This window comes from Paenibacillus sp. (assembly GCF_031177825.1).
Taxonomy (GTDB): domain Bacteria; phylum Bacillota; class Bacilli; order Paenibacillales; family YIM-B00363; genus Paenibacillus_AE.
Map to the genome: position 1 here is coordinate 1 of NZ_JAPSKE010000020.1, position 56283 is coordinate 56283.

Genomic DNA, 56283 nt, shown 5'->3' on the forward strand with positions numbered 1-56283 from the left:
GGGCCGGCGGGCCCGATGGGACCGGAAGGGCCTGCGGGGCCGGCAGGAGCGACAGGGCCGGCAGGACCGGCGGGACCGGAAGGACCGGCGGGACCGGAAGGGCCTGCGGGGCCGGTAGGGGCGACAGGGCCGACAGGGCCGGCAGGGCCGACGGGGCCGGCAGGACCGGCAGGGCCGGCAGGGCCGACGGGACCGGAAGGGCCGGCGGGACCGGAAGGGCCTGCGGGGCCGGTAGGAGCGACAGGGCCGGCAGGGCCGACGGGGCCGGCAGGACCGGCAGGGCCGGCAGGGCCGACGGGGCCGACGGGGCCGGCAGGGCCGGCAGGGCCGACAGGGCCGACGGGGCCGGCAGGGCCGACGGGAGCAACAGGACCGACAGGTCCAGCAGGTCCGACAGGTCCGGCGGGACCGGCAGGAGGAGTATTAAGCTTTGCAGATTTCTATGCTTTGATGCCTCCTGACAATGCTGTGCCCGTTCCTGCGGGTGGAGACGTAGATTTTCCGAGGGACGGCCCTAATAGCGGGAGCGGCATTGTCCGTGCGGGTGCGGATTCATTTATCCTGGAGGAAATAGGAACATACCAGGTGATGTTTCAGGTGAGCGTGACCGAACCGGGGCAGCTGATCTTAACTCTTAATGGCATAGACTTAGAATATACGGTGGTTGGGCGAGCAACGGGTACTTCACAAATCGTGGGGATGGCTCTTGTGCAAACGACAGTCGGCGATTCCGTACTCACTGTACGAAATCCTGCGGGCAACACTCCCGCATTGACGATCACCCCCCTCGCTGGCGGAACAAGACCTGTTTCGGCGCACCTTGTAATCATTCGAATCGCCTAACGCTCTCCTCCTTCTCCTTACCGAACCGGACAAATTGACTTCTGTCAATTTGTCCGGTAGGAAAGACGGCGGAGCAAAGAAAAAAACGATCCATTACATAATAAATCCTGTAAAGCATTCAACGGTAGTCCATTGGCATCGCGGACGGCGGCGTGATACGATAGGATCATGATGAACGGGGGAACGAGAGTCAACCGAGACGAAATTCGGGTATTCGTGTACGGTACATTGCTGCGGAACGAGGCGAACCACCGAAGGTTGAAGGACGCCCGTCTAGCGGCGGATCAAGCACATGTGCAGGGCGCGCTCTACGACACCGGTCGAGGGTACCCCTCGATGGTTCTTCGATCGGACGGAGGTGCGGTTTGCGGGGAAATATACGAAGTCGACGAAGCTACCCTTCGATCTCTTGACGAACTGGAGGATTATTACGGACCTAATGACCCCCGCAACGAGTACGAACGGGTGAAAGTCGTCGCGAAGACGAACCAAGGCGATGTGTCGGTATGGATCTATGTCTACGCGAAGGAACCGGCCGAAAGCGATCGCATCGTTACGGGAGATTGGCGGGGCCATCGACGACGACGAGAATCCTAAAACCGCGAAGGGCCGCTCCGCGATCGCTAGAGCAGCCCTTCCCTTGTCCCAAAACTTTAATGGCCCGACGGCGACGCGAGACCGACTTTGTCGACGAGCAGGCGGCTTTCTTCGTTCAAGCTTTCGATGCGGACGTCTTTACCGAGCTGTCGATATTTCTGAACGACTTTCGCGATCGCCGTGACGGCGGAATGATCCCAGACGTGCATATGACGGAAGTCGACGATGATGCGGTCCGGGTCGTTCTTCGCGTCGAACGCTTCGACGAACGCCGTCGTCGTGCCGAAGAACAGTTGGCCTTGCAACGTATACCGCTTGGCGCCGTTCGGCGCGAGCTCGGTGCGGACGTCGATCTTCGAGGCGATGCGCCAACCGAAGATCAAGGCGCTGAGGACGACGCCGACGCCGACGCCGAGCGCGAGGTTATGCGTGTAGACGGTCACCGCGACGGTGGATAGCATGACGACGGTGTCCGGAACGGGAACCTTCTTCATCCCGAACACGGATTTCCAATCGAAGGTGCTGATCGACACCATGATCATGACGCCGACGAGGGCGGCCATCGGGATGCGGGCGACGACGTCGCCGAGCACGAGAATCAAGAACAATAGGAAGATGCCCGCGACCAGCGTGGACAACCGTCCGCGACCGCCCGACTTGACGTTGATGACGGATTGGCCGATCATGGCGCAGCCCGCCATGCCGCCGAAGAAGCCGGCGATCGTATTGGCGATGCCTTGACCGCAGATTTCGCGGTTCTTATCGCTCTTGGTTTCCGTGAATTCGTCCACGATGGTGGCCGTCATCAGCGACTCCAGGATACCGACGAACGCCAGCGGAATCGCGTAAGGCAGGACGATCCACAACGTCTCGAGCGTGAACGGCACCGCAGGCAGGTGGAACAGCGGGAACGCGGTCGGCAGTTGGCCCATGTCGCCAACGGTGTTTACATGGAAACCGGCCGTAATGGTTACAATAGTAATCACGATGATAGCCACGAGAGCGGATGGAACGGCTTTCGTGAAGCGCGGGAGCCCGTAAATAATCGCGAGCGTCGCGCCGACGAGCGCATACATCATCCAAGACTGTCCCTGGAAATGAACCAGCTGCGCCATAAAGATCAGGATGGCCAGCGCGTTCACGAACCCGATGACGACCGAATGCGGGATGAACGTCAGAAATCTGCCGATCTTGAGCAGGCCGAGGACGATCTGAACGATGCCGGTGACGACGGTGGCGGCCAATAGGTATTCGAGTCCGTGCTCCTTGACGAGGGTGACCATGAGCAGCGCCATGGCGCCCGTCGCCGCGGAAATCATGCCGGGCCGTCCGCCGGCGAAGGCGATGACGACGGCGATCGCGAAGGAGGCGTACAAGCCGACCATCGGGTCGACGCCGGCGATGATCGAGAAGGCGATGGCCTCCGGGATAAGCGCCAACGCGACGGTGATGCCGGACAGGACGTCCATGCGTACGTTCGAAAACCAGGTTTCTTTCAGTTGCGATGCATTCAACAGCGAAGTCCTCTCTTTCTCATAGGTAGTTGTATGGCCTCCCACTCTCAGGTCGGCCGGGTCCGGTAGTAACAAAGGTTTATTATACATATGGAATTATGAGATGAATAGACTTTTCCAACTATTTTCGCCCCGGCACTACAACTGCGGGTCAGAAAGAAGTATAATGGAAACGTTTGTATCCTTCATTTCGCCGCCAATCGGGCTTTACCGCCCTAAAAATATGATTATAAAGGAAGCAAAGCATGAATCTAATCGCAGAAAGCAAACCGGAATCGACGAAGTCGTCGAAGAAGCGGCGCACGCCTTACGTGCAGATCTTCGCGCTCGGCGGCTTGGACGAAATCGGGAAGAACATGTACGCGATCCAATACGGACGCGAAATTCTCGTCATCGATGCGGGCGTGAAGTTCCCGGGACCGGATATGCCCGGCGTCGACTACATCATTCCGAACATTCGGTATTTGGTCGAGAACAAAGAGATGGTCAAAGCGATCATCCTGACGCACGGTCACGAAGACCACATCGGAGGGCTTCCCTTCGTGCTTCAACAGCTGAAGGTGCCGATCTACGGCGCATCGCTGACGATCGGCTTCGTTCGCGCGAAGCTGGAGGAGCATCACCTCGCGAAGCAGACCGAGCTGAACATCATCGACGAGAATTCGACGATCCGGTTCGGCTCGATGAACGTCGAGTTTTTCCGCACGCACCACAGCATTCCGGACTCCTTGGGCATCGTCGTGCAAACCCCGCAAGGCAACATCGTTCACACGGGCGACTTCAAGTTCGACATGACGCCGGTGGACAAGCCGACGGATTGGGGACGGCTCGCGGAGATCGGCCGCAAGGGCGTCCTGGCGCTGCTCGCGGACAGCACGAACAGCGAGAAGCCGGGGTATACGCCGTCCGAGAAGACGGTCGGGAAAGCCATTAAGGAGACGTTCATCGGGTGTCGCGGCCGCATCTTGTTCGCGACGTTCGCTTCGAACGTGCACCGTCTGCAGCAGGTCGTGGAAGCGGCCGAGGCGACGGGCCGGCGCATCGCGATCATCGGCCGAAGCATGGAGCGCGCGTTCCGCATCGGGCAAGAGCTCGGGTACATTCGCCTGGGCAAGGAGACGCTGATCGACGTCAATCAGATCGACCGTCATCCGGACCACAGCATCTGTATCATCTGCACCGGCAGCCAAGGCGAGCCGAACGCCGCGTTGACGCGCATCGCCAACGGTTCGCATCAGAAGGTGGCCATCTATCCGGACGACACGATCATCTTCTCGGCGTCCCCGATTCCGGGCAACACGCAGAACGTGAATCGCAGCATCGACCGTCTTCTCCGCGCGGGCGCGGAGGTCATCTCCGGTTCGATCATGGACATTCACGCGTCGGGTCACGGCTGCCGCGAAGACTTGAAGCTGATGCATTCGTTCCTGCGTCCGACGTATTTCATGCCGATTCACGGCGAGCATCGGATGCTGGTTACGCACGGCATGCTCGCGGAGGAAATCGGCATGGACCGCGCGAACATCTTCGTCATGGACAACGGGCAGACGCTCAACGTCTCGCGGCGGATGGCACGCCTCGGCAAGCCGATCCACGCGGGCGCCGTGTTGGTCAAAGGCGGCACGATCAGCGAATGGGAGAGCTCGGTGACGGAGGAACGCCGCCAACTGGCGGACAGCGGCGTCATTATCGTCAACGTCGTCGTCGATTCGTCGCAGAACAAGATGCTGGCGGGGCCGGATCTCGTCACGAGAGGGTTCATCTACGTGCGCGAGGCGGGCGATATTATCTCGCAGGCGACTCGCGTGCTGAAGCGTTCGGTGGCGAAGCTGCAGAAGAAAGAGAAGTTCCACCGCAGAGGCTGGGAGGAATCGATCTCCAAGACGTTGTCTTCGTATTTCGAGACGACGATGGGGCGTTCTCCGCTCGTCCTGCCGGTATTGATGGACGTGAAGGGCAAGCGGGAAACCGCGGCGAAAGAACCTACGGAAACGGTCATCGAAGCGTAATACGAATAGCATCGGACAATCGCTCGCCGTCGGTCGACGGCGGGCGATTGTCGTTACGGTTGACCCTCGGGCATCGTTGCAATACAATGAGTGTAATATTCTCATTAATGATAACGGTAGATGGAATAGGGGGGACCATTCATGTCGGAGCAAAAGGCGGACCTGATTCTTCATCCTGTGCGCATGCGCATCATCCAGTGCTTGATCGGCGGCGCGCCGAAGTCGGCTCAGCAGCTGCAAGAGCTGCTGCCCGACGTGCCGCAGGCGACGCTGTACCGGCACCTGAAGAAGCTCAGCGACGCGAATATGCTCGCGATCGCCGAGGAGCGGCCGAACCGGGGCACGGTGGAGCGGTGGTACACGCTGCCCGAGCGGGCGGCCGAGCTGACGGCGGACGATCTAAGGGCGGCGTCCCCGGAGGATCACCTAGCCTTCTTTATGAAGTTCGCGTCGCACTTGATCGGGCAATACGGCCGATACGTGCGCAAGCCCGGGCTGGACTTGCTCGCGGACGGCGTCTCGTACCGGCAGATCGCGCTGCAGCTGAGCGACGAGGAGCATCTGCGGCTGCTCGCTTCGATCCGCGAGCTGTTCGCCGAGGCGGCACGGAACGAGCCTTCGCCGGAGCGGAGAAACCGGGTGTATTCGGTCATCGCGTTCCCGGAATAACCCGAAAGAAGAGCGGGGCGGGGATTACCTCGCCTCGCTCTTCCATGCGTTCAGCCATCGGGAGACGGCCGCTGTCAATTCCGGTTCGATCGGACGCTTCACTTGGTTCTTGTAGTCCTTCAAGATGACGCTGAATCGCAGGTCCTTGTCCGTCTTTCGGAGCAGGTGCGTCATATCCTCGATCACGAGCGTCTCGCACGGCCCTTGGACCAGATCGCGAAGGCCGTACACGTCGTCCTTCTTCACTTGGACGTCCTTATCGCCGACGATCGCGAGCACGGGGCAGGCGATCTCGCGAAGAAGCACCCGCACGTCGTACCGTTCGTGGTCGCGCTGCCACTTGGCGTTAATCTTCTTGCCTTTGTATTTGACGACAGGGGCGTCGGAGCCGCGGATGGCCGCGATCATCTCGTCGTTCATCTTCGCGATCTTGTTCTCGACCTTGAGCAAGCGAACGAGCCAGCCGGAGAAGCCCTTCATCCCGCGCAGCTCCTCGTACATCTGCTCCCGCTGCCAGGCCGTCGTATCCGGCAGCGGCTCGGCGGTCGGCGCGAGCAGGATCATGCCCTGAACCGGAACGCGGACGTGGACCGCCGGGGCGATCATGCTGCCTTCGCTGTGGCCGAGCAGCACGACGCGCTCAGGATCGAGTTCCGCGCGGGACTTCGCGTACCGCACCGCGGCTTCCGCGTCGTCGACGAGGTCGAAGAAGCCCGCTTCGAGGAAGCTGCCGCCGCTTCGGCCGACGCCTCGCTTGTCGTAGCGCAGCGTCGCGAAGCCGAGGGAGGCGATAGGATCGCTAAGCTCCTTGAAGGCGTTGATGCGCAGCCGCTTCGAGTTTTCGTCGCGATCGAGATCGCCGCTGCCGTGCACCATGACGACGACGGGAACCTTCGAATCGCTCGAGGCATCGGCCGGGAGCGCGAGCGTCGCGGCGAGGGGGAACGCCGCGGGAAGGGACACTTCTTGTTCATGGAAGCTAGCGTTCATGACGGGACATCCTTTTCGATAGGGAATAAGTTCGGAATTGATTATATTATCATTATTGATAATAAACAAACGATTGTCAAGCGTCGGAGGGAATGAAATGGGGATGTTACGTCGGTTTTTTTCGTATTATCGGCCTTATAAAACGTTGTTCTTCGTTGACTTCTCTTGCGCGGTCGTCGCGGCGGTGCTGGAGCTCGGATTTCCGCTCGCGGTCAATCAGGTCGTCGACCGGCTGCTTCCCAGCGGGAATTGGCAGGTTATCTTCTGGGCGTGCCTCGGGTTGCTTGCGCTGTATTTGATCTCGATGTTCCTGAACTTCATTGTGATCTACTGGGGGCATAAGCTCGGCATCAACATCGAGACGGATATGCGCAAGGCGCTGTACGCGCATATGCAGAAGCTGTCGTTCCGATTTTTCGACAACAACAAGACCGGGCATATGATTTCCAGGCTGACGACGGACTTGTTCGAGATCGGCGAGGTGGCGCATCACGGGCCCGAGGACTTGTTCATCGCGATTATGACGCTGATGGGCGCTTTCGTGCTTATGCTGTTTCTGAATTGGAAGCTGGCGCTGCTGACGTTCGCGATCATTCCGATCATTATGTGGCTCGTCATCGTCGCGAACAAGCGGATGACGAAGGCGGTCGACCGGATGTACCGGGATATCGCCGACTTCAACGCGCGGGTCGAGGACAGCATCGGCGGCATTCGCGTCGTGCAGGCGTTCGCGAACGAGCGGCACGAGAAGAAGCTGTTCGACGTGAACAACTTGCGCTTCCGCGACGCGAAGATTTTGCAGTATAAAATCATGGGCGTGAACCTGTCGATCAGTTATTTATTGATGCGGTTCGTGTCCGTGTTCGTTCTGGTCAGCGGCTCGTACTTCGTCATCGAGGGCGAGCTGAGCGCGGGCGAATTCGTAGGATTCATCCTGTTGACGAACGTGTTCTTCCGGCCGATCGAGAAAATCAACGCGATCATCGAAAGCTATCCGAAGGGAATCGCCGGGTTTAAGCGGTTCATGGAAATCATGGAGACGGCGCCGGACGTGGCGGACGCGCCGAACGCGGTCGCCGTAGGGAAGCTGCGCGGCGACATTCGGTACGAGGGTGTGTCGTTCGGGTACGAGGGGCAGCGGAACGTGCTGAGCGGCATCGACTTATCGATTCGCGCGGGCGAGACGATCGCCTTCGTCGGCCCTTCGGGCGCCGGCAAGACGACGCTGTGCAGTCTGCTGCCTAGGTTCTATGACGCGAGCGAAGGCCGTATTACGATCGACGGCATGGACATTCGGGACATGACGCTCGAGTCGCTGCGGCGGAATATCGGGGTCGTGCAGCAGGACGTGTTTTTGTTCTCGGGGACGCTTCGGGAAAATATTTCGTACGGTAAGCTCGGCGCCTCCGAGGAGGAGCTGCTCGAGGCGGCGCGGCGGGCGCGGCTCGAGCAGTTCATTCAAGCGCAGCCGCTCGGGCTCGACACGGTCGTCGGCGAACGCGGCGTGAAGCTGTCCGGCGGTCAGAAGCAGCGGCTCGCCATCGCGCGGATGTTCCTGAAGAATCCGCCGATCCTGATTTTGGACGAAGCGACGTCCGCGCTCGACACGGAGACGGAAGCGGCGATCCAGCAGTCGCTCGCCGAGCTGTCCGAGGGTCGGACGACGCTCGTCATCGCGCATCGGTTGGCCACGATCAAGCACGCGGACCGGATCGTCGTCGTCACGGAGGACGGCATCGCGGAGCAGGGGCGGCACGAGGAGCTGCTGGCGACGGGCGGCGTCTACAGCCGCTTGCACCAGGCGCAGTTCGGGTAAGGCGCGGGCCGAAACGGAAAACCTCCCTCATCATCGAACGATTCCGGCCGATTTCGGTCGAATTCGGGGAATTAGAGGGAGGTTTTCCCGTCGAAGGGGCGGTCGGCCCATGCGAGCAGCCGGTCGACGGCCGCGTCGAAGACGGGATACGGCAGGATGTGGCCGAGCCCCTCGTACAGATGCAGGTCGAACGGCGCGTCGAGCGCCTTGAGCCGCTCGACCATCGAGAGACCGTGGCCGACGTCGACCTGCACGTCGATCGTGCCGTGCACGACGAGCGTCGGACCGCGCAGCCGCTCGGCGAGATGAAGCGGCGACCGCTCGCGGAACGCCTCGGGGCGCTTGGTCGGCGTGCCGCCAAGGATGCGCTTCAGCGTGCGGCGGAGATCGACGCGCTCCTCGTACGTGCGGGCGAGGTCGGCGACGCCGCCCCACAGAACGAGGCCGCGGATGTCGTCCGGCATCGCGGCCGCGGTCAGCGCGGCGTTGATCGAGCCGCGGGAGAAGCCGAGCAGCGTAATGCGGCTCGCGTCGACGAACGGAAGCGTCCGCAGCAGACGGATCGCGGCGTGCACGTCCTCGCGGTCGGCGCCGCCGAATTCGTCGCGGCCTTCGCCGCCTTCGTTGCCCCGGTAGCACGGGGCGAAGCAGACGAAGCCGCGGCTCGCGAACGCGTCGACCCAGTGCGGGCGCACGCGCCCGAAGCCGCCGACGCCGCCGCGGCAATACACGAGCGCCGGATACGCCGCCGGGCGATGCGAGCTCGACGGCCGACCGGAGCGGATCGAGGCGGCGACGAGCTCGACCGGCAGCGCCTCGAACGGGACGTTATGATAATCGGCTATGTAAGATTGCAGCGCGTCCAAGTCGAGCGGGGGGCAGCCGGGCGGCAGCCCGAGATAGCCCTTCACCTTGTACGCGTCGGAATAATACGTCACATGCGCAAGCATTTTCGGAACGCCTCCTAGGGCGGGAAATAAGCGCGGCGGGGTCATGACGAAGCGAAGCCCCCGAAAGAACGGCGGCCGTTCCCAGAGGGCTTCGTTCGATGGCTTCGGGCCGCGAGGCTGCTCCCGCGGAGCCGATCAATGCAGCCAGCCGTTCTCCGGCGACTTCTTCGGGGCCGCCTTGGCCTTCTTGACGAGCTTCGGCAGATGCTTCATCCCGCGCAGCATAGGCCCTTTGCAGAGCGGGCAGACCGGCGGGGCGGACTCGGTCGCGGCTTCGCTCGAAGGCGCGCGGTTCGCGCCCTTCGAAGCGGCCGCGGCGGCGGTCATCGCGCCCTTGCCCTTCTTCGCGCCGCGCCCGCGCTTCGGCGGCGGCTCCGAGACGAGCTCGTCGCGCACCCAAGCTTTACAGTCGGCGCTGCGGCATCGCCAGATCGGCACCGGCGCCAGCTCCGGCTTCGTCGTATCCGTCTCCTGCATTGTCGACACCCCCCGCCTTACCATGCCCGGGGAAAAAACGCTTCATACAGCATTGTACCACGCCTCGCGAGGCAATGCGGAACGCAAGCGCGGCGGTTTTCGTTGACAGCGTTTTCGTTTTCGAAATATAATGGAAACCAAGTTCATACCTTGTAGGAGAATCCGGAGATCACATCCATTGCACAAGCGTTCGCTTGCAATTCGATGTGATTTTTTGCATGAGAGGAGCGGGACGAGTGGCGTTCCAAGGGCAGACGGTGTTACCGGCCGTTCGCGGCATGAAGCAGCTCGAGCGCCTGCTGGAGCTCCCCTATGAATATTTAGTGCTGCTAGACACGCATATCGGGCAGGTGCGGCCGATCGTCGAGCTGATGCGCTCGCGAGGGAAGAAGGCGCTGCTGCACGTGGACCTGATCGAAGGGCTGAAGAACGACGAGGCGGCGGCCGAGTTTTTGTGCCAGTCGTTCAAGCCGGCGGGGCTGATCTCGACGCGGGCGAGCGTGGTGGCGAAGACGAAGCAGAACGGCTTGATCGCGATTCAGCGATTGTTCTTGCTCGATACGAGCGCGGTGGAGAAGGGTTACAAGCTCCTCGAGCGCTCGAAGCCCGATTATATCGAAGTGATGCCCGGCGTGCTGCCGTTCATGATCGCCGAGGTCCGCGAACGTACGGGCATCCCGATCATCGCGGGCGGGCTCATCCGCTCCAGCGCGGACGTCGAGCAGGCGGTCGAAGCCGGAGCGGAAGCGGTGACGACGTCGGATTTGGCGCTTTGGAAGCATTTCGCGGGGAGAGCGTAACCGAGAGGAGACGGACGAACTATGGAAACGTACATCATGTCGATCGACCAAGGCACGACGAGCACGCGGGCGATCGTGTTCGACCGCGCGGGGGACGTCGTCGTCACGGCGCAGCAGGAGATTACGCAATACTACCCGCAGCCGGGATGGGTCGAGCACGACGCGGAGGAAATCTGGGTATCGGTGCTCGGCGTCGCGGCGTCGGCGTTGTCGAAGGCGGGGCTCGAAGCGTCGCAAATCGAGGCGATCGGCATCACGAATCAACGCGAGACGACGGTCGTCTGGGATAAGGCGACGGGACGCCCGATTCACCGGGCGATCGTCTGGCAGTCGCGGCAGACGGCCGACCTTTGCGAGACGCTGAAGCGGGACGGGCATGAGGATGCGATCCGCGCAAGGACGGGACTGTTGATCGACCCGTATTTCTCGGGCACGAAGGTGCGCTGGCTGCTTGACCACGTAGACGGGGCGCGGGAGCGCGCGGCGCGGGGCGAGCTGCTGTTCGGCACGATCGACACGTGGTTGATTTGGAAGTTCACCGGCGGGGCGGCGCATGTGACGGATTATTCGAACGCGTCGCGAACGCTCCTGTACAACATCCAAGAGCTGCGCTGGGACGAGGAGTTATTAGGGCTGCTGGACGTCCCCGCGACGATGCTGCCGGAGGTGCGGAGCTCGTCCGAGGTGTACGGCTATACGGTGGAGCATCACATGTTCGGCGCGCGGGTGCCGATCGCCGGCGCGGCGGGCGATCAGCAAGCGGCGTTGTTCGGGCAAGCCTGTTACGAGAAGGGCATGGCCAAAAACACCTACGGCACCGGCTGCTTCATGCTGATGAACACGGGCGAGGAAGCGGTGACGTCGGCGCACGGGCTGCTGACGACGATCGCCTGGGGCGTCGGGGGCCGCGTCGAATACGCGCTCGAGGGCAGCGTGTTCGTCGCGGGCTCGGCGATCCAATGGCTGCGCGACGGCTTGCGCATGATCAAGTCCAGCGCGGACAGCGAGACGTACGCCCGCCGGGTCGACTCGACGGAAGGCGTCTACGTCGTGCCCGCGTTCGTCGGGCTCGGGACGCCGTATTGGGACAGCGACGTGCGGGGCGCCGTGTTCGGCGTGACGAGAGGCACGACGAAGGAGCATTTCATCCGCGCGACGCTCGAATCGCTCGCCTACCAGTCCCGCGACGTGCTCGACGTGATGGAGCGGGATTCGGGCATCCGGCTGCGCTCCTTACGCGTAGACGGCGGAGCGGTGGGCAACGAGCTGCTTATGCAGTTCCAGAGCGATCTGCTCGGCGTCTGCGTCGAACGGCCGGTCGTGAACGAGACGACGGCGCTCGGGGCGGCGTATTTGGCGGGACTCGCGGTCGGCTATTGGGGCAGCCGGGAGGAGATCGCGGCGCAGTGGAAGTTAGGGGCGAAGTATGCACCTTCCGCCGACCCGGCGCGTATGCATGAGTTATACGAGGGCTGGCGCAGGGCGGTGCGAGCGGCGATGGCTTTCCAATAGACGCGCCGCACGATTTCGTGATACACTTGTTTCTAACAAGTTCATATTCGGTGGGAGACACGGAGACGCCTGGATCGACCGGCGCGCGGCATTATTCGCGCGGCGGGTTCGGTTGCGGGCGTCTCTTTTTGTTTTCTCTTCGGAGGAGGGGGTTCGGATGGAAAAGAGAGAAGCGGTGTGGGCGGCGCTGCGCGAAGGCGAATTCGACGTACTCGTGGTCGGCGGGGGCATTACGGGCGCGGGCATCGCGCTCGATGCGGCGACGCGCGGCATGAAGGTCGCGCTCGTCGAGATGCAGGATTACGCGGCCGGCACGTCGAGCCGGTCGACGAAACTGGTGCACGGCGGGCTCCGGTACCTGAAGCAATTCGAGGTGCGCATGGTGGCGGAGGTCGGCAAGGAGCGCGCGGTCGTGTACGAGAACGGGCCGCATGTGACGACGCCGGAGTGGATGCTGCTGCCGATGTACCGCGGCGGGTCTCTGGGTCCGCTGGCGACGTCGTTCGGCCTGCGGCTGTACGATTGGCTCGCGGGCGTGCGCCGATCGGAGCGCCGGTCGATGCTGAGCGCGAGCGAGGCGCTCGCCCGGGAGCCGCTGTTGAAGGGTGACGGGCTGCTCGGCGGCGGCTACTACGTCGAGTATCGCACGGACGATGCGCGGCTGACGATCGAGACGTTGAAGCGGGCGGCCGACGCGGGCGCGGCATGCCTCAACTACGCGAAGGCGGAGAAGCTGCTGTACGGCGCCGACGGGAACGTGTGCGGGGCTCAGGTCGTCGACCTTCGGACCGGCGCTTCCGCCGCGGTGTCCTCGCGGGTCGTCGTGAACGCGACCGGGCCGTGGGTCGACGCGCTGCGGGAGATGGACGGATCGAAGCGGGGCAAGACGGTCCGGCTGACGAAGGGCGTGCATCTCGTATTCGACGGGGGCCGGTTCCCGCTGCGGCAGGCGGTGTATTTCGATACGCCGGACGGACGGATGGCGTTCGCGATCCCGCGCGACGGCAAGACGTATCTCGGCACGACGGACACGGATTACCGCGGCGATCCGGCGCATCCGGCGGCGAGCGGGGCCGACCGGACGTACTTGCTCGGCGTCGCGAATTCCCTGTTCCCGACGCTGGGGCTGACGGAGGCCGACATCGAGTCGAGTTGGGCGGGGTTGCGGCCGCTCGTGTATCAGGAGGGGAAGGCGCCTTCGGAGGTGTCGCGGCGGGATGAAATTTTCGAGTCTCCGTCGGGGCTCGTGACGATCGCGGGCGGCAAGCTGACGGGCTACCGCAAGATGGCGGAAGGCATCGTCGATCGCGTCGCCGCCCGGCTGTCGGCGTCCGGCGCGGAGCCGTTCGGGCCGTGCGTCACGCGGACGCTGCCGCTGTCGGGCGGCGACGTGGGCGGCTCGGCCGGCTGGCCGGCGTACGCGGCGGCGCGGACGGCCGAGGGCGAGGCGCTCGGCCTTGCGCCGGACGCCGCGGCGCGCATCGCCCGGCGGTACGGCTCCAACGCGCCGGACGTGCTGCGCTGCGCCGCCGGCGCCGCCGCCCGCGCGTCCGCCGAGCGCGCGGGGCTGCCGCTCGACGTGTACGCGACGCTCGTCTACGCGATCGAGCGGGAGCAGGCGCTGACGCCGGCGGATTATTGGGTGCGCCGCACGGGCGACCTGTTCTTCGACATCGCCCGGGTGCGGGCGTTTGGCGAGGCGTCGCTGGCGTTCATGGCGCGGCGGCTGGACTACGCGCCAGAGGAGAAGCAGCGCGCGCGGGAGGAGCTCGCTCGGCTGTTGCGCGAGGCGACGACGCCGGTGGAGGAGGCGCGGTAGTCGGAGAAAGTCCGACTACTTCCTCTTTCGGCGGCGCGCAAACAAGCCCCCTGACCGACGAAAATCGGCAGGGGGCTTTGCGTTTACGCTAGAAAGTCATATTAAAATGCAACCCGCTCATGCCGAGCCAAGCCGGATACACGCCGCGTTGTGGCGAGTACAGCGGATACGCCGCGTTCGCGGAGCGGACGGCCAGGTGCAGCAGCGCCGCCGTCGGCGCGCTCGCGACCGCGGACGCCGCCCGCTCGACCGACGCCGCGAGGCCGCCGGGCCCGGCGAGCCGCCGCTTCGCGTCGTCGAACCGCGCCGCGAGCGCTTCGGCCAGCCGCGCCTCGTCGACGGCGAGGGCGCCGCCCGGCTGCCGCGTCACGCCGAGATCGGCTAGGCCGCCGTCGGTCTTCGCGGCGGCGGCGGCGGCCTTCGCCAACTCCGGCGCCAGGAAGCCGTCGGCGTCCTTCGCGGCGGCGAGCAGCGCGTTGTAAGAAGCGACGACCCGCTTGACGCCCTTGGCGATCTCCGCCGCGTCCGGTCCGACCGTCAGCCGCACCGGCTCGTCGGTCGCTTGGCGCAGCGTCGCCAGCACATGGCCGTTATCGAGCAGAATCGTATTCGAGGAGGACGTGCGCGCGTCGCCGCCGTTCACGCGATACCGCGCGTCGAGCCCCGTCTCGGTTACGATCCCGATGCCGCTCGCCGCCGCCGCGACGCCGTCCGCGTCCGCGACCTCGAACGCGAAGTCCGAGCCGGTGCCGGCCGCGGTCAGCCGCAGCCGGGCCGTCCCGGCGGCGGCGTCGCGCACGACGGCGGCGTGGACGCCCGCGCCGGACGCGCGGATCGCGTCGCGAATTTTCATCAACGCCGATAAGTTCGTATCGTGCGCCGCGATGTCGGCGGTCGCCTGCGTCGTCCGCGCGCCGACCGTGACCGCGATGCGGTGCGATCCGGCCGCGATCCCGCCCGTCTCCGCCGCGGCGAGCGCCGCGCCGGCGTTTATCTGCGCCGTCGCAAGCCGCTCGACGTCGATCTCGTACGTCGCCGCCTTCGCCCGATCGGTCGCCGTCGCGGTCAGCGCGCCGGGCGCCGACGCCGTCCGCCGCTCGAAGACGGCGCTCGCGAGCCGCAGCGCGTCCCCGCGGGCCGCTTCGGCGCGCGTCGCGACGGCGCCGAGGCGCGAAGCCGCCGCCGCGGCGAAGCCGAGAACGCCTTGCCCGCCGGGCGGGCGGTACGTCGTGACGGCGCCCTTCCCGGGTGCGGTGCCGTTCGCGTACCAGAAGGCTACGTTGCGATATTGCTCGATCATCGGAGATGAGATGCGCATGGGGGTCGCCTCCGTATACCGTAGTACCGTTGAAATTGTGTCCTTCCAGTATACACCGCCCCGATGAAAATGTGGTATATTATTCCGGTTACTCGACCTTCGGAAAGGCAGGAACCAAGGATGACGGAACCATTGGAAATCCGGTGGTCCAGAGCGGAGGACATTCCCGCGCTGACCGCGTTGAACAATCGAGTTTGGGACGAAACGAATTCCCCCCACGTCGCGCCGATGACGGAGGCGGAGTACGCCGAGCGCCATCCGGCGGGGGCGGAGTTCGTGGCGATCGCCGGGGAAGCGCTGGCGGGGTTCATCATCTTCCGGTCGGCGTCGCCGATGAAGAGCCACGCGCATGTCGCCGAGCTCGCGATCGCGGTGAATCCGGAGTTTCAAGGGCTGGGCGTCGGGCGGAAGCTGGTCGAAGCCGCTTGCGCGGAAGCGAAAGCGCAGGGCAAGCGGAAGCTGAGCCTCCGGGTGCTGTCGACGAACGAGAAAGCGATCGCGTTCTATAAGAAGCTTGGGTTTCAGGAGCAGGGCAGGCTGGTGGAGGAGTTTTTCGCGGGCGGCCGATACGTGGACGACGTGCTGATGTACAAGATGCTAATATAGCCGAGAATATAGAACTAGTTGATCGAGCCGCCTCCGCCGGAGCGCGGTTTTTATATGGATCAAACACAAATACGTATACGTAAACGTAATTGGACTACCCGGTCTGGCGCCGGTCTCCTTTATTGCCCCAACGCTCTCGCAGCCGCTTGAACGGCAGCTTCCCGCTGAATAAATACCAGATGATCGCGGGCATCAGGATATTCGTTCCGAGTACGGTCCATACCAAGATTCGCACGAACCACCCCGCATTCAACACCTCGCGATACAACCAGGTATCGTAGAAACCCATGCGGTTCACGCCTCCCCTTTTCCATAACGCATCTATACCAACAGGTTGTCCCGAGGGGAGCGAGGCCATTCTTGACGCGAATAAAGACATGATTTCGGGGAACGCAAGGCATACTAACGGAAAATGGCAAGAAGGGGAAAAGCGGCCGATGACGCAACAAGACGAACTGCTGAAGAGCGCTTATTCCGAATCGTTGGACGATAACGTCGAGAAGCTCGACGCCTTGCTGGGGAAGAGCATCGATCTGATCATCCGGCCGTTCGTCTTGCATAAGGGGAAGGACCTCCGGGCTCGTTGCTATTTTACGGACGGTCTGACGAAGGCGGCGGAGATCGATACGCTGCTGACCGGATTGATGGCATTCACGGAAGACGTCTTCGGGGATCGGGAAGAGCTGACGGGCAAGGAACTGACGGAGCGGCTGCTGCTGAACTTTTCGGTGCGCATGACGCACGAAATCGGGGAAGGAATTACGGCCGTTCTCTCGGGAGACACGCTGCTTCTCGTCGAAGGCGTCGGCGCCGGGCTCATCGTCGGCTCGCGAGGGTGGGACATGCGCAGCGTCGCCGAGCCGGCGACGGAGACGGTCGTACGCGGTCCGAGGGACGGCTTCACCGAGAACATTCGAACGAACACGGCCATCATGCGCAGGCGCATTCGCGACCCGAACTTGCGCATCGAGGGGATGCAGATCGGCACGAGGTCGAAGACCGACGTCAACATCGCCTATATCAAGGATGTCGCTAAGGAGGGGCTCGTCGAAGAGGTGAAGCTCCGCCTCAGCCGTATCCGGATCGATGCGGTGCTGGAGAGCGGCTATATCGAGGAGCTGATCGAAGACGCGCCGCGTTCGATCTTCGTTACGATCCAAAGTACGGAACGGCCGGACAAGGTCGCCGCCGCCATTCTCGAAGGCCGCGTCGCCGTGTTCGTGGACAATACGCCGTTCGTGCTCGTCATGCCGACGTTCTTCTGGGAATACGTGCAAGCGGCGGACGATTACTATTCGCGGTACTGGGTGGGCTCGTTCTTTCGGCAAATCCGGTACATTTGCTTCATCCTAAGTCTGACGCTGTCGCCGATTTACGTCATGCTCGTCTCCTTCCACCATGAGATGATTCCGACGGAGCTGGCGCTCACGATCGCTTCGGGACGGGCGGTCGTGCCGTTCCCGGTACTGCTCGAGGCGCTGCTGATGGAGATCGCCTTCGAGCTGATGCGCGAAGCGGGGCTTCGCATGCCCAAGCCGATCGGGCAGGCGGTGAGCATCGTCGGCTCGCTTATTATCGGGCAAGCGGCGGTGCAAGCCGGCCTCGTCTCGCCGTTCATGGTCATCGTCGTCGCGGTGACCGGCATCGCGTCGTTCGCGATCCCGAACTATCCGGCCTCGTTTTCGATTCGGCTCGTCCGCTTCCCGCTCATTGTTGCCGCAGGCTTCTTCGGCCTGCTCGGCTTCGCGGTGTTTCTGTTCGCGTTCATGATCCACGCGCTGTCGCTCCGCTCGTTCGGCGAGCCGTATTTGGCGCCGGCGGCCCCGTTCCGCCCGCAGGACCAGAAGGACTTGCTCGCGCGCATGCCGTGGTGGAGCTATGAGAAGCGGCCGTCGATAGCGAAGGATCGCCGCCGGCAGCCGTCCGGAACGAAGCCGCGGCCGCCGCGGCCGTCCTAAGGGCGAACTTGCGCCCTATCCTTCCGAATGTCGAGGTGACTGCAGCATGAACGGGTTGCGCCGCATATGTTCCGCCCTGTTGGCGCTCGCGCTCCTTGCCGGCTGCGGAGGGAAACAAGAAATCAGCGAACTGGCGATCGTCACGGGGGTGGGGCTCGATCTGTCGGATGACGGAGAGGGCGTCCGCGTGACGGCGCAGATCGTGCGGGCGGCCGACGCGCGGGGGCAGACCGGAGCGCCGGCCGGGGGAACCGGAGAGCCGATCTACTCCGTCTCCGCCGAAGGCGAGACGATCTTCGAGGCGATCCGCAATCTCGCGCGCGTCTCCTCGAGGCGCGTCTATTGGGCGCACAACTTCGTCATCGCCATGAGCGAGGAGTATGCGAGGGAAGGGATTAGCGACATGGTGGACTTTTTCACCCGGAATCACGAGCTCCGGATGGAGACGAAGGTCGTCGTGACCCCCGATCGCGCGGAGGAGCTCGTCTCGACGCGCACCGGCATCGAGATTTTGCCCGGGGAGTCGATCGAGAAGCTGTTCTGGTACAGCGACATCGTCGGCGAAGCGCCTCAGACGAACATGATGCACATAGAGGAGATGCTGCTGAGCAAGACGACGCATCCGATGATCGCAAGGGCGAAGCTCCGCAAGGCCGGCATATCGAACAAGAAACCGGAGAAAGGCGCTTCGGTGAACCAAGTGGAGCTGGCCGGCGCGGCTGTCTTTAAGTTAGATCGGATGGTCGGCTGGTTGACGCCCGATCAGACGAAGGCGGCCGTGTTTTTTATCCAGAAGGTGGAATCGTTGACTATCCCGCTAGCCTGTCCGAAAGAGGAGAAGCGCAAGGCGACCGCGGAGCTGCAGGGACATCGCTTTCATGCGACGCCTTCGCTGAAGGACGGCGAGATCTCCTTCCGCGTGACGATGGACGTCGCCGCGGACTTGGTAGAATACGGCTGCAACGAGCCGCTCGAGAGCGCGCTGCCCGATTTGGAGAAGTTGCTGGAGGAGGACTTGCGCGGGGGGATCGAATCGATGCTCGAGGTTGCGCAGAACGACTATCAGGTCGATTTCCTGAAGCTCGGGGACCGGGTGCGCAACGAATACCCCGTCTATTGGCATCGCGTCGAACGACGGTGGGACGGCATCTTCCCCGGCGTCGAGATCGAAGTCGACGTACATGCGGAGATTACAAGTCCTGTGCTGAAGGTTAGGGGCGGTCGAAAATGAAAATCCGAATCACGAACGGGATGTTCGTGGCGATCCTCGTGAATATGGTGTACGCGAAAGCGATCGGGGTCACGCAAGGGATGGTGGCGCGGGAGATCGGGCAAGACATGTGGCTCGCCACGACGCTCGCGACGCTGCAGGGCGTCGGGATGATCTATCTCAGTTACGTCGTGCTCAAGAAGACGCCGCAGATGGATTTCGTGGAGCTGGCGAACGCGGCGTTCGGCCGCTGGTTCGGCATGTTCGTCACCTTGGCGTTGATCGTCTTCTTCTTCGGCGCCTTCGGCACCGTCATGTTGACGTTCGTGTATCATCTTCGCGATTATTTCTTGCCCGAGATGCCGCTCTTCGCGTTCGTCCTCGCCGCGCTCGGCATCGGCTGGTTCGCCGCATACCACGGACTCGAAGTCATGGGGCGGATGGCGTTCGGCGGCGTCTTCTTCATCCTGCTGTTGAACGCGCTCATCTTGATCGGGTCGTACATGGAGATCGATCTGGACAATCTTCGCCCCGTCATGGAGTCCGGTCTGCCGAAGATTCTATGGGCCAGTCGCCACAGCGATACCGATTGGGCGATGGCGACGATGGTCGCCGGCATGATTCAGCCGATGGTGAAGAACCCGGAGGTGCGGGGACGCTCCGGTATGGCGGGGATCGCGCTCGGGGGCGTTATGGTCGCCATGTGGCCGCTCTTGGAGGCGGGGGTACTGTCCGCCGAGGTGACCCAGGAGTACTTCGTCTCCTGCATGAAGCTGGCGAGGAACGCGCACATCGGCCACTTCATCCAACGGTACGAGATGATTATGGTCGCCTGCTTTTCCGTCTCCAGCATCCTGCAGATCACCATGTGCCTCTTCACCGCTTCGATCGCGGCGTCCAAGGCGGTCGGCCTGAAGGATTATCGGCCGATGCTGATCCCGATCGGGCTCGCGCTCGGCGCATTCGCCTATTGGGCGTTGCGCGACCATATGCGAGCGTTGGAGCTCATGGAGATGTGGCCGTACCTCGCCCTGCCGATCGCCATCGGTCTTCCGGCGCTGCTGCTCGTCGCCCGCCTGCTCGCGAAGAAGCGAGTCCGGAAGGCGGCCGAGGCGGCGCCGCCGTCTTCGTCTTGACTCGCGCCGCGCGCGCTTTACCCGCCGATCGGCACGGAAACGACGAACTCGATCGTGCGCGGCGCAGGCGTGCTGACCGTCACCTTGCCTCGGTATTGGCGCGCCTTCTCCCGCACGATCGAGAGGCCGAGGCCGGAGTGGCCGTCTCGCTTCTTCGTCGTGTAGGTCGGCTGGAACATCCGCAGCAGCTCCTCGTTCGAAAGCTCGTCCCGCAGCGTGTTCGATACGGAAAAGACGATTTCCTCGCGCTCCATCCACCCGTTGACGGAGACGCGGCGATCCTCCGGCGACAATTCCATGACCTCCTCGAACGCGTTGTCGATCAGGTTCGCCAAGATTTTGACGAGATCGACCGACTTCACGCCTTGGATGCTTTCGATGCCTTTCATCCCCTCGAACCGATAAGCGAAGTCGATGCGCTGACGCAGCGCCACGGCGGATTTCGATTGAATGATCGCGGCGACGGCCGGGTGGCCGATGCTGACGATATCGTTCATGGCGATCGTCTCGTCGACGAGCTCTTTAATGTACCGATGCAGCTGGTCGAACCGCTTCGTGTCGGCCATCGCCTTGAGCGTGTTGAGGTGGTTCACGAAGTCGTGGCGTTCCCCGCGAACGGCGACGAACAGCGACTCCACCTCTTCGTTGTAATTGTCCTGCACCGTCTGCGCCACTTCGTCCCGCGTTCGCTTGACGTACCGGTACAGCAGGCCGATCATCGCAAGGCTCGCGGCGAACGCGAGGAACGTGACCAACCCTAAGTTTTTCAGCTGCTCGTTCAGCTTCGACTGGACGAAGGCGTAATCGGTCGTAATGCCGATGACGTACGGCTGTCCGTCCAACGGAGCGGCCACGGGATAATACGTTCGGTACACGCTCCGACCGTCGATGCGTTCGAAGCGGTGCAGCACTTGCGATTGCCGGTAAGCGGCATCGATGTGAGCGGCATCGTTCGGGGAGCGAAGCTCGTAAGCGCCGAACAACACCTTCCGATGATCGTACATCGCCATCTCGATGCCGTGCCGAACGTTGACGAGCTCTTCGTCGGGCACGGAGAACGTCAGCGGGTTAAACAGCGTGATCTCCAGCACCTGTTCGTGCTGCTCCATCGTATCCTTCAAGATCGTCTCCACGCCCGCGTACCGCTCTAACTCTTCGATATATTTGGTGTTCATGATCGGATTGATCAAGTAATCGGTCGTTCCGTCGTAGAAGTATCCGAATTTGTTTTTCTTGTCGGACAAGATCGAGGAGGACGGGGCGATTTCGCCGGCCCAATAATTCGTCATGCTTTGTCCGTAATCGAGCCCCTCGACGTTGCGATGGTCGAACAGCTGCAGGAACGCGTCGTGATAGTTGTCCCACGTCTTGGTGCTGAGCCCGATCTCCCGCGGATCCGAGGACCGAACGGTAACTACGTCGTCCGGCGTGCGGGCGAACAACGTAACGTAGCCGATGTTCAGTTCTTCCGCCAATCGCTTCAGCCGCTCGTTATCGACCTGCCGATAGGAGGCGGGCAGGGCGTATTTGGCGGCGATGGCCGCGGAGCGCAGGTTGGAGGCCATTAACGTATCGACGTATCGATAAGCTTGCTGCGAACGGTCGACGCTGATTTTGATTTGCGCGGACATCTCCCGCATTTGCGTTTCGAGCGTTCGGTGAAGTTCCCGTTTCGTGGTCCAATAATTCGCGATATCGTTCGCGAGCAGCAATCCGATCACGAAAAGAAGAGCGTACAGCATAATTTTACGGCCGGCCATTGAACATCCTCCTGAACTCCCGCGATATGCAACATCTTACACGATTTTAGTAGTATTTTACAGCAGTGTTCGACACGATCCGCGAACGCTCGACAAAACGTTGCCTTCGCCCAACCTGCTTCGCATGTGCGTACGTACATACCGAGAGGACCGCCCTTGCATACGTTGAGGTCATAAGCGGACGAAGGGAGGAAATCGCAGATGACGCTGCAGGAAATTCAGGAGATTCAACTCGAGTCTTGCCATCGATACGCGGGGATGCCGGTTTGCGCCGTTCTGCGTGACGGTACGCACGTATACGGCGTGCTCGGCGGCCTGCATGACGGAAAGCTGATCTTGCACCGCGCCGCGCAAGGCCCGGGCAAACTCGCGGTCAGCTCGGCCAAGGCGAAGCGGGCGCTCCGCGCGAAGACGAAGGCGTTCGGGTACGGTCCTTACTATCCGGGGGCGTATGCCGTCGACGCCGCTTTGGTCGCGCTGCTGTTTACGCTGCCGTTTTTATTTTACTAAATTTTCGGGGAAAAAGGTTCCCAGACCGGTAGCCGCCTTCTTGGCGGATATCGGTCTTTTTCGTCCGGGTCGAAAAAACTTGAATATAGGGTATAACCCTATTGTATACTATAGAAAACAAGGAGGATGTCCATGGAGACGAAGCCGACGGAAGGACGCCAGCATCATCATCGCGAACATGAACACGAGAGGAAAAGTCATCACTCCGATAAGGTGAAGTCGAATCTGATCAGCCGGTTGAATCGGATCGAAGGACAAGTCCGCGGCGTAAGGGGCTTGATCGAGAAAGATACGTACTGCGACGACGTGTTGAACCAGATCGCGTCGATTCAGTCGGCGCTCAACGGGGTAGGGAAGCTGCTGCTGGAGCACCATATGAAGAGCTGCGTCCTCGAACGGATCCAAGAAGGGGATACGGACGCGATCGACGAGCTGCTGGTTACGGTCAACAAGCTGATGAAATAACGGGATTCGATAAAATATGCGAAGCCCCCCTTGACTCTAGATAGGGTACGGGGGTATGTTATAATCGACAAAACAAAAAGGAGCTGGATTCGAAATGACGAGCATTACGTTCCAAGTGAAAGGCATGAGCTGCAACCATTGCGTGAAATCGATCGAGGGCGCGCTCCAGGAAGTCGGCGCCGCCGGGAAGGTCGACTTGGCTCAAGGCACGGTGACGGTGCAATACGAAGAAGGCAAGCTGTCCGCGGCGTCGCTGAAAGAGACGATCGAAGAGCAAGGATACGACGTCGTCGGGTAATCGGGACGCCGGCAGGTCATCGACGGAATCGGGGAGAGAGAGCTATGCAGGCTGCGACGGACGATCGACGGTTGAAACAAACGACGCTTCAAATTACGGGGATGACGTGCGCGGCTTGCGCGACCCGTATCGAGAAGGGACTCGGCAAGCTGCCCGGCGTGGAATCGGCCGCCGTCAACTTCGCCATGGAGACGGCGCGCGTGTCGTACGCGCCGGACGCGGTGTCGGTGCAGGACATGCGGCAGAAGGTGGAGAAGCTCGGATACGAGGCGACTCCCGTAATCGATGCGGCCGGCGCCGAGGAACGACGGGCGGACGAGCTGCGGCGGCAGCGCGCGAAGCTCGCCGTCTCGGCGGCGCTCTCGCTGCCGCTGCTCTGGGCGATGGCCGGGCACTTCTCGTTCGCGTCCTGGATTTGGGTGCCGTCGCCGTTCATGAATCCGTGGTTCCAGCTCGTTCTCTCGGCCCCGGTCCAATTCATCGTCGGGAAATCGTTCTACGAAGGCGCGTACAAGGCGCTGCGCAACGGATCGGCCAACATGGACGTGCTTGTGGCGCTCGGTACGTCTGCCGCCTTTTTCTATAGTCTATACTTAACGATAGAGTGGTACGCCGCGGGAGCGTCCGCCCATCACGGTCCGGCGCTCTACTACGAAACCAGCGCCGTGCTCATCACGCTTGTCGTGCTCGGCAAGCTGTTCGAAGCGCAGGCCAAGGGACGCACGTCCGCCGCGATCAAGTCGCTTATGAGCTTGCAAGCGAAGACGGCGCTCGTCGTCCGCGACGGACGGGAGACGGTCGTAACGATCGAAGACGTCGTCCCGGGCGATCTCGTCCTCGTGCGTCCCGGCGAGAAGGTGCCGGTCGACGGCGTCGTCGTCGAAGGCGAATCCGCCGTCGACGAATCGATGCTGACCGGGGAGAGCATCCCGGTCGAGAAGCGTCCCGGCGACGACGTCATCGGCGCGACGATGAACAAGAACGGCGCGCTTCGGATCCGGGCGTCGAAGGTCGGCAAGGAGACGGCGCTCGCCAGAATCGTCAAGATCGTCGAGGAGGCCCAAGGCTCCAAGGCGCCGATCCAGCGGGTGGCCGACCGCATCTCCGGCGTGTTCGTGCCGATCGTCGTCGTCCTGGCGGCGATCGCGTTCGCCGCCTGGTATTTCGTGCTCGCGCCGGGCGACGTGCCGGCCGCGCTCGAGAAGACTATAGCCGTTCTCGTCATCGCCTGCCCGTGCGCCCTCGGCCTCGCGACGCCGACGTCGATTATGGCCGGCTCCGGCCGGGCGGCCGAGCTCGGCATCCTGTTCAAGGGCGGCGAGCACCTGGAAGCGGCGCATAAGCTCGACACGATCGTGCTCGACAAGACGGGCACCGTCACGAAGGGCAAGCCGGAGCTGACCGACGTGCGCAGCGAGCTGGATCGCAGCGTGTTCCTGAAGCTCGTCGGCGCGGCGGAGAGCCGCTCCGAGCATCCGCTCGCGGAAGCGATCGTCGCCGGGGCGAAGGCCGCGGGCCTCGCGCTCCCGAAGGCGACGTCGTTCGAGGCGATCCCGGGCAAGGGCGTATCGGCCGTCGTCGAAGGGCGCGCCGTGCTCGTCGGCACCCGGCGGCTGCTCGAGGAGAGGGGCATCGACGCCCGCGGGGCCTACGACGCGATGCGCCGCTACGAAGAGGCGGGGAAGACGGCGATGCTCGTCGCCGTGGACGGCCGCTACGCGGGCGTCGTCGCCGTGGCCGACACGGTGAAGCCGACCTCGAAGGAGGCCGTCGCCCGCCTGCGCGCTATGGGGCTTCGCGTCGTCATGATGACCGGCGACAACGAGCGCACGGCCCGGGCGATCGCGGCGCAGGTCGGCGTCGACGACGTCCTGGCCGAGGTACTCCCGGAGGGGAAAGCCGCGGAGGTCAAGAAGCTGCAGGCGCAGGGCCGCAAGGTCGGCATGGTCGGCGACGGCATCAACGACGCCCCCGCGCTGGCGGTCGCCGACATCGGCATGGCCGTCGGCACCGGCGCCGACGTCGCCATCGAAGCGGCGGACGTCACGCTCATGCGGGGCGACCTCTCGAGTATCGCCGACGCGATTCGCATGAGCCGCCGCACGATGGGCAACATCCGCCAGAACTTGTTCTGGGCGCTCGCCTACAATACGCTCGGCATTCCGATCGCCGCGATCGGGCTGCTCGCGCCGTGGGTAGCCGGCGCGGCGATGGCGCTCAGCTCGGTCTCGGTCGTGCTGAACGCCCTTCGCTTGCAGAAGGTAAAGCTGTAGGACTTCCCTCGGAAGAAGCGCCACTCAATTTTTGGGAAATGGAGCCATACGCCAGATGAACCGTTTGTTATTTGCGTCCCTCGGCGCCTCTCTGCTGCTCCTGAACGCGTCCTGCTCGTTTCTGGAGCCGGCCGGCGGGCATGGGCACGGGCACGACGCGGCGAGCCGCCGCGCCAGCGGCGCCCCCGCCGAAAGCGGGCACGCCCACCACGGGGGCGGAGAGGCGGCCTACGGCGCGCCGAAGGCGAGCTTCGCCTTCCCGGACGGCGTCCCCGCGCCGGGCAAGTCGACGACGCTGACGATCGGCCTGCGGGACGAGGCGGGCGCCGTCATCGAGAAGTTCGACGTCAATCACGAGAAGCTGATGCATTTGATCGTCGTGAGCGAGGACCTGTCGCACTTCGAGCATCTGCATCCCGAATACGAAGGGAACGGGACGTTCCGCGTCGACCTGACCTTCCCCGCCGGAGGGCGGTATAAGCTGTTCGCGGACTTCGCGCCGTCGGGCGGAGCGCAGACGACGATCGGCGAATGGATCGACGTCGAGGGCGAAGGCGCGGGCCGGCCGATCGTTCCGGACGCCGAGCTTGCGAAGACGATCGACGGGATGCGGATCGAGCTCGACGTCGAGGGCCTCTCGCCGAACGCCGACACGATGCTGACGTTCTCCTTCAAGGACGCCGCGTCGGGGCGGCCGGTCGACGATCTGGAGCCGTATCTCGGCGCCGTCGGTCACGTCGTGATCCTCTCGAAGGATGCGGAGACGTACCTGCACGTGCATCCGGCGGACGAAGCGTCGACCGGGCCGAAAGCGATGTTCCACACATCGTTCCCGTCGAGCGGGACGTACAAGATTTGGGGACAATTCCAACATCAAGGTCGATTGATTACGGTTCCGTTCGTCGTGAACGTAACGAAGTAATCGCCGCGGGCAACGCCGCTTCCTTCCGGGAGGCGGCGTTTCTTGGGGTGTTATCGCAACGAGAGGGGCAACCGACGCATGGATCCCAAGGATCAACCGGTAATACCGACCGAACGCAGACATCATCTCGCGTTCGCCGTCGTCACAATTCTTTATTGGACTTCTCTATATACGTACGTACCGATCTTGTCGCCGTACTTGCTCGAAGAGCTGAAAGTCGGGGCAGCGGCGGCCGGCATCATCCTCGGCGTCTACGGCTTCGTGCAAATTTTGCTGCGGCTGCCGCTCGGCATCTGGTCCGACCGGCTGCGCCGCCGACGGCCGTTCATCGCCCTCGGCATGCTGACCGGCGCGTTGTCCTGCCTGTTGTTCACGCTCGGCGACCATCCGGGATGGGCGTTCGCCGGGCGGGCGCTCAGCGGCATCTGCGCGTCGACGTGGGTCGCTTTCACCGTCCTGTACGCCGCCTACTTCCCGCGCAAGGACGTGCAGCGGGCCATGAGCGCGATCAGCTTCCTGATCGTCGTCGGCCAGCTGATCGGCATGGGCCTCAGCGGCTGGTTGGCCGAGGCGAGAGGGTCCGCCGCGACGTTCTACGCCGGCGCGGTCGCCGGGGCGATCGGGCTGCTGCTCGCGGCGTTCGTCAAGGAGCCCGCGGGCGGCGTCGCGCGCAACCCGATGCGGCTCGCCGACGTCGGCGTCGTCGTTCGCAGCGGTACGCTGCTGCGGGTGTCGACGCTGTCGATCCTCGCGCACAGCGTACTCTTCATTACGATGTTCGGCTTCACGCCGTCGTACGCGACGTCGACGCTCGGCGCGACGCGCTGGGAGCTCAGCTTGCTCAGCTTCGCCTTCATGGTGCCGCACGCGTTCGCGCAGCTGTACAGCGGCCGCTGGATCGCGCCTCGCATCGGGGCGTGGCGCACGATTCTAGTCGGCTTCGCCGTCAGCGGGCTGTGCACGCTGGCGATTCCGTTCGCGACGACGCTGCCGGCCCTCTATGCGACGCAGGCGATCAACGGCCTCGCGCAGGGGCTGCACTTCCCGCTGCTGCTGGCGCTCGCCATTCAAGGCGTCGCCGCGGAGAAGCAGGCGACGGCGATGGGATTCTACCAAGCCGCCTACGCGGCCGGCATGTTCGCCGGACCGTTCGCCGCCGGCTGGATCAACGAAATCGGGGGCCTGAACGCCGGGTTTTGGCTCGGGGGCGGCACGGCGCTCGCTTCCGTCGCCGTCACCGTCTGGTTCGCCTCCATCGCCTCTCGTCGCGCCGCGACGAATGCATAGTCCCCGTCAATTTCTGGAAAACGTGCAACCTTTCGCGGCCGAGACGCGTCAGGAATCGTGTAGACAGAGCATACGGGAGGGATTTCACGCATGTGGAAACAATGGAAATGGCTCGCGATCCTAGCGGCGCTGGCGATCGCGGTCGTCGGCTGCGGCGCGGCGGACGAGGGAAATAGCGATCCAAAAGACGGAGGCGCGGCGTCGGAGCAGCCGGCTCCGGAGACGCCTGCGGAATCGCCCGAGGCGCCCGCGGGAGAGACCCCGACGGAACAACCGGCGGAGCCCGCGGAACAACCGGCGAAGGAGCTCGGCGTCAAGACGGGCGAGACGGTCGAGATCGAATCCGAGATCGAAGGCATGAAGGAGACGGTCAAGGTCGTCGAGTATACGCTGACGCCGTACAACATCAGCTACGTGCTTCGCGATCTGCTGAGCGCGCCGAAGGTCGAGAACGGCCAAGTCGTGCACACGGCGAAGATGGGCGATTACACGGCATCGGTATGGCTCGAAGTGAAGGAAGGCATGTCGCTCGACCAAGCGGTCGAGGAAGTCCGGAAGTCGTATGCGGACGGCTACGAAGCGTCGGATCCGGCCGATATCGGCACCGAGCTGAACGGATACGTCGGCATGGTGCAGGGCTACCAGAAGGATGAACAGTTCCATGGCTTCCACGTCTTCGACCTGAACGGCGACGCAGTCGTTATTCATCATACGTACCCGTACGAAGCGGGCGACGGCATGGGCGCGATCATGAGCGATATGCTCAAGTCGCTGAAGGTAGAGAAATAAACGCGCGAACGCGATACGACCGTCGGTCCTCTGGACCGCCGGTTTTGTTTTGCCGTCCGTCGGCCGTATGAGAACCGTCTGATCGGGCATCTTAAGAGATTAGAGAAGCCTAACGGCAATAGACTTGGAGGACGGTCGGAATGGAAATCGTCATCTTGCTTGCATTAATCGTCTTGAACGCCTTCTTCGCCGCCTCGGAGATCGCGCTCATCTCGCTGAACGACAACAAGATCAAGCATATGGCCGAAGACGGGCACAATTCGGCGATCCTGCTTCAGCGCTTGCTGAGCGAGCCGAGCCGCTTCCTCGCGACGATCCAGATCGGCATTACGCTCGCGGGCTTCATGGCGAGCGCCTTCGCCTCCGGGAGCTTCGCCGACGACTTGGCGCGCGCGCTGATCGCCGCAGGGGCGCCGGTGCCGGAGGCGGCGCTCAATACATTTTCCGTGGTGGTCATTACGCTCTTGCTCTCTTACTTCACGCTCGTGCTCGGAGAGCTCGTGCCGAAGCGGCTCGCCATGAAGAAGGCGGAGCCGATCGCGATGCTGGCGGCCCGACCGCTGACGATTCTGTCCGTCGTCTCCGCGCCGTTCGTCAAGCTGCTGACGTTATCGACCAACGTCCTCGTACGGCTGTTCGGGGTCGATCCGAACGCGAACGACGAGCAAGTGACCGAAGAGGAAATCCGGATGATGGTGGACGTCGGGGAAGAGCGGGGCGCGATTCAGGAAAACGAAAAGATGATGATCAACAACATCTTCGACCTCGATACGAAGACGGTGTCCGACATTATGACGCACCGGACGGACTTGGCCGCGATCCCGGTCGACGCGACGTACAAGGACGTCGTTCGGGTCATCAACGAGGAGAAATATACGAGACTGCCGGTGTATGAGTCGTCCGTCGACAACATCGTCGGCGTGCTGCACGCGAAGGACATCGTCCAGCATATGGAGACATGCGACGAGGAGGCGTTCGATCTCGGGGAATTGCTGCGCCGGCCTCTCTTCGTCCCGACGTCGAGGCGCATCGACGAGCTGTTCAAGGATTTCCAGAAGCACAAGACGCACTTCGCCGTCGCGATCGACGAGTACGGCGGCACCGCCGGCATCGTTACGGTCGAGGATCTGCTCGAGGAGATCGTCGGCAGCATTCTGGACGAGTACGACGAGGAGGAAGCTAAAGAGATCGAGCTGTTGGACGACCATACGTACCTGATCAAGGGCGAGGTGGACCTCGACGTCGTGCAGGACGTGCTCGACATCAAGCTGCCTACGGAGGAGTACGATACGCTGAGCGGCTTCATTATCGGCGAGCTCGGCACGATTCCGACGGGGGCCGAGCAGGCGTCGATCGAGCGTTCCGGGTATGCGTTCGAGGTGCAGGAGATGAACAGAAAGCGGATCGCCAAGGTGAAGGTGAGCAAGACGATCTTAGCCGATTCGGGAGGCGAGGGTGCGCCGGGAGAATAACCGCGAATCCGTAAAAAAATATGTACATGAAAATCAAGGCTCCTTTATAATATGTATTGTAAGCCCTTACATCAGGTATTAACGGCAACTCACAATCGGAGGAGCGTGTTGCGCGTGGACAGCGGGTCTTCAACGATTTTAAACAACAACTTGGTAGCGGCGATCGAGACGAACTGGGTCAGCTTATTGATCGCGGTCGTCGTTGTGGCGGGTCTTCATGCGTTGGCGAAGCGGAGGGTAGGCTTCGGGACGAGGGTGCTCATCGCCCTCGGCGTCGGCTTGGTCGCCGGCATCGTACTCAACCGGACGGCGTCGGAATTTCAAGCGATCAGCACGTTAGGCTCCATCTATGTGAACCTGATTCGAATGCTGGTCATGCCGCTCGTTTTCGTCTTAGTCATTAACAGCATTATCTCGATCACGCAGCTGGACTATTTGCGCAAGATCGGCGTGAAGACGATCGGCTGGTTCCTAGGCACGACAGGGGTGGCCGCCGTCATCGGTCTCCTCGTCGCGCTGGCGATGAATCCGGGCGCGGGCATTCAGGCGTCGCAGCCGGAAGGGTTCGAGGCGCGCGAGGTGCCGACCTTCTTCCAGGTCATTTTGGATCAGGTGCCGTCGAATCCGATTCAGGACGCGGCGAGCGGCAAAGTCGTACCGATCTTGATCTTCGCCTTGTTCATCGCGATCGCGATCGTGCGGGTCGGTTCCAAAAAGCCGGAAGCGGTGCAGCCGGTCAAAGCGTTCATCGCTTCGCTGACCGAAGTGATGCATCAAGTCGTGAAGTACGTGCTCCGCTTCACGCCGTACGGCGTCTTCGCCCTGATCGCGGTCATGGCGGCCCGGTACGGCATCGAGACGCTGAAGCCGCTCGCGATGCTGATCGTAGTGTCGTACGTCGCGCTCATTCTGCACTTCGTCCTCGTGTTCGGCGGTCTCGTCGGCTTCGTGGCGAAGGTGAATCCGCTCAAGTTCTTTAAGAAGGCGTACCCGACGATCGCCGTCGCGTTCACGACGCGCAGCAGCTACGCGACGCTGCCGGTGAACCTCGAGGTCATTACGAAGCGGCTCCGCGTGTCGGATCGGATCGCGAGCTTCGTCGCGCCGCTCGGCGCGACGATGAACTTCAACGGCTGCGGCGGCGTCTGGCCGGCGGTCGTCGCCGTGTTCGTCTCCGAGGTGTTCGGCGTGCCGCTCAGCTTCACGGACTATCTCCTCATCGTGTTCGTCAGCGTCATTTCCTCGATCGGCGTCGCGGGCGTACCGGGCCCCGCCTCGATCTCGACGACGGTCGTGCTGACCGCCGTCGGCCTGCCGCTCGAAGGGATCGCGATCGTCGTCGCCGTCGAGGCGCTCATCGACATGGGCCGCACGGCGGTCAACGCGACCGGCACGACGGTGACGTCGCTGCTCGTCGCGAACGCGGAAGGCGAGTTCGACCGCGCTTCCTTCGACCGGGACGAGGAAGACGAACTGGAGTTGACGACCGCCTAAAATAAGGGTTGCCAACCGGCTCGTCCGCATGGTAGTATCTTACATCAAACGGAAGGGTTTCTAGGGATTCGCCGCACGCCTCGCCCCGCGACGGGGCCGCGCCGCGGGAGAACCGAGCGAAGCCGGCGATGCGATACGCACGCTACACCGTAAGGGATAAAAGACCTTCGGCAAGTTCCGCCTTCGGGCGAACGGGCCGACAGGTCTTTTTTGCTTTACCGGGGGAAAGAGATGCAGAGAGAGTCGGAGAGGAGCGCGCGTCATGAAAGCGATCGAGGTCGAAGGCGTTACGAAGACGTTCCGCACGAAGCGGAAGGGAGAAGGGTTCGCCGCCGGCGTGCGGGGACTGTTCCGGCCGGAGTATACGGAGAAGAGGGCGGTGGAGCCGATCCACTTCGACGTGGAGCAGGGGGAGATGCTCGCGTTCCTGGGCCCGAACGGGGCGGGGAAGTCGACGACGATCAAGATGCTGACGGGCATTCTCCACCCGAGCGGCGGGCGCGCTTCGGTGCTCGGGCTGACGCCTTGGCGGGAGCGCGGCAAGCTGTCGTACCGCATCGGCAGCGTCTTCGGTCAGAAGTCGCAGCTGTGGTACCATCTGCCGCCGACGGATACGTTCGAGCTGATGCGGCGCATCTACGAGCTCGGGAAGAACGATTATACGGAGCGGCGGGACTTGTTGATCGAGCGGTTTCGTCTGGGGCCGTACTTGGAGACGCCGGTGCGCAAGCTGTCGCTCGGCGAGCGGATGCGGTGCGAGCTGGCGGCCGCGCTGCTGCACCGCCCGGAGATCGTGTTCCTCGACGAGCCGACGATCGGGCTCGACGTCGTCGTGAAGCAGCATATCCGAGAGCTCATTCGGGAGTTGAACCAAGAGGAGGGCACGACGTTCTTCCTCACGTCGCACGACCCCGGCGATATCGAGCAGCTGTGCCGACGGGCGATCGTCATCAACCACGGCCGCGTCATCCTCGACCAACCCGTGACGGTGCTGAAGCGGGAGCTGCTGACGCATAAAACCATTAAGCTGGAGCTGGCCGAAGCCGGAGCGGCGAAGCTGCTGACGGCGGAAGGCGCGACGGTGACGGAGCGCGAAGGCTTGCGCGTCACGTTGTCGGTCGACACCGCGACGTCGAGCATCGAGACGGTGCTCGCGTCGATCGTCGGCACGTATCCGATCCGCGACGTGACGATCGAGGATCCGCCGATGGAGGAGATCATCGCGCATATTTACGAGAAGAAGGGAGAGGCGGCCGTATGAGGAACGCGGCGCTCGCTTGGCGCAAATATCCGGCGGTCACTCGCATCACGCTCAAAAATTCGTTCGCGTACGTCGCCGACTTCTTCGTGCGCACCGTATTCCTAATCGTCATCCTCTACATCTTCATGCAGCTGTGGAGCGCGACGTACGCGGGGGAAGGGGAACCGTCGATCGCGGGGTACTCGTTTTCCGACATGGTCTGGTACCTCATCATCTCCGAAGCGATCACGCTGGCGCTGCCCAGCCTGTCCGCGATCGTCGAGCAGGACGTCAAGAGCGGGGACGTCGCGTACCGGCTGACGAAGCCGATGCACTACGTCGGATATTACTTCGCCTGGTATAACGCGGACGTCGGACTCCGGCTCGGCATCAATCTGCTCGTCGGCGGCGCGCTCGGCTTGCTCGTGTTCGGCGTCCCGGACTTCGGCTACGGCTGGCTCGCGTTCGCCGTCGTGGCGGTCGGGGCGATCGCGGTCAGCTTCCTGCTGAACATGATCGTCGCCTTATGCGCCTTCTGGGTCGAGGAGACGACAGGGTTGGAATTCGTCTACAAGAAGCTGCTGTTCACGGTCGGGGGCATGCTCATGCCGCTCGAGATGTTCCCGCTCTGGCTGCAGGACGTGTGCAAGTGGCTGCCGTTCCAGGCGGTGTTGTACTTCCCGGCGTCCACCGTCACGAGCTTCGAGCCGTCGAAGCTGCTCGGCATGCTCGCGGTGCAGTGGGGCTGGGCGGCGGCGCTTGCCGGAATCGTATTCTGGATGTACGGGAGAGGGGTGCGGAAGCTCAATGTTAACGGCGGGTAGACGAACGCGGGCGACGCTCGCTTATCTGTGGACGTGTTGGAAGCTGAACTTGGCGGGAGCGATGGAGTTTCGCACAAGCTTCCTGTTGATGGCGGGCATGATGGTGCTCAACAATTTCGTCTGGATTTTCTTCTGGAGCTTATTTTTCCAGCGATTCGACGTCGTGAACGGATGGACGCTGCAAGACGTCATGATGCTGTGGGCGGTCAGCGCGGGGGGGTTCGGCATCGCGGCGACGCTGTTCGGCAATATGACGAGGCTGGCGACGCTCATCGCGAACGGACAGCTCGACGTGTACCTCGTACAGCCGAAGCCGGTGCTGCCGAGCGTGCTCGCGAGCCGCATGTCGGTGACGGCGATCGGGGACGCGGCGTTCTCCGTTATCCTGTACGTCATGTTCGGCGACGGCTCGTGGCTCGGCTTCGCCAAGTATGCGCTGGCGCATCTCGTGGCGGGGTCGATCTTCCTGTTCTTCTTGGTGATCATGCATTCGTTGGCTTTCTGGATCGGCAACGCGGAAGGCCTGACGGGACAGATGTTCAACGCCCTGCTCTCGGTATCGACATATCCGACGGACATCTTCAAAGGCTGGGCGCGCGTCATCGTCTTTACGGCGGTGCCGGCCGGTTTCATCTCTTACATGCCGATCGGCCTGATGCGGGACGCCGTACAATGGGATTTCTTGCTCGGCGCGCTCGGGATGTCGGCGGCGCTCGCAGCGGGCGGCACATGGTTTTTCTACGCGGGGCTGCGGCGCTACAGCTCGGGCAATATGATGGCGATGCGGAGCTAGGGGCGCGGCGCGAAGATCTTCCGATTCATCAGCACGAGGAGGCTCTGCAGGAACGCGTAGATCGGGATGGAATACAGGATGATATAGCCGCCTTTGTAGTGGAACAGCCCGACGAGCATTCCGACGTATTCGATGAGGAAGGCGATACCGACCCATACGGCGATGTAGAACATGAGCGACACGCCGCGAATCCGCCACCGCTCGAGAAAATAAATAAAGAAGTATCCGAAAGGCGCGTACATGATATAGGAGAAAATGTCGAACCACGTGTAGTCCGATTGGTCGCCGACATCGTATAGATCGAACGGCGGCACGGCGATCGTGTGATCGAACATGAGGCCGGCGACGACGCCGAACAGCAGAGCGAATAGCGTCTGCGTCGGCGCGAGCCGCTTCGGAAACAAGAGGAAGGCGGCGGCGCCGGCGACGATCATGGCGACGACGTACCATTCGTTGGCGTTGAACGCGGTATCGTAGACGACGTTATGATCCAAGCTCGCCCTTCTCCTTTTCCCAAATCTTCAGCAAGCCCGCCGCCAAGAGAACCGTCGCCCCCATGATCGCTGCGATCGTCGCGCATTCGAGCAGGAAGTTCCAACGGACGTCGCGGATCACGCCCATCCACCGCAGCGAATAACCGGTCGCCAGAAGATACGAGAACGCCGCTATCGCAGCGATCGCTTTCCCCCGGCGCGTGCCTGCCGTCAGGAAGGCGTTGGCGAACGCGAGCATCACGAGCGAGAACGTCACGTCGCGATGGAGGACCGCGGCCAGAAATTCCGGTACCTTCGTATCGACCGTATAGAACTTGTACGTGAAGCTGAGGAGCGTAAATTTGTTGATGTCGATGACGGCCACCGCCATATACAACAGGACGTTCACCTTCAGAGGCAGCTTGTCCGGCAGCGACGCCAATCCATGGATGACGACCCACATCTGAAGCAAGACGACGACAAGGGGCATAGCGAACCTCCGGGGGCACGACTCTTGTTTACGAAAGCGGGCGGCTGATTTCGAAAATTTCCATCTTCTCGTCGTCGGAGAGCGACACGCGGGTGCGCAGCGACTCGATGCGGCAGCCGAGCTCGGCGGCGAATTCCGTGCGGAGCGCTTGCTCGTAGTCGGCGTTCCTTACGACGGGCAAGCCCCGGGCGACGACGACGATGCGGCGGTCGGAGGCGATGACGTGCGTCTCCGAGGATGCGGCGCCGATCGTCTCGCGTTCGACGCGGTTATAAAGCTGGCGAATGGATTCTTCCAACGGAAGAGCGGGACGGTTGAGGGAAGACGTCATGGCGGATCGAGGCTCCTTTAGGGTAACCGTTTTCTTACCAGTATTGCCCGAATCCGCGCTTTGCAATCCAAGCCGGCGATGGTAATGTAGTGTTACATATTTCTTAGGGGGCTCGCGGGCGTGAAGGCGTTGTCGGAACGAATCTTATCGGGGGTGGCCGCGTCCGCGGCGCTTCCCTTCGCGATCTTCGGCGGAAGTCGGCTGCTGGGACATTCCGGGGGACCGGACTGGCAAGCGTTCCTCTTCGTCTCGCTGTACGCGCTGCCGGTATTTCTGACGTTGGGGATCGCCGCTTCCGTAGTGGCGGATTGGCTCGCGGACCGCATCGACGCGGACGCGGGGGAAGGCGGCTCCGTCTTCCGGCGCGCCGTGCGGTCCTACTTCGTGCATCTCGTCTTGTACGCGGCGGCGGGTTACGGCATCTTCATCGGCTTGGCGCGGCTGCTCGACGGCGCCGAGTCGCCGGAGTCGACGAGCCTTCTCGGCGCGAGCCTGGGCGTCTCGGCCGCCGTGCTGTACTACCACGCGCTGTTGGTGTTCCGCGGCTGGGGGGCGGCCTCGCACCGCCGCCGGTTCGGCGAAGTCGTCGAGACGGATCGGCTCGTGCTGGAGCCGTGTACGGAGGAACGGTATGCGGAGGCGAACCGGGAAGGCTATCCGCTCGGCAACCACGTGAAGACGTACATGCAGTCGCTGCGGCGGCACCCGAAGCTGCTCGGCTGGGGCGTCTGGTTCGTTCGGCTGAAGGAGACAGGGGAGATTATCGGCGACGCCGGGTTCAAGGGGAACCCGGATTACGCCGGCGCGGTCGACATCGGCTACGGCTTCCTGCCGGAGCATCGGGGCCGCGGCTACGCGACGGAGGCGGCGAAGGCGCTCGTCGCCTGGGCGTTCGCGCACGGCGCGGGCCGCGTGACGGCGGAGACGCTGCGCGACAACGCCGCATCGATTCGCGTGCTGCGCAAGAACGGGTTCCGGCTGTACCGGGAGGAGGAGCATTACCATTGGCTTCTCGATGCGACGGAGCGGCTGCGGGGGCGGTAGAGGGGATTCGGCATCATCGAAATGTTTCGATGATGCCTTTTTTTTCGACTAAACCGCCTCGTTCCCCGCCTCGTACGGCAGCGTCACCGCGAAGACGGTGCCGCGGCCCGGCTCGCTGGCGACGGAGATCGCGCCGCCGTGGGCGGACACGAACTCCTTCACGATGGCGAGCCCGAGCCCCATGCCGCCGCCGTCGCGGTTGCGCGCTTCGTCCGTCCGGTAGAACCGGTCGAAGATGTACGGCAGCTGCTCCGACGCGATGCCGGGACCGGTGTCCGACACCGTCACTCGCAGCGCGCGCACGCCTTCCGCCGTCGTCTCGTCGACGTACGCCTTCACGAAACCGCCCGAAGGGGTGTATCGAACGGCGTTGACGAACAAGTTCAGGAACACCTGCGTCAGCCGATGCGGATCGACCGACAACACGGCGTCGTCGGTCAGCCGCTGCAGCGTCACCGTTACGCCCTTCGCTTCGGCGTCGGGCGCGACGCGCTCGACCACGCGGCCCAGCAGCGCGTGCAGGTCCGTCGGCGTCCGCTCGAGCGGAAGCCGCTTCGCCTCGGCGAGCGACAGCTGATGCAGCTCGTCGACGAGCCGCGTCAGCCGGATCAGCTCGTCCTGCAGCGGCAGCAGCCGCTCCGGCGCGAGCGGCTCCCCGCGCTGCTGCGCCGCGTCGAGTTGCCCGCGCAAAATCGTGAGCGGCGTCCGCAGCTCGTGCGCCACGTCGGCGACGAGGTGGCGGCGCGCCTCCTCGGTGCGCTGCAGCCGCTCCGTCATGGCGTTGAACGCCTCGGCGACGCGGCCGAATTCGCCGCGGCGCGTCACCGGCGCGCGCGCGTCGAGATCGCCCGAGCCGAGCCGATCGATCGCCTCCAGCAGCGTAGTCAGCGGCTGGGTCAGCCACCGCGCCTTCCAGAAGGCGACCGCGAGGGCGATCGCGGTGAAGATAACGACGGCGAACAGCAGCAGCGTTCGCGTGGAATGCAGCAGCCCCGTGCGCAGCCGCGACAATTCGCCGACCTCATCGTCGTAGAAGTATAAGAAGCCGATCGCTTGCCGGTCCGCGTCGAACAGCACGGACCGAATGCCGAAGTCCGTCACCGTCCGCGCCTCGACGGGGCCGGCCTCGAACCGGACGTCGCGCCGAAGCGACAGCAGCGCGACGCTCTCCGCCGGGGTAAGGAGGGAAGCGGCGGCGGCGAGCGCTTCCGAGGGAGCATCGTCCGGGTCCGTTCCCCAGGAGCCGCCGCCCTGCGCGTACGCCTCCTCGAACGCGGCGGACAGCGAAGCGACCCGTTCCTTCCGAGGCGCCTCCACCATGACGTCCAGCAAGTCGCTCTGGACGACGTGCGAGATGAACGAAAAGACCAGCGCCATCCCGACGACCATCGAAGCCATCGCGATAAACAGCTGCCGCCGCACGCTCATGCCGGTAAACCGCTCCCGCCGACGCCGAGCCCCGCCACCGCCTCGAGCCTCGCCCCGAGCTCCGCCTCCGCCGCTCACGACCGCTCTCCGCCGAACCGGTAGCCGAACCCGTACACCGTCTGAATGTACGTCGGCTTCGACGGATCGTCTTCGAGCTTCTTCCGCAGATGGCTGATATGGGCGTCCACCGTCCGTTCGTCGTTCAGGAAGTCGTCGGGGAACGCGCTCTGCAGAAGCTGCAGCCGGCTGTACACGATGCCCGGCCGCGCGGCGAGCGTTAGCAAAAGCTTGAACTCCGTCGGCGTGAGCGGCACGTCCACGCCGCGCTTCGACACCCGGCACATCGCCTCGGAGATGGTCAGCTCGCCGCGTTCCATCGTCTCTTCGGCGGCGCCGAACGCGCCCGGCCCCTCGATGCGCCGCAGCACCGAGCGGATGCGCGCCGCCAGCTCCCGCAGCGAAAACGGCTTCGTCAAATAATCGTCCGCCCCCACCTCGAGCCCGACGATCTTGTCCGTCTCCTCCGTCTTCGCCGTCACCATAATAATGCCGACGCGCTCCGTCCGCCGCAGCTCCCGGCACACGTCGATCCCGCTCGTCTCCGGCATCATCCAGTCCAGTACGACGAGCGACGGCTTCGCCGATCGCGCCAACCGCAGCGCCTCGCGCCCGGTCCGGGCCGTCAGCACGACGAAGCCCTCCTCCCGAAGGAACGGCTCCATGAATTCGAGCACCTTCGGCTCGTCGTCCGCGATCAATATCGTATGGGCCATCCCCAACGCCTCCAAAGCTCTTACCCGTTTTCCCAACAGTATACCCCGCCGACGGTCGCGAAGCGGACGAATTCACGACATTCGCAACGCGTCTTCACAAGTTCGCAACAAGTCGTTGCTACAATGATTCTAAGGTAAATAACAGATTCAACCCATTCCCGTTAGGAGGAACATCCCAATGCAAACCCAACCCAATGCCGCACCCGTCCCGGAAAAGGGGAGAGGCTCCCGCATCGCCTTCGCGATATTCGCAAGCGTCTTCGCCGTCTGCGTCGGCGTCCAGGTGCTGCTCGCCGGTCTCGCGACGTTCGTCGACGCGGTGAACTGGGCGCGCCACACGAGCTTCATCCACTTCGTCGAGTTCATCCCGCTCGTCATGCTGGCGTTAGCCTTCACCGGCAAGCTGCCCGCGCGGATGCGGTGGCAGAGCTTCGGCCTCTTTTTCATGATCATTCTTATGTACTTCACCGCCAACGTCGTCGCCGTTATGCCGGTCGTCTCGGCGTTCCATCCCGTCATCGCGCTGGCCATATTCGCGCTGGCGCAAAAGTTAGTGCCCGAATCGTGGCGGCTCGCCCGCGTGTAACCGAATCGAAGCGCGGCTAGCGATGCTTCTTCCGATATTCGCTCGGCGTAATGCCTTCCGTCTTCGCGAAGCACTGCGTGAAATACGAGAAGTGCGAAAATCCGACGTCTTCGGCGATGCGGCTCACCGGCGCGTCGGTGTTGATCAGCATCAGCTTCGCCTGTTCGACGCGGTACATCGTTAAGTACTCGAGCGGCGTCACGCCGAACACCTGCTGCATGCAGCGGGCCACGTACGTCGGATGGAAATTGAGTCCTTCCCCGATCTCCCGATAATGAATCGGCTCTCGAAACCGCTCGCGTAAAAACTGAGCGGTTTTTTCCGCGAGGGCGATCGACGACGACGTCGCGCGGTACTGCTGTTCGCCGTGCAGGTCGTGCAGCACCTCTTGGAAGATCGTCTGCTGCTGCCACATGAGCGAAGGCTTATGGTGGCGGTTCAGATCGATCAAGTGCTTGATGTTCCGGTACGTCTTCGTCGGGAACGTCAGCTTGCAGAACTGCGGCACCACGAGCGTGAAGTGCTGCACCCGGCGCTGCGTCAGCTCTTGGCGCGGAATGATCTCGTCGTACGGATACAGCCGCGCCCCGCCCGGGCCGGCTTCCTCGTCCGTCGCGCCGCTCCACACCCCCGTCGTTTGGAAATGCACCCAAAAATACTGCGTCTCCCGCCTCGCCGGCTCGAGCGGCGTGTAATTCCGATCGGGCCGCAGAATGAGCGCATGCCCCTTCGTCGCGCGGAACTCCTTATCGCCCTCCGCGAGCGCGATCTTCCCCCGAACGACCACGATCATCTTGAAAATGCCGAGCTTCGCCGCCGCCGGATGCACCTTGCCGACCGGGTACGTCCGCTCTCCGCCGACGATGTAATGCGGAAGCGGCGGAGCTTTAAACTGTAGAAAATCCGTAATCGCCACGTCCTTTCCGCCGGATCCCGAAGTTGCGATTGTGACAATCGAAGTTAGATTCGTATCTATGACGAACCCATTATATCAAATACGATATGTGAAGAGTTTGTGGAAATGGCGCGCGCTGAAGAAGGTCACACTAACAGAACGGCAGAGACAAGGAGGAAGCTTGTTTGGGCAGGAAGACGATTTTTCGGGAGCATATCGTTCGGCATCGGTGGTCGTATTTGATCGGCTTCGCGCTCGTCACCGTCTCGTCCTTGCTGCAGCTGCTCATCCCGGCGCTCATGGGACGGTTCACCGACAGCCTCGAGGAAGGGGAGCTCGGCCCGGCGCGCATCGCGGCGTTCGCGCTCGGCATCGCCGCGGTCGCCTTCGGGACGGCGTTGTTCCGCTCGATCAGCCGGATTTCGATGTTCCGGCTCGCCCGAGTGCTCGAGAAACGGGTGCGCAACGATCTGTTCAAGCATTGGGAGCGCCTTCCCGTGCAGTATTACAACAATCAGCGGGTCGGCGACCTGATGGCGCACGGCGTCAGCGACGTCGGCGTCATGCGCGAGGTGACGATGGGCGCCTACTACCAGGTAGCGGAGGCGGTGGTGTTGATCGGCGTCACCGTCGGGGCGATGGCGCTCAGCATCTCGCCGCTTCTTACGCTGCTGACGCTGCTGCCCTTGCCGCTGCTCACGTTCATGGCGTACCGGTTCCACAACAAAGTCATGCGGCAGTCCGAGGACGTCCAGAGCGCGATCGGCGACATGACGAGCCGCGTGCAGGAATTCGTCGCCGGCGTCCGCGTCGTCAAGGCGTACGTGCAGGAGAAGGCGGAGACGGCGAAGTTCGAAGCGTCCAACGCGCAAGCCGTGCACACGAACCGGGAGTTCGTGAAGACGAACTCGCTGTTCAACGGCGCGAGCCAGGGCATCGTCGGCGTCTCGTTCCTCATCTCCGTCATCGTCGGCGGCGTCATGGTGCTCGAAGGCGGAATCACGCTCGGCGAGTTCGTCGCCTTCAACACGTACTTAACGCTCATCATCGGCCCGATCGAGAGCATCGGCAAGGTGATGAACACGCTGCAGAAGGGCTCCGCCTCGGAGAAGCGGCTGCTCGAGATTCTCAATACGACGCCGGAGGTCACCGACGGGCCGGACACGAACGAGTCGATCGCGCGGATCGGCGGGGAAATCGCGTTCCGCGGCTTGACGTTCAAGTATCCCGGCGCGAAGCGGCCGGCGCTGCGCGACGTTACGCTCCACGTGCCGCGCGGCAGCTCGCTCGCCATCGTCGGCAAGGTCGGCAGCGGGAAGAGCACGCTCGTCTCCCTGCTCGTCCGCATGTATAACCCGCCCATCGGCACGCTGTACGTCGACGGCAACGACATCCTGACCGTGCCGCTTAAGACGCTTCGGGAGAACGTCGGCTTCGTGCCGCAGGACGGCTTCTTGTTCTCCTCGACGATCAAGGACAACATCAGCTTCGACCCGAAGCCGCATTCGATGGACGAAGTCGAGGAGGCGGCCCGGCTCGCGCAGGTGTACGACAACATCGTCGAGTTTCCGGGCGGCTTCGATACGGCGCTCGGCGAGCGGGGGCTGTCGCTCTCCGGCGGCCAGCGCCAACGCGTCAGCATCGCCCGCGCGATCATCAAGAAACCGTCGATCCTCGTCTTCGACGACAGCTTGTCGGCGGTCGACACCGAGACGGAGGACCGGATCCTCGCCGGGCTCGACCGCGTCATGAAGGGCCGCACGACGATCATCATCGGACACCGCATCTCGTCGGTGCGCCGCGCGGACCAGATCATCGTGCTCGACCAAGGCCGCATCGTCGAGCGGGGCGACCACGACGCGCTCGTCCGGCTCGGCGGCATCTACGCGGACATGTATCATAAGCAGCTGCTCGACGACGAAGCGCGCCGCACGGATTCGCGGGAGGAGGCGTTGAACGGATGAGAGACATTCATCAAGAACGAGAGGTCGCGAAGCTCGGCGACTCCCAGCTGATGCGGCGTCTGATCCGGTACGCGACGCCGTATTGGAAGCCGTTCGCCCTATGCGTGCTGCTGGCGTTCCTCGTCGTGGCCGCGGACCTCGGGCGGACGTTCCTGATCAGCGTCGCCATCGACGACCATATCAACGGGTACCGCCAGCCGATGGTGGCGGCGGAATCCCGCGCCGAGCTCGAGCGGCGCGGCTTCGAGCCGCTCCCCGGGGACACGGGGGCTATGGCTTACGCGCGCGTCGGCTGGGACGCGGCGGAACCGCCCGGCGATCTGGCGAAGGCGCAGATCGTGGAATCCGGCGACGGCGCCTACCTCGTCGCGGGATGGCTGCCCTCCGAAGCGAAGGGCGGGTACGAGGTGACGCCGGGGGCGGACGGCGCGGCGAGCGTGACGACCGAAGACGGCTCGGCGCTGCGGGCGACGGCGCTGACGCCGGATCAGGTCGACGCGTTCCAGGCGGGCGACGCGCCGGCCATCTGGCGGCTCGGGGGGCTGTTCCTGATCGCCGTCGTCGGCGCCGCGCTGCTGTCCGTCTGGCAGATGAACCTGCTGCAGTTCACTGGACAGCGCATCCTGTACACGATCCGCGACCAGCTGTTCCGGCATATCGGCCGCATGCCGATGTCGTTCTTCGACCGCAATCCGGTCGGGCGGCTCGTCGTTCGCGTGACGCAGGACACGGAGGCGCTCAACAACCTGTTCACGCAGGTGCTCGTCACGCTCGTGAAGGACGTGCTCGTCCTGATCGGCATCGTCGGCGTCATGTTCTACTTGAACGCGGAGCTCGCGCTGCTGACGCTGTGCGTGCTGCCGGTGCTCGCGGCCATGACGTTCTGGTACAAGTCGGTCATCCGGGAAGCGCAGCGGATCACCCGCACGATCTTGTCCCGGCTCAACTCGTTCCTCGCGGAAAACCTATCCGGCATGCGCATTACCCAGATGTTCGTCCGCGAGCATCGGCAGTGGCAGCAGTTCGACGAGCTGAACGAAGGGTATTTCCGGGCGGGCATGCGGGGCACGGTCATCAACTCGATCTTCCAGCCGGCGATCGGCTTCGTCGGCAATCTCGCCGTCGCCCTGCTGCTCTGGTACGGCGGGCTCCGCGTGCTGGACGGGGCGCTGCAGTTCGGGGTCGTGTTCGCTTTCACGATTTACGTCCGGCAGTTTTTCAACCCGCTCATGAGCCTCGCGGAGAAATTCGGGCAGGTGCAGACGGCGATGGTCGGGGCGGAGCGCATCTTCGACCTTCTGGACGAGAAGCCGGCCATGACCGAGACGGAGAAGCCCGTCGCGCTGCCGCAGCCCTTGAAGGGCGAAATCCGGTTCGAAAACGTCTGGTTCGCTTACAACGGCGAAGAATGGGTGCTTCGCGACGTCTCGTTCGTCATCCGTCCGGGCCAAACGGTGGCGTTCGTCGGCGCGACCGGGGCGGGCAAGAGCTCCATCATCCAGCTGATCAATCGGTTCTACGACATCCAGAAGGGCCGCATCCTGCTCGACGGCGTCGATATTCGGGAGCTGCCCATCGCGGAGCTTCGCCGGGCCGTCGGCATCGTACAGCAGGACGTGTTCCTGTTCACCGGCACGATCGCTTCGAACATCCGGCTGAACGAGACGGACATCACCGACGAACAGGTAAGGGAGGCGGCGAAGCGGGTCCGCATGGACGAATTCGTCCGGTCGTTGCCGGAGGGGTACGACACGCTGCTCGGCGAGCGCGGCGTCACCTTGTCGCTCGGCCAACGGCAGCTGCTGTCGTTCGCCCGCGCCATCGTCTTCCGGCCGCAGGTGCTCATCCTCGACGAAGCGACGTCGAACATCGACACCGATACCGAGCTCGTCGTGCAGGAGGCGCTCGCGGAGCTGTCGCGCGGCCGGACGACGCTCGTCGTCGCGCACCGGCTGTCGACGATTCAGCACGCCGACCAAATTATCGTCCTGCACAAAGGGAAAGTACGGGAAACCGGCAACCACGCCGACCTGCTGTCGCAAGCCGGTTACTACTACCGTTTGCATCAGCTGCAATACAAGGACCGCCAGACGGCTGCCGCTGGGGCGGCGGAATAGAGCGAAGAGGGTGTCCGACGCCGGTAGGCGCGGGGCACCCTCTTTGCTTCTTTCTGACCTGATTTCCTTAGCTCAGGAACAAAATCCCCCAAACGAACGCCTGAGGAAAGGAAATCGAGTTAGAAAGGACGTCGGACTCTGACCTCGCCGAAGGGGAGGAATTATTTTCCTGATGTAGAATGGTAAGTTAGGGATAAATCGGGAGGGAGAAGCGAACGAATGAACGAGGAACCGGTCCTATCGATTCGAGACCTGCGCATGAAATACGATGACCGCTACGTCCTGAACGGCATCGACTTGGAGGCGTACCCGGGGCAGATCATCGGCTACATCGGCCCGAACGGGGCGGGGAAGAGCACGACGGTGAAAATTATGCTCGGCCTCGTCGAGGGCTATACCGGCGAGGTGAAGCTGTTCGGCAGAAGCGTCGGCGACGGCGACCTTGAATATAAGCGGCGCATCGGGTACGTGCCCGAGGTGTCGGATTTGTACGACAGCCTGACGGCTGCGGAATACGCGACGTTCGTCGGGGAGCTCTACGGGCTGACGTACGAGGAGGCGGAGCGGAAGGCCGAGCGGCTGATGGGGCTGTTCGGGTTGGGGGATGCGTATCGGTCGCGGATTTCGTCGTTTTCCAAGGGGATGCGCCAGAAAACGATGATCGTCTGCAGCCTGCTGCACGATCCGGATATTTTGTTCTTGGACGAGCCGCTCAGCGGACTCGACGCGAACAGCGTGCTGATCGTGAAGGAGGTTATGGCGAGACTGGCGGCGAGGGGGAAGACGATCTTCTACTCCTCGCACATTATGGAGGTCGTAGAGAAGATCAGTCACAGGATCATCCTGATCGACGGCGGGCGCGTCGCGGCGGACGGTACGTTCGAGGAGTTGAGCGCGCAGAACGAGAAGGGGACGCTCGAGGATATTTTCAACCGGTTGACGGGATTCCACGAGCATAAGGAGCTTGCGGAGCGGTTCGTCGACGCCGTGCAAGAGGGACGGCCATGAGGGACTATCCGACGCTCAAGGCGCTTGACGCGTTCCGCGGGCTGTTCGCGTTGGCCGGCGTCAATTATCCCGTCATGCGGCGCATCCTGCAGGCGAAGCTGACGATGGACCGCCGGCGGACGCCGACGGCGTTCTCGCAATATAACGCTAAGGCGGACGACGGCCGCGACCGGAACGCGCTCGCGGGGGCGCTGTGGCTGTACGCGTTGATGGGGCTCATTATGGTGCCGTTCGTCATCTTGGGAGACGCGTTTTGGTTTCAGATGAGTCTCGTGTTCGGCATCTTCCTGTTCTTCGCTTCGACGGCGATGATTTCCGACTTCTCGTCGGTGCTGCTCGACGTGCGCGATCGGAACGTGCTCGGCACGAAGCCGATCGACCGGCGGACGATCGGCGCGGCGAAGGCGGTGCACGTCTTCCTCTATCTCGCGACGGTGACCGCCGCGCTGATCGCGGGGCCGCTCGTCGCGGGAACGATCAGGCACGGCCCGGGGTTCGCGGCGCTGTTCCTCGCCGCCGTCGCGCTGATCGATCTTCTGGTCGTGGCGGCGACGGCGATGCTGTACGCGGCGCTGCTCCGATGGTTCGACGGCGAGCGGCTGAAGGATACGATCAACTATGTGCAGATCGCGCTGTCGATCGCGATCACCGCGGGATATCAGGTGCTGGCCAGATCGTTCGGCCTCGTGGATTTGCAGGCCGGCTTCGAGCCGAGCCCGTGGCATCTGCTGCTGCCGCCGCTTTGGTTCGCCGCGCCGTTCGAGCTGCTGCTTCGCGGGACGACGGGAACGGTCGCCGCGGCCGGGGCGATCTTGGCGTTCGCGGTGCCGATCGCGGCCATCGCGCTCTACGCGCGGATGGCGCCGGCGTTCGAGCGAAGCCTCGTCAAGCTGGCGTCGCACGGCGGCAAGCCGCGGCGAAGCGGCTCGCGGCGGACGTCGGGGCGGCTGGCGAAGCTGCTCTGCGCGTCCCGGGAGGAGCAGGCGTTCTTCCGATTCGCGTCGTCGATGCTGACGGCGGAGCGGGAGTTTAAGCTCAAGGCGTACCCGTCGCTCGGCTTCGCGCTCGTATTTCCGTTCATCTTCCTGTTCCAAGGCCTTGCGGATATGAGCTTCGCGGAGATGGCGGCCACCCGGTGGCATCTGTCGATCTATCTCGGGGGAATTATGATCCCTTCCGTGTTATATATGTTGAAGTACTCCGGGGCGTATAAAGGTGCGTGGATATTCCGCGTCGCGCCGTCGGCGGATCGGAGCGCGATGCATCGCGGCACGGTCAAGGCGGCGCTGACGCGCCTCTTGGCCCCCGTGACGCTGCTGCTCGGCATCGCGTATTTCGCGATTTTCGGCATCGGCTTCGCGCCGCACTTCGCGGCGGCCGCGCTCGGATTTTGTTTGTACGCGGCCTTGTGCTTCTTATTTTCGAAGAAGACGCCGCCGTTTTCCGAATCGTTCGTCGGGGCGAAAGGGGGCGGCATCGAGATGATCGCGTTCATGCTGCTGCTCGCTGCGTTCTTCCTCTTGCATCTGGCGTCGACGTACGCGGTTTGGGGCGTCTGGGCGTATATCGCCGTCCTGCTCCTGGCGAATCGGTACGTCTGGAGGACGGCGTTCCGGGTTTCCTAACGATCCGTGTATACTGATGGGAAAGGGAGGTGCGTCTTCATGGCTGAGATGCTGGACGTATTCGACGAATCGATGCGGCCGATCGGGGTGCGGTCCCGGGAGGAAGTCCACAAGCTAGGACTGTGGCACCAAACGTTCCAATGCTGGTTCGTGCGGCGGATCGAGGGCGTCGATTTTATTTATTTTCAAGAACGGCACGAGTCGAAAGCGGATTTCCCCGGGCAACTCGACATTACGGCGGCGGGCCACCTGAGCGCGGGCGAGACGCTGGCGGACGGCGCGCGCGAGATCGAAGAAGAGCTCGGCGTCGCGGTCCCTCGGGGAGCGCTCGCGTACGCCGGCTGCAAGCCTTACAAGTACCGGAAGGACGGATTTATCGATCACGAGTTTTGCCATGTGCACTATTACGTGTGCGAGCTGCCGCTCGAGGCGTTCCGCTTCCGGGACGGTGAAGTGTCGGCGATCGTGCTGATGACGCTGGCCGACGCGCGTCGGATCGTACGGGACGCGGATGCCGCCGCGCAGGCCGTTCGCGCCGTCCCCGAACGGGGGGAGCGGCGGGACGTCGTCGTGCGTTGGGCGGACCTCGTGCCGCACGAGAAACGATATTACGAAGCGGCGTTCGACGAAGCGGAGCGGCTGCTGGCGCGCGGTCGAGCGGAAGTTCCCCCGACCTGAGACCGGAAGGACGGATGGCGCGTAGTAGGATGGAGAATACTACGTTCAAAGCTGGAAGCCATGCCACAATTATCGGAACAGGAGGCGGATTCGATGCAAGCGACTATGGAAAGCGAAGCGTATTTGCGCTCGGAGCTGCAAGCCATCGAACGTTGGGAGTCCGACCAGAAGGATTTATGGTTTTGGGAGAAGCTCGGACGGCTGCCGTTCGTCTTGCTCGACAAGGTGACGCCGAAGATCGTGCACGAGAAGATCGGGATCGCGTTGAACGAAATCGGGAGCTTCATTCAGACGGGAGGACAATACCTCGTCTCGGAGCGCGAGATCGTAGGTCGGGTGGAGAAGGAAGCGCTCGGCAAGGAAGGCGTCGTCGGCTTTACGCTCGAGCACGTGCGGCAGGCGCCGCTCGACGCGATGGATCGAACGGCGGACGCGCTGGCGGAGAGCCGCGCGAATCTCGCCACCGCTCAAGGCGCGACGACCGGCTTCGGCGGCTTGTTCACGCTGGCGATCGACATCCCGGCCGTGCTCGGGCTGTCGCTGAAGGTGCTGCAGGAGATGGCGCTGTGCTACGGGTACGACCCGCAGCAGAAGCATGAGCGCGAATTTATCGTCAAGTGTCTCCAATTCGCGTCGTCCGACATCGTCGGCAAGAAGGCGGTGCTGGAGGACTTAGACAAGACGGCGGCCGCGCGGAGCGGACAGAGCGGCGAAGGCGGAGAAGGGAGCGCGATGTCGCAGCTGCAAGGCTGGCGCGAGGTCGTGGCGTCCTACCGCGACAACTTCGGCTGGAAGAAGCTGTTCCAGCTCGTGCCGATCGCGGGGATGGCGTTCGGGGCGTACATTAACCGCGGCACGCTCAAGGACGTGGCGGAAGCCGGGAAGATGCTGTATCGCAAGCGCAGAATCATGGAGCGGCTTGCCGCTTCGAGCCAGCAAAACCAATAAAATAAGGGCTTGCCGATTCTTGCTCTCGACGTTGCGTCGGGAGCTTTCTTTCGCATGGAGCCGCAAACGCCGCGTTCCGTCCTGAGAGGACAAAATATTTCGTTCGTCTAGGCAGTTGTCCACATACACCGCTTACACCTCACATATGATGAAGTATCATGGTGGGAGGTGATAGGGATGGATAAATTCTGGTCCTATCTAGGCGGAGTCATCGGCGGGTACACGTTGGTCCAAGCGCCTCTTGGCAGCTTCGGGCTCGGCGGATTGGAGCCGGTGCTCGACATCGTGGGCGCGTTATCGATGATCGTGTTCGGCGCGGCGCTTGTCGTGAAAGGCGTGTTTACGCTCGTCGGCAAATAAGCGAAGGATATGTACGGAGACCCCCGGCCCGGCGGCCGGGGTTTTTCGTGCGCGGAGGGAGCGGGGGGCGCGTTCACCGCGCCGGCTCCGGAACCGCTTCGATGCATCGCATTCCTTCCGGTACCGCTTCGGTCGGCGCGGGCGTGTACACCGTCATGACCGCATCCTCCCGGTCCGCGAGGATGAACGCATGCGCGACCATCTTCACGTGTCCGCTCTCCGGATGCGCCGCCACGTCGGGACCGTTCCGCAAGCACAAGACCGAATGCTCCGTCCACCAGTCGGCGAATTCGGCGCTCGACGCCGCGAGCGCGGCGACCGTCTCTTGATACCAAGGATCTTCGATATGCTTCGCATAGTACGTCCGGAATCGGGCCGTCAAATCTTTCGCCATCTGTTCCCAATGGCCGAACCTTGTCTTAAACTCCTCCTTCGTAAACATGAGCCACAGAAGGTTTCGTTCGCGCCCGCCGTCCCCGGCGGCGTCGAACCCGCCGAACAGCAGTTCCGCCGGCCGATTCCATGCGACGACGTTCATCCTTCGGTCCATGACGTACGCCGGGAACGGGTCCAGCCGATCGAGCACGGGCTTCAGCGCATGCGCATCGATGTCGTCGTAAGCTTCCTCCGCGATGCGAGCAGGCATCCGTTGATCCGCCAGAAGAAACAAGTGAACGCGCTCGTCTCTCGAAAGCCGAAGCGTCCGTGCCAAGCTCTCAAGCACCTGCTCGGAAACGCGAATGTCCTTGCCTTGCTCCAGGGACGTATACCAAGGGAGCGAGATGCCCGCCAGCGCCGCCACCTCTTCCCTCCGGAGTCCTTTGGCTCGGCGCCGCGCGCCTTGCCCCGCAGGCAATCCGACGTCGTCGGGCGCCAGCCGCTCCCTGCGCGTTCGCAGGAAATCCCCTAACTCCGCTCTTCTCATAACTCCGTCCATCCGTATCTCACTCCGACATCCTAATAGTTTTTATAGTAGTATTGCTGATCGTACCGCTAAACATTATAGAACAATTACGGTTCTTCCTCCGCCGCCCGGGGCGCCGTACAATCGGCGTAGAAAGAAAATTCCCATATCGGAAAGGAAGTTTTATCGTATGACCGCTTTACTCTATATTAACTCGCATCCGTTGGAAGCGCACGAGTCGATGTCCCTGACCGCGGCGGAGCGTTTCCTAGAGGTTTATCGCGATACACGGCCCGAAGACGAGATCGTCCGACTCGATCTGTACCGCGCCGACGTCCCGGCGTTGGACGCCGATGTGCTTAGAGGTTGGAACGCCTTGCGCTCCGGCGCCGCGTTCGACGACTTGCCGACGGAGGCCAAGAAGAAAATCGCGCGTCTCGGCGAAATCGTCGACCAGTTCCTTGCGGCCGACAAATTTCTCATCGTCTCGCCGATGTGGAACTTCTCGTATCCGCCCGTGCTGAAGGCGTATTTGGACGCCGTCACCGCCGCGGGCAAGACGTTCCGCTATACGGCCGAAGGACCGATCGGCCTCGCGACCGGCCGTAAAGCGATTCATATTCAGGCGAGCGGAGGCGTCTACGGCGAAGGTCCGGCGGCGGCGGCCGATCACGGTCATCGCCATCTCCGAGCCGTATTGAATTTCATCGGGATTACGGACGTGGAGCGCTTCGGCGTCGAAGGGCATAATCAATTCCCGGAACGGATGTCGGAAATTAGAGAGCAAGCGTTGGAACGAGCGGCGGCGCTCGCCCGGATTTGGTAAGCGCGCCCAGTTGGGCATAGAGGCGGGGAAGGGAACAGAGATGTTCCCTTTTTTTTTGCGTGCCGAGGCGCCGGAAAGAAGAAAATTCGATTCGAGCGCCGGAGACGGACTCCTCTCCGAGCCGCGGATCTAGTATAGTAGAGGGAAAAACGAGGAGTGGATCGGCATGGACAAGCTGCGCGCCTGGGCGAAGCGGCTGAAGCGGCAATCGCTAACGCTGTATTTCGCCGCGCGGCGTTCGGATACGCCGTGGTACGCCAAGGCGGTCGCCGCGGCCGTCGTCGCCTATGCGTTCAGTCCGATCGATTTGATACCCGATTTCATTCCGGTGTTAGGGCTGCTGGACGACGTCGTGCTGGTGCCGCTCGGCGTCTGGCTGGCGCTGCGGCTCGTGCCGGACGCCGTCCTGCGCGAATGCCGGGAAGAAGCGGAACGCCGGCTCGCGGAGGGCGGCCGGAAGCCGGTCTCGCGCGTCGGCGCCCTCTTCGTCGGCGTCGCGTGGATCGTCTGCGCTGCCGCTCTGGCGGTTTGGCTGCTGCGCCGCTTCTAACTTTCCTGCTGCTTATGATGCGGGCAATACTTGCGCATCAGCTCGGCGGTGTCGGCGTCCAGCGGACGCCCCCGCTGTTCCAGCTCGTGCGACACGTGGTCGGTGCGGGCTTCGGGCCAGTTTTGCCCGAACTTGAACTTCGCGGTCATGTCGTCGACGACGATCTTGATCATGCCGACCGCCTTGAGCTCCTTCGCGTATTGCGGATGCTGCGGGGTGATCGGCTCGTACCCGCCTTCGGGCTGGAGCTTGCGCATGAACGCCTCGAACGCGGCGGCCTTCTCCTCGGGGTCCTCCACGACGACGGCGGAGCCCCGAACGAACACCGACTTGAAGAAGGCGGTCGCGGGACACGCCATCTCCGGGTCGGTCCAGTAGGAAGGAATGAGCGCGAACTCCTTGGCGACGGCGAAGGTGACGCGTTCGTTCGCTTTCAGGTTCCTCATTTTCTGCCCGACGCGGCTGCCGTGCATATAGAACGCGCCGCCTTCGTAGACGAAGTTGATCGGCGTCATGTGCGGGTATCCGTCGTCCCCGTGCGTCCCGAGGAATCCGAACGTCATCTCCCGCAGGAACGCCTCGATCTCCTCTTCTTCCTTCATGTGAAACGTGCTTCTTCTCATCTGCTTTCGCCCCCGGCTCGCTTGAATTTATCCTATTGTAAGGTTCGGATTGACAAGGGAAAAGATCCAATTTAGATTGGTTTTACTGGACCAATTCGAACATCGGAGGACGCCCTATGGACCTGCTGACATCGTATGAACGGTATGCGCGGGAATACCCGCAGAAGTATATGGCGCTATACCACGCGCTGCGGGACGCGATCGTCGGCGGCCGCGTGGCGCCCGGCGAGCGGCTGCCCTCGAGCCGCGCGCTGGCCGCGGCGTACGGCTTGTCGCGCGGGACGGTGAACGCGGCTTACGATTTGCTCGCCGGCGAGGGGTACGCGGCGGGCGGAGTCGGGCGCGGCACGTTCGCTTGCTACGCGCCGCCGGGGGGCGCGGGCGGGGCGGGCGCGGCCGCGTCGGCGCAGCCGAAGCTGTCCGCCTGGGGCGCGCGCCTGGCGGCGGGGCTGGCGCCTCCCCGGGAGCGGGAGGCGCGGGGCTGGGCGGTCGACTTCACGACCGCCCGGACGGACGCCGCCGCGTTCCCGGCGGCGGAATGGCACCGGGCCGCGTACGCGGCGGCCCGGGAGACGGCGGCGGGCCGCGCCGACGCCGCCCATGACGCGCAAGGGTGCCTGCCCTTGCGCCAGCAAATCGCGCGCCACCTCGGGCGCGCGCGCGGCATCGCGACGACGGCCGAGCGCATCGTCGTCGTGAACGGCTCGATGCAGGCGTTGGCCCTGCTCGTGCAGCTGCTCGTCGACCCCGGCGACGCGGTCGCGATCGAGCGGCCCGGCTACGGCGGCATCCGCCGGGCGGTGCTGGCGGCCGGAGGCGTGCCGCTGGACGCCGACGTCGACGAGCGCGGCATCATCCCCGCGCCGTGGCAAGCCCGGCTGCTCGTCGCGACGCCGAACCGCCAGTTCCCGACCGGCGCGGTGCTGCCGCTCGAGCGGAGGCTCGCGCTGCTGCGCTGGGCCGCCGGCGCCGACGCGTGGATCGTCGAGGACGACTACGACAGCGAATTCCGCCACGCCGGCCGGCCGGTAGAGCCGTTGAAGTCGCTCGATTCGCAGGGGCGCGTCGTCTTCGTCGGCACGTTCTCGCGCACGATGTACACGGAGCTGCGGGTCGGGTACGCCGTGCTGCCGGACGCGCTGCTGCCCGCGTACGCGGCGCTGAAGCGGCTCTACGAGCCGCACCCGACGGGGCTCGTAGAGCAGCTCGCCTTGGCCGCGTTCATGAAGAACGGCGGCTACGAGCGCCATCTGCGGCGCATGAAGCGCGTGTACAGCCGCAAATATGAAACGCTCATCGCGGCGCTGCGAGAGAAGCTCGGGCACGTCTTCGAGATGCGGCCGCAGGACGCGGGGCTGCATGTGTACGCCCGCTGGACGGGGGAGCGGGACGCGTACGAGGCGCTGATCGAGGCGTGCGCGGCGCGGGGCGTCGCTTGGTCCGACGCCTCGTACGAACGGGACGGCGAATGGATAGGCGCCGCCGCGTTCGGCTTCGCGGGCGTCGAACCGGAGGCGATCCGATTCGGGGTCGAGACGATCGCTGCGGCGGAAGCCGAAGGAAGAAGGAGGGAACGCGGATGAAGGAGAGACGACGTCGGCCATCGGCGATCGCGGCGTTATGGCTTTGCATCGCCTTGGGGGCGCTGACCGCCTGCGAGCGGGAGCCTGGACCGGAACCGGGGCGGATCGACGGGACGACGGAGTCGACGCAGCCGGCGGGGACGGAGACGGAACCCTTCCCGGAGCATGCCTTCGACCGGGTCGCCGTCCCGCCAGGTTGGGCGTTCCGCCACGAACGCGCGGACGAAGACGGGCGGGCGTCATATGTCCTTAGGGAATACGCCGTCGACGACGCGCCGGCGGTCGTTCGCCGCTGGTTTCTGGAGGAGCTCGATCGGGTCGGCGGTACGGTCGTATGGTCGCATGGCGGGGAGGAGGACGCATCGCAGGACGTCGATTACGGGGCGATCGCGGAAATTCCTTCCCCGGCCGGGAACGAAACGCTAAGCGTCTATTACGGATCGACCGCGGGAGCGCCGAACGTCGCGCTGCTCCGAACGCGGTACGCGGACGGCCTGCAGGAACAGCCTTATCTCGAAGATCATCCGCTGGTCGTTACGGTGCCGATGGCGGATGGGTCGGAGAAGGACGTGTTCCGGGGGTACTACGAGCATGAGCATACGGACATCTACCTTGTGCATTTCTATACGGCGGCGTTTTTTAAGGAGCTAGAGCGGACGGAAGGCGCGCTTCGCGCGGAGCCGGCGTTTCGGGTCGGGTATTTCGACGAGAAGGGAGAAGAGCTGGACCCGTACGAAAACGAAGTGACCGAATCGTCGAAATTCGGCGTGAAGTTCGACCCCGGCGCGTTGCCCGAGGGGGAGCGGGAGCGAGCCGCCTTCCTGCGGGCGCTGGCCCGAACGGCGCTGCTCGGCGATCGGTCGATCTATCGGGACGTGCCGGCCGACAAGGCGCTTTACTTCTGGATCGGCGCGAAACAAATCGCGGTCGTGACCGCGGGGGATTTGCTGTAGCCGTATAAATCTAGCGAAACTTGGCCATCCTCTCTAGTAAATAGAATTCGGTTACTAGAGGAGCGATTCGGATGAAGAGGTTTGTCGGATGGATGGCGGGAGCGGCATTGGCGTTGGTATGCGCGGCGGGGCTCGGCGGGTGGATGCCCGCCTTCGCGGCGAACGCCTCCTCCGGTTCGCCGGCGGACGACGCGTCGCGCCTCGCCGCGCTGGCTTCCGGGCTCATCGCCGAGGACGGCCGATTGTGGGTCGTCGGCGTTCGCACGTCGGACGGACTCGCGCGATGGAGCGGCGAGGACGAGGCGGAAGCGCTCCGATGGATCGAGCGGCGGCAGGCGTCGCTGGAAGGCGAGAACGCCGATTGGTTCGTCAACGTCCAAGGGACGCTCGTTCCCGCCGACGTGGAAGCGGTTTGGCCCCGCCTGACGGACGCCGCCGATACGACGCTCGTCGAAGGGTACGAGGATGGAACGACGTTCAGCTACAGCTACCGCGCGCCGACGTTCTCGGCGTCGGTGGGCGAAGGCGACGGCTCGATCCACCTGATGGCCGCCGCGCATCTGGACACGGAGACGGGGCTGTGGCGGCTGACGCTTGGCACGCCGGTCGTCATGATCGAGTACTAGAGAGGCGGAACCTCCCTAAATTGGAAAATAATTTTCGTTCGTCGGAAGGAACTGTTGTTCGCATGTCGAAATGATAGGGAACAACTGGCGAGGACGGAGATCAACCCATTTTCCCGAGGGGGTAGCCCATGAGCAAGAGAGTGTTAGTATTGGTCGGAACGAACAAAGGCGTATTTTTCTACGAATCCAACGAGGATCGGCGGGAGTGGAGCCTGAAGGGACCGTTCCTGTCCGGCTGGGAGGCGTACAGCGTGTTCGGCGACGGCCGCAGCGGGCGGTTGTTCGCGGGCACGTCGCATGCGGCGTACGGTCCGTCCATCCGCGTGTCCGACGATTTCGGCGAGAGCTGGACGCAGATCGAGGACAGTCCGTCGTTCTCGCAAGAAAGCGGTTTCTCGATGAACCGGATTTGGCAGATCGCGCCGGGGCACGAGAGCGAGCCGGGAACGCTGTTCGCGGGCACGGAAGAGGCGGGTCTGTTCGTCAGCCGCGACGGCGGGGACCACTGGCGGGAGCTCGACGCGCTCACGAAGCATCCGACGCGGCCGAATTGGTTCCCGGGGGCTGGCGGCATGTGCCTGCATACGATTCTCGTCGACCCGCGGAACGCGAAGCGGATGTGGGTGGCGATGTCGGCGGTCGGCGTATTCCGGACCGAGGACGGCGGCGAGACGTGGCAGCCGCGCAACGTCGGCCTCGCCCGCGTGCCGACGGGCCAGCCGTACGACGAGGTCGGCTATTGTATCCATAAGATGGTGCTGGATCCGGCGAACCCGGATACGCTCTACATGCAGGAGCACGGAGGCGTGTTCCAGTCGAACGACGGCGGCGACAGCTGGTTCCCGATCGAGGAAGGACTGACGATGAAGGAAGGCGATATGCCGTTCGGCTTCCCGATCGTCGTCGCCCCGAACGGCGATTTATTTCTCGCGCCGCTCGAGAGCAGCGAGCTGCGGACGATGCGGGACGGCAAGCTGCTCGTGTACGGTCGTTCGCGGGGCGACGACGCATGGGCGCCGGTCGGCGACGTCGTGCCGGACGAACAGCGGCACGTAAGCGTGCTGCGCGACGCGATGGCGGTCGACGGCTTGGATTCGTACGGCGTGTACTTCGGGACGACGTCGGGCGAGGCGTTCTGTTCGATCGA

At 63.3% G+C, this 56283-nt stretch carries 53 protein-coding genes (1 of these 53 only partly in view); 38 read left to right on the top strand and 15 right to left on the bottom strand.

From position 1 onward, the window contains the following. Nucleotides 1-1011 precede the first annotated feature (1011 nt). The gene (locus tag RIN49_RS19940) at nt 1012-1440 is read left to right on the top strand and encodes a gamma-glutamylcyclotransferase family protein (RefSeq protein WP_309121906.1); all 429 of its coding nucleotides are present in this window, start codon (nt 1012-1014) and stop codon (nt 1438-1440) included. A 56-nt stretch (nt 1441-1496) separates the two neighbouring features. On the opposite strand, the gene RIN49_RS19945 is transcribed toward RIN49_RS19940, so the two are convergent. Continuing rightward, nucleotides 1497-2954: a SulP family inorganic anion transporter gene (locus RIN49_RS19945; RefSeq protein ID WP_309121907.1), complete on the bottom strand. Its 1458-nt coding sequence runs from the start codon at nt 2952-2954 to the stop codon at nt 1497-1499. A gap of 245 nt (nt 2955-3199) precedes the next feature. Between RIN49_RS19945 and RIN49_RS19950 the strand changes: the two genes are divergently transcribed. Both RIN49_RS19950 and RIN49_RS19955 read left to right on the top strand, forming a co-directional pair. Then, a complete protein-coding gene (locus tag RIN49_RS19950; protein ID WP_309121908.1) occupies nt 3200-4963 on the top strand; it encodes a ribonuclease J in 1764 nt (587 codons plus the stop codon). Nucleotides 4964-5104: 141 nt separating this feature from the next. Further along, nucleotides 5105-5632, top strand: a complete 528-nt coding sequence (locus RIN49_RS19955; protein ID WP_309121909.1) for a helix-turn-helix domain-containing protein — start codon at nt 5105-5107, stop codon at nt 5630-5632. A 24-nt stretch (nt 5633-5656) separates the two neighbouring features. On the opposite strand, the gene RIN49_RS19960 is transcribed toward RIN49_RS19955, so the two are convergent. Further along, complete coding sequence (locus tag RIN49_RS19960) at nt 5657-6622, bottom strand: alpha/beta hydrolase (protein WP_309121910.1); 966 nt, start codon at nt 6620-6622, stop codon at nt 5657-5659. A gap of 103 nt (nt 6623-6725) precedes the next feature. On the opposite strand from RIN49_RS19960, the gene RIN49_RS19965 reads away from it, so the two are divergent. After that, entirely contained in the window at nt 6726-8438 is a 1713-nt protein-coding gene (locus tag RIN49_RS19965) for an ABC transporter ATP-binding protein (protein WP_309121999.1), read from the top strand. Nucleotides 8439-8509: 71 nt separating this feature from the next. On the opposite strand, the gene RIN49_RS19970 is transcribed toward RIN49_RS19965, so the two are convergent. Both RIN49_RS19970 and RIN49_RS19975 read right to left on the bottom strand, forming a co-directional pair. Further along, nucleotides 8510-9388 carry an alpha/beta hydrolase family protein gene (locus RIN49_RS19970; protein ID WP_309121911.1) on the bottom strand — a complete coding sequence of 293 codons (879 nt, stop codon included), beginning with the start codon at nt 9386-9388 and terminating at the stop codon, nt 8510-8512. A 135-nt stretch (nt 9389-9523) separates the two neighbouring features. Next, nucleotides 9524-9865: a hypothetical protein gene (locus RIN49_RS19975; RefSeq protein WP_309121912.1), complete on the bottom strand. Its 342-nt coding sequence runs from the start codon at nt 9863-9865 to the stop codon at nt 9524-9526. A 236-nt stretch (nt 9866-10101) separates the two neighbouring features. Here RIN49_RS19975 and RIN49_RS19980 point away from each other — a divergent pair, with 236 nt between their 5' ends. The 3 genes from RIN49_RS19980 to RIN49_RS19990 all read left to right on the top strand — a co-directional run bounded on the left by RIN49_RS19980 (nt 10102) and on the right by RIN49_RS19990 (nt 13996). Then, nucleotides 10102-10665, top strand: coding sequence for a glycerol-3-phosphate responsive antiterminator (locus tag RIN49_RS19980; protein WP_309121913.1), 564 nt, complete (start codon nt 10102-10104; stop codon nt 10663-10665). A gap of 21 nt (nt 10666-10686) precedes the next feature. After that, entirely contained in the window at nt 10687-12177 is a 1491-nt protein-coding gene (glpK, locus tag RIN49_RS19985) for a glycerol kinase GlpK (RefSeq protein ID WP_309121914.1), read from the top strand. Between the two features lie 157 nt (nt 12178-12334). After that, a complete protein-coding gene (locus RIN49_RS19990; protein WP_309121915.1) occupies nt 12335-13996 on the top strand; it encodes a glycerol-3-phosphate dehydrogenase/oxidase in 1662 nt (553 codons plus the stop codon). A gap of 88 nt (nt 13997-14084) precedes the next feature. On the opposite strand, the gene RIN49_RS19995 is transcribed toward RIN49_RS19990, so the two are convergent. After that, entirely contained in the window at nt 14085-15314 is a 1230-nt protein-coding gene (locus RIN49_RS19995; RefSeq protein ID WP_309121916.1) for a hypothetical protein, read from the bottom strand. 120 nt (nt 15315-15434) lie between these two features. Here RIN49_RS19995 and RIN49_RS20000 point away from each other — a divergent pair, with 120 nt between their 5' ends. After that, entirely contained in the window at nt 15435-15920 is a 486-nt protein-coding gene (locus RIN49_RS20000; protein ID WP_309121917.1) for a GNAT family N-acetyltransferase, read from the top strand. A 94-nt stretch (nt 15921-16014) separates the two neighbouring features. Here the strand turns inward: RIN49_RS20000 and RIN49_RS20005 are convergent, their stop codons facing one another. Next, nucleotides 16015-16209 (bottom strand): hypothetical protein, encoded by a 195-nt coding sequence (locus tag RIN49_RS20005; RefSeq protein ID WP_309121918.1) that lies wholly within the window; start codon nt 16207-16209, stop codon nt 16015-16017. 148 nt (nt 16210-16357) lie between these two features. Between RIN49_RS20005 and RIN49_RS20010 the strand changes: the two genes are divergently transcribed. The 3 genes from RIN49_RS20010 to RIN49_RS20020 are packed head-to-tail and all read left to right on the top strand — an operon-like array spanning nt 16358 to nt 20224. After that, nucleotides 16358-17878: a spore germination protein gene (locus RIN49_RS20010; protein WP_309121919.1), complete on the top strand. Its 1521-nt coding sequence runs from the start codon at nt 16358-16360 to the stop codon at nt 17876-17878. Between the two features lie 46 nt (nt 17879-17924). Then, nucleotides 17925-19109 (top strand): Ger(x)C family spore germination protein, encoded by a 1185-nt coding sequence (locus RIN49_RS20015; protein WP_309121920.1) that lies wholly within the window; start codon nt 17925-17927, stop codon nt 19107-19109. After that, nucleotides 19106-20224 (top strand): GerAB/ArcD/ProY family transporter, encoded by a 1119-nt coding sequence (locus RIN49_RS20020; protein ID WP_309121921.1) that lies wholly within the window; start codon nt 19106-19108, stop codon nt 20222-20224. The genes RIN49_RS20015 and RIN49_RS20020 overlap by 4 nt, the downstream gene beginning before the upstream one ends. Nucleotides 20225-20241: 17 nt before the next feature. Here the strand turns inward: RIN49_RS20020 and RIN49_RS20025 are convergent, their stop codons facing one another. Further along, entirely contained in the window at nt 20242-21984 is a 1743-nt protein-coding gene (locus tag RIN49_RS20025; protein WP_309121922.1) for a sensor histidine kinase, read from the bottom strand. 201 nt (nt 21985-22185) lie between these two features. Here RIN49_RS20025 and RIN49_RS20030 point away from each other — a divergent pair, with 201 nt between their 5' ends. The 12 genes from RIN49_RS20030 (at nt 22186) to RIN49_RS20085 (ending at nt 34351) form a co-directional block, all read left to right on the top strand. Further along, nucleotides 22186-22494 carry a hypothetical protein gene (locus RIN49_RS20030; RefSeq protein WP_309121923.1) on the top strand — a complete coding sequence of 103 codons (309 nt, stop codon included), beginning with the start codon at nt 22186-22188 and terminating at the stop codon, nt 22492-22494. Nucleotides 22495-22626: 132 nt separating this feature from the next. Further along, nucleotides 22627-22959, top strand: a complete 333-nt coding sequence (locus RIN49_RS20035; RefSeq protein WP_309121924.1) for a metal-sensitive transcriptional regulator — start codon at nt 22627-22629, stop codon at nt 22957-22959. Between the two features lie 94 nt (nt 22960-23053). Continuing rightward, the gene (locus tag RIN49_RS20040; RefSeq protein ID WP_309121925.1) at nt 23054-23257 is read left to right on the top strand and encodes a cation transporter; all 204 of its coding nucleotides are present in this window, start codon (nt 23054-23056) and stop codon (nt 23255-23257) included. Nucleotides 23258-23301: 44 nt separating this feature from the next. Then, nucleotides 23302-25530 carry a heavy metal translocating P-type ATPase gene (locus RIN49_RS20045; RefSeq protein WP_309121926.1) on the top strand — a complete coding sequence of 743 codons (2229 nt, stop codon included), beginning with the start codon at nt 23302-23304 and terminating at the stop codon, nt 25528-25530. 55 nt (nt 25531-25585) lie between these two features. Next, on the top strand, nt 25586-26452 hold the full coding sequence (locus RIN49_RS20050) for a hypothetical protein (protein ID WP_309121927.1): 867 nt from the start codon (nt 25586-25588) through the stop codon (nt 26450-26452). Nucleotides 26453-26530: 78 nt separating this feature from the next. Continuing rightward, nucleotides 26531-27739, top strand: a complete 1209-nt coding sequence (locus tag RIN49_RS20055; protein WP_309121928.1) for an MFS transporter — start codon at nt 26531-26533, stop codon at nt 27737-27739. Between the two features lie 90 nt (nt 27740-27829). Further along, nucleotides 27830-28528 carry an ABC transporter permease family protein gene (locus RIN49_RS20060; RefSeq protein ID WP_309121929.1) on the top strand — a complete coding sequence of 233 codons (699 nt, stop codon included), beginning with the start codon at nt 27830-27832 and terminating at the stop codon, nt 28526-28528. 140 nt (nt 28529-28668) lie between these two features. Beyond that, the gene (locus RIN49_RS20065) at nt 28669-30000 is read left to right on the top strand and encodes a hemolysin family protein (protein WP_309121930.1); all 1332 of its coding nucleotides are present in this window, start codon (nt 28669-28671) and stop codon (nt 29998-30000) included. 114 nt (nt 30001-30114) lie between these two features. Next, on the top strand, nt 30115-31494 hold the full coding sequence (locus RIN49_RS20070) for a dicarboxylate/amino acid:cation symporter (RefSeq protein ID WP_309121931.1): 1380 nt from the start codon (nt 30115-30117) through the stop codon (nt 31492-31494). A gap of 262 nt (nt 31495-31756) precedes the next feature. Then, nucleotides 31757-32755 (top strand): ABC transporter ATP-binding protein, encoded by a 999-nt coding sequence (locus tag RIN49_RS20075; RefSeq protein ID WP_309121932.1) that lies wholly within the window; start codon nt 31757-31759, stop codon nt 32753-32755. After that, on the top strand, nt 32752-33558 hold the full coding sequence (locus RIN49_RS20080; protein ID WP_309121933.1) for an ABC transporter permease: 807 nt from the start codon (nt 32752-32754) through the stop codon (nt 33556-33558). The genes RIN49_RS20075 and RIN49_RS20080 overlap by 4 nt, the downstream gene beginning before the upstream one ends. Further along, nucleotides 33542-34351 (top strand): ABC transporter permease, encoded by an 810-nt coding sequence (locus tag RIN49_RS20085; RefSeq protein ID WP_309121934.1) that lies wholly within the window; start codon nt 33542-33544, stop codon nt 34349-34351. Before RIN49_RS20080 ends, RIN49_RS20085 begins: the two co-directional genes overlap by 17 nt. On the opposite strand, the gene RIN49_RS20090 is transcribed toward RIN49_RS20085, so the two are convergent. The 3 genes from RIN49_RS20090 to RIN49_RS20100 are packed head-to-tail and all read right to left on the bottom strand — an operon-like array spanning nt 34348 to nt 35645. Continuing rightward, nucleotides 34348-34845: a hypothetical protein gene (locus tag RIN49_RS20090; RefSeq protein WP_309121935.1), complete on the bottom strand. Its 498-nt coding sequence runs from the start codon at nt 34843-34845 to the stop codon at nt 34348-34350. The genes RIN49_RS20085 and RIN49_RS20090 overlap by 4 nt on opposite strands. Next, nucleotides 34835-35314 (bottom strand): hypothetical protein, encoded by a 480-nt coding sequence (locus RIN49_RS20095; protein ID WP_309121936.1) that lies wholly within the window; start codon nt 35312-35314, stop codon nt 34835-34837. The genes RIN49_RS20090 and RIN49_RS20095 overlap by 11 nt, the downstream gene beginning before the upstream one ends. 28 nt (nt 35315-35342) lie before the next feature. After that, complete coding sequence (locus tag RIN49_RS20100) at nt 35343-35645, bottom strand: hypothetical protein (RefSeq protein WP_309121937.1); 303 nt, start codon at nt 35643-35645, stop codon at nt 35343-35345. A gap of 120 nt (nt 35646-35765) precedes the next feature. Here RIN49_RS20100 and RIN49_RS20105 point away from each other — a divergent pair, with 120 nt between their 5' ends. Continuing rightward, nucleotides 35766-36689: a GNAT family N-acetyltransferase gene (locus RIN49_RS20105; RefSeq protein WP_309121938.1), complete on the top strand. Its 924-nt coding sequence runs from the start codon at nt 35766-35768 to the stop codon at nt 36687-36689. 48 nt (nt 36690-36737) lie between these two features. Here RIN49_RS20105 and RIN49_RS20110 read toward each other — a convergent pair whose 3' ends face one another. Continuing rightward, nucleotides 36738-38195: a sensor histidine kinase gene (locus tag RIN49_RS20110; RefSeq protein WP_309121939.1), complete on the bottom strand. Its 1458-nt coding sequence runs from the start codon at nt 38193-38195 to the stop codon at nt 36738-36740. Continuing rightward, nucleotides 38192-38890 carry a response regulator transcription factor gene (locus tag RIN49_RS20115; protein WP_309121940.1) on the bottom strand — a complete coding sequence of 233 codons (699 nt, stop codon included), beginning with the start codon at nt 38888-38890 and terminating at the stop codon, nt 38192-38194. The genes RIN49_RS20110 and RIN49_RS20115 overlap by 4 nt, the downstream gene beginning before the upstream one ends. Before the next feature lie 178 nt (nt 38891-39068). On the opposite strand from RIN49_RS20115, the gene RIN49_RS20120 reads away from it, so the two are divergent. After that, on the top strand, nt 39069-39476 hold the full coding sequence (locus tag RIN49_RS20120; RefSeq protein WP_309121941.1) for a DUF6220 domain-containing protein: 408 nt from the start codon (nt 39069-39071) through the stop codon (nt 39474-39476). A gap of 16 nt (nt 39477-39492) precedes the next feature. Here RIN49_RS20120 and RIN49_RS20125 read toward each other — a convergent pair whose 3' ends face one another. Continuing rightward, entirely contained in the window at nt 39493-40392 is a 900-nt protein-coding gene (locus RIN49_RS20125) for a helix-turn-helix transcriptional regulator (RefSeq protein ID WP_309121942.1), read from the bottom strand. 164 nt (nt 40393-40556) lie between these two features. Here RIN49_RS20125 and RIN49_RS20130 point away from each other — a divergent pair, with 164 nt between their 5' ends. The 7 genes from RIN49_RS20130 (at nt 40557) to RIN49_RS20160 (ending at nt 49071) form a co-directional block, all read left to right on the top strand. Next, nucleotides 40557-42335, top strand: a complete 1779-nt coding sequence (locus tag RIN49_RS20130; protein ID WP_309121943.1) for an ABC transporter ATP-binding protein — start codon at nt 40557-40559, stop codon at nt 42333-42335. Next, the gene (locus RIN49_RS20135; protein ID WP_309121944.1) at nt 42332-44452 is read left to right on the top strand and encodes an ABC transporter ATP-binding protein; all 2121 of its coding nucleotides are present in this window, start codon (nt 42332-42334) and stop codon (nt 44450-44452) included. The genes RIN49_RS20130 and RIN49_RS20135 overlap by 4 nt, the downstream gene beginning before the upstream one ends. A 219-nt stretch (nt 44453-44671) precedes the next feature. After that, nucleotides 44672-45460: an ABC transporter ATP-binding protein gene (locus tag RIN49_RS20140; RefSeq protein ID WP_309121945.1), complete on the top strand. Its 789-nt coding sequence runs from the start codon at nt 44672-44674 to the stop codon at nt 45458-45460. Next, nucleotides 45457-47085, top strand: a complete 1629-nt coding sequence (locus RIN49_RS20145; RefSeq protein ID WP_309121946.1) for a hypothetical protein — start codon at nt 45457-45459, stop codon at nt 47083-47085. The genes RIN49_RS20140 and RIN49_RS20145 overlap by 4 nt, the downstream gene beginning before the upstream one ends. A gap of 39 nt (nt 47086-47124) precedes the next feature. Beyond that, a complete protein-coding gene (locus RIN49_RS20150; RefSeq protein ID WP_309121947.1) occupies nt 47125-47763 on the top strand; it encodes an NUDIX hydrolase in 639 nt (212 codons plus the stop codon). A gap of 93 nt (nt 47764-47856) precedes the next feature. Beyond that, nucleotides 47857-48711 (top strand): EcsC family protein, encoded by an 855-nt coding sequence (locus tag RIN49_RS20155; RefSeq protein WP_309121948.1) that lies wholly within the window; start codon nt 47857-47859, stop codon nt 48709-48711. 177 nt (nt 48712-48888) lie between these two features. Continuing rightward, a complete protein-coding gene (locus RIN49_RS20160; RefSeq protein WP_138195160.1) occupies nt 48889-49071 on the top strand; it encodes a hypothetical protein in 183 nt (60 codons plus the stop codon). 73 nt (nt 49072-49144) lie between these two features. Here RIN49_RS20160 and RIN49_RS20165 read toward each other — a convergent pair whose 3' ends face one another. Then, nucleotides 49145-49996: a helix-turn-helix transcriptional regulator gene (locus RIN49_RS20165; RefSeq protein WP_309121949.1), complete on the bottom strand. Its 852-nt coding sequence runs from the start codon at nt 49994-49996 to the stop codon at nt 49145-49147. 169 nt (nt 49997-50165) lie between these two features. Here RIN49_RS20165 and RIN49_RS20170 point away from each other — a divergent pair, with 169 nt between their 5' ends. Beyond that, a complete protein-coding gene (locus tag RIN49_RS20170) occupies nt 50166-50801 on the top strand; it encodes an FMN-dependent NADH-azoreductase (RefSeq protein ID WP_309121950.1) in 636 nt (211 codons plus the stop codon). 166 nt (nt 50802-50967) lie between these two features. Then, complete coding sequence (locus RIN49_RS20175) at nt 50968-51351, top strand: YkvA family protein (RefSeq protein WP_309121951.1); 384 nt, start codon at nt 50968-50970, stop codon at nt 51349-51351. On the opposite strand, the gene RIN49_RS20180 is transcribed toward RIN49_RS20175, so the two are convergent. Then, a complete protein-coding gene (locus RIN49_RS20180; protein WP_309121952.1) occupies nt 51348-51974 on the bottom strand; it encodes a pyridoxamine 5'-phosphate oxidase family protein in 627 nt (208 codons plus the stop codon). The genes RIN49_RS20175 and RIN49_RS20180 overlap by 4 nt on opposite strands. 116 nt (nt 51975-52090) lie before the next feature. Here RIN49_RS20180 and pdxR point away from each other — a divergent pair, with 116 nt between their 5' ends. The 4 genes from pdxR to RIN49_RS20200 all read left to right on the top strand — a co-directional run. Continuing rightward, a complete protein-coding gene (pdxR, locus tag RIN49_RS20185; RefSeq protein ID WP_309121953.1) occupies nt 52091-53557 on the top strand; it encodes a MocR-like pyridoxine biosynthesis transcription factor PdxR in 1467 nt (488 codons plus the stop codon). Then, nucleotides 53554-54510 (top strand): hypothetical protein, encoded by a 957-nt coding sequence (locus tag RIN49_RS20190; RefSeq protein ID WP_309121954.1) that lies wholly within the window; start codon nt 53554-53556, stop codon nt 54508-54510. Before pdxR ends, RIN49_RS20190 begins: the two co-directional genes overlap by 4 nt. 71 nt (nt 54511-54581) lie before the next feature. After that, a complete protein-coding gene (locus RIN49_RS20195; protein ID WP_309121955.1) occupies nt 54582-55136 on the top strand; it encodes a hypothetical protein in 555 nt (184 codons plus the stop codon). A gap of 128 nt (nt 55137-55264) precedes the next feature. Next, nucleotides 55265-56283, top strand: the 5' portion of a protein-coding gene (locus tag RIN49_RS20200) for a WD40/YVTN/BNR-like repeat-containing protein (RefSeq protein ID WP_309121956.1). It continues 79 nt past the right edge of the window; only the first 1019 of its 1098 coding nucleotides appear in the window; the start codon lies at nt 55265-55267; its stop codon lies beyond the right edge, outside the window.

Coding starts and splice junctions, on each gene's coding strand:
- RIN49_RS20135 (WP_309121944.1), top strand. CDS start 42,332: ATGAGAGACATTCATCAAGAACGAGAGGTCGCGAAGCTCGGCGACTCC.
- RIN49_RS20145 (WP_309121946.1), top strand. CDS start 45,457: ATGAGGGACTATCCGACGCTCAAGGCGCTTGACGCGTTCCGCGGGCTG.
- RIN49_RS20080 (WP_309121933.1), top strand. CDS start 32,752: ATGAGGAACGCGGCGCTCGCTTGGCGCAAATATCCGGCGGTCACTCGC.
- RIN49_RS20095 (WP_309121936.1), bottom strand. CDS start 35,314: ATGCCCCTTGTCGTCGTCTTGCTTCAGATGTGGGTCGTCATCCATGGA.
- RIN49_RS20060 (WP_309121929.1), top strand. CDS start 27,830: ATGTGGAAACAATGGAAATGGCTCGCGATCCTAGCGGCGCTGGCGATC.
- RIN49_RS20120 (WP_309121941.1), top strand. CDS start 39,069: ATGCAAACCCAACCCAATGCCGCACCCGTCCCGGAAAAGGGGAGAGGC.
- RIN49_RS20050 (WP_309121927.1), top strand. CDS start 25,586: ATGAACCGTTTGTTATTTGCGTCCCTCGGCGCCTCTCTGCTGCTCCTG.
- RIN49_RS19940 (WP_309121906.1), top strand. CDS start 1,012: ATGATGAACGGGGGAACGAGAGTCAACCGAGACGAAATTCGGGTATTC.
- RIN49_RS19950 (WP_309121908.1), top strand. CDS start 3,200: ATGAATCTAATCGCAGAAAGCAAACCGGAATCGACGAAGTCGTCGAAG.
- RIN49_RS20025 (WP_309121922.1), bottom strand. CDS start 21,984: ATGGCCGGCCGTAAAATTATGCTGTACGCTCTTCTTTTCGTGATCGGA.
- RIN49_RS20065 (WP_309121930.1), top strand. CDS start 28,669: ATGGAAATCGTCATCTTGCTTGCATTAATCGTCTTGAACGCCTTCTTC.
- RIN49_RS19995 (WP_309121916.1), bottom strand. CDS start 15,314: ATGCGCATCTCATCTCCGATGATCGAGCAATATCGCAACGTAGCCTTC.
- RIN49_RS20045 (WP_309121926.1), top strand. CDS start 23,302: ATGCAGGCTGCGACGGACGATCGACGGTTGAAACAAACGACGCTTCAA.
- RIN49_RS20140 (WP_309121945.1), top strand. CDS start 44,672: ATGAACGAGGAACCGGTCCTATCGATTCGAGACCTGCGCATGAAATAC.
- glpK (WP_309121914.1), top strand. CDS start 10,687: ATGGAAACGTACATCATGTCGATCGACCAAGGCACGACGAGCACGCGG.
- RIN49_RS20020 (WP_309121921.1), top strand. CDS start 19,106: ATGAAAATCCGAATCACGAACGGGATGTTCGTGGCGATCCTCGTGAAT.
- RIN49_RS20150 (WP_309121947.1), top strand. CDS start 47,125: ATGGCTGAGATGCTGGACGTATTCGACGAATCGATGCGGCCGATCGGG.
- RIN49_RS20010 (WP_309121919.1), top strand. CDS start 16,358: ATGACGCAACAAGACGAACTGCTGAAGAGCGCTTATTCCGAATCGTTG.
- RIN49_RS19965 (WP_309121999.1), top strand. CDS start 6,726: ATGTTACGTCGGTTTTTTTCGTATTATCGGCCTTATAAAACGTTGTTC.
- RIN49_RS20160 (WP_138195160.1), top strand. CDS start 48,889: ATGGATAAATTCTGGTCCTATCTAGGCGGAGTCATCGGCGGGTACACG.
- RIN49_RS20085 (WP_309121934.1), top strand. CDS start 33,542: ATGTTAACGGCGGGTAGACGAACGCGGGCGACGCTCGCTTATCTGTGG.
- RIN49_RS20035 (WP_309121924.1), top strand. CDS start 22,627: ATGGAGACGAAGCCGACGGAAGGACGCCAGCATCATCATCGCGAACAT.
- RIN49_RS20195 (WP_309121955.1), top strand. CDS start 54,582: ATGAAGAGGTTTGTCGGATGGATGGCGGGAGCGGCATTGGCGTTGGTA.
- RIN49_RS20155 (WP_309121948.1), top strand. CDS start 47,857: ATGCAAGCGACTATGGAAAGCGAAGCGTATTTGCGCTCGGAGCTGCAA.
- RIN49_RS20000 (WP_309121917.1), top strand. CDS start 15,435: ATGACGGAACCATTGGAAATCCGGTGGTCCAGAGCGGAGGACATTCCC.
- RIN49_RS20170 (WP_309121950.1), top strand. CDS start 50,166: ATGACCGCTTTACTCTATATTAACTCGCATCCGTTGGAAGCGCACGAG.
- RIN49_RS20175 (WP_309121951.1), top strand. CDS start 50,968: ATGGACAAGCTGCGCGCCTGGGCGAAGCGGCTGAAGCGGCAATCGCTA.
- RIN49_RS20180 (WP_309121952.1), bottom strand. CDS start 51,974: ATGAGAAGAAGCACGTTTCACATGAAGGAAGAAGAGGAGATCGAGGCG.
- RIN49_RS19970 (WP_309121911.1), bottom strand. CDS start 9,388: ATGCTTGCGCATGTGACGTATTATTCCGACGCGTACAAGGTGAAGGGC.
- RIN49_RS20100 (WP_309121937.1), bottom strand. CDS start 35,645: ATGACGTCTTCCCTCAACCGTCCCGCTCTTCCGTTGGAAGAATCCATT.
- RIN49_RS20190 (WP_309121954.1), top strand. CDS start 53,554: ATGAAGGAGAGACGACGTCGGCCATCGGCGATCGCGGCGTTATGGCTT.
- RIN49_RS19955 (WP_309121909.1), top strand. CDS start 5,105: ATGTCGGAGCAAAAGGCGGACCTGATTCTTCATCCTGTGCGCATGCGC.
- RIN49_RS20115 (WP_309121940.1), bottom strand. CDS start 38,890: ATGGCCCATACGATATTGATCGCGGACGACGAGCCGAAGGTGCTCGAA.
- RIN49_RS20055 (WP_309121928.1), top strand. CDS start 26,531: ATGGATCCCAAGGATCAACCGGTAATACCGACCGAACGCAGACATCAT.
- pdxR (WP_309121953.1), top strand. CDS start 52,091: ATGGACCTGCTGACATCGTATGAACGGTATGCGCGGGAATACCCGCAG.
- RIN49_RS20030 (WP_309121923.1), top strand. CDS start 22,186: ATGACGCTGCAGGAAATTCAGGAGATTCAACTCGAGTCTTGCCATCGA.
- RIN49_RS20040 (WP_309121925.1), top strand. CDS start 23,054: ATGACGAGCATTACGTTCCAAGTGAAAGGCATGAGCTGCAACCATTGC.
- RIN49_RS19960 (WP_309121910.1), bottom strand. CDS start 6,622: ATGAACGCTAGCTTCCATGAACAAGAAGTGTCCCTTCCCGCGGCGTTC.
- RIN49_RS20165 (WP_309121949.1), bottom strand. CDS start 49,996: ATGAGAAGAGCGGAGTTAGGGGATTTCCTGCGAACGCGCAGGGAGCGG.
- RIN49_RS20005 (WP_309121918.1), bottom strand. CDS start 16,209: ATGGGTTTCTACGATACCTGGTTGTATCGCGAGGTGTTGAATGCGGGG.
- RIN49_RS19975 (WP_309121912.1), bottom strand. CDS start 9,865: ATGCAGGAGACGGATACGACGAAGCCGGAGCTGGCGCCGGTGCCGATC.
- RIN49_RS19990 (WP_309121915.1), top strand. CDS start 12,335: ATGGAAAAGAGAGAAGCGGTGTGGGCGGCGCTGCGCGAAGGCGAATTC.
- RIN49_RS20015 (WP_309121920.1), top strand. CDS start 17,925: ATGAACGGGTTGCGCCGCATATGTTCCGCCCTGTTGGCGCTCGCGCTC.
- RIN49_RS20075 (WP_309121932.1), top strand. CDS start 31,757: ATGAAAGCGATCGAGGTCGAAGGCGTTACGAAGACGTTCCGCACGAAG.